We start from the raw sequence: 44,112 nt of genomic DNA on the forward strand, positions 1-44,112 counted from the left end.
GCTGCATGTAGGTGCAGCGAAGCCAACCGGAGGGCAGTGTCCCCGGATGAATACCGGAGCGAAGGAACGCCGAGCCTTAGCGAGGGGCCGGACGCTTGGGGCGAGCCTTTTTTTGCTTACTTTTTTTGGCGTTTGAAAAAAAGTGAGTCGCCGTAAGGGCGAAACCCTAAGCGGCCGTTACCGCAGCAACGGATATGTACTCAACTCAAATCAAAAATCAAAGCCGGAAATGCCCCACCATCCCCTTCAACTCAACCCCCAACTGCGCCAGCTGGTTACTGGAAACCGCATTCCCCTGCATCGCCAGCGACGACTGATCCGCACTCGCGCGGATACTCGTCACACTGCGATTGATCTCCTCAGCCACCGAACTCTGCTCCTCCGCCGCCGCCGCAATCTGCTGATTCATCTGCTGAATCAACGAAACCGCCGCCGCAATACTCCCCAGCGCACTTTCCGTCTGCAACGCATCACTGACCGCCAGCTTCACCAACTCACCACTGCTCTGAATCTGCTGCACCGAAGACTGCGCCGCCGAGCGCAAGGCACTGACCAATCGCTCGATCTCCTCGGTCGATTGCTGAGTGCGCTTGGCCAATGCCCGCACTTCATCGGCCACCACCGCAAACCCTCGGCCCTGCTCGCCCGCCCGAGCTGCTTCAATGGCCGCATTGAGCGCCAACAGATTGGTCTGCTCAGCCACACTCTTGATGACGCCCAGCACCGTACCAATGTTCTGGATTTCTGCGCTGAGGCTTTCAATGCTGGAACTGGCGGAGTTGGCCGAGTCCGCCAGCTGCTCGATCCGCGCCATGCTCTGACGCACCACCGCCTGGCCACTTTCAACCTTGCCATCCGCTGTCTGCGCCGCCTGGGCGGCTTCTTCCGCATTACGCGCAACGTCGTGCACCGTAGCGGTCATCTGATTCATCGCGGTAGCGACCTGCTCGGTTTCCTCCTTCTGGCTGCTGACCTCAAGATTGGTCTGCTCAGTCACCGCCGAGAGCGATTGTGCTGAAGTGGCCAGCTGTTCGATGCCAGCCTGCAAACCACTGACAATACTGCTCAGCCCCGCGCCCATCTGCTGCATGGCCTGCATCAACTGGCCGATTTCGTCCCGACGGGTGACCTCCACCGTCGCACTCAAATCCCCGGCGGCGATCTGTTGGGCCACACGAATCACACTGCGCAGTGGCGCCACAATCAAACGGGTAATCACCAAGGCTGCAATCAATCCGACCAGCAAGGCCAATGCCGAGGAACCGATGATCAGCAGCGAGTTCTTTTTCAGCTCTGCCTGCATTGATTGATCTTCGGCGACATAAGCCTGATCAACCCGCTCCATCACTTGAGAGGCGCGCTGATGCAATTGTTCATAAACTGTTTTTTCCTGGGCCAGCAGGCCGGTGTACTCCGTGAGTTTTTCGCTGAAACTGCCAATGTGGCCAGTCACTTCATTCAGGACCGTCTGATAGCCCTCGTCCTTGACGGTAGTTTTCAGTTGCTCCGCCTGGGCCAGTGCCTGGTCCGCCTGCTCGATCTTGCCCTGCCCTGCGCTGTCGTCGCCCTTGCGACTCTGATCCAGGCGCACACGTGCTTCGTTCATGGCTTGCAACATCAACCGCGACACCTGGCTGACCTGACTGGCTTGTTCAATGAATTGCGAACCGTCCTTGCCCTCGGATTCTTTCAAGGCATAAGCGCCGTCGTCTGCAAGACCGGCCTGCAGCACGTCGAGGTTATTGGCCACGCTGGACACCGACCAACTGGCCATTTCCAGGGCCAGGTCCTTGGCCTGACTGAGCGAGACGAATTCGTCAAAAGCCTTGCGATAGGCTCCAAGGGACTGCTCGACGTCATTCATCACCGGCACGTTGGCCGCGGACGCCTCTTTCAGCTGGTTCGCCAGGACAATCAAGGCGTCGACGCCCTGATGCAGCGCATCGGCGGTTTTCGGATTGCCGTGCAACGCGTATTCCTGTTCGAGCAGTCTCACCTTGAGCAAACCGCTGTTGAGCGACGACATTTGCTTGAGACCATCGAAGCGATGACTGATGGTTTGCAGGGACCATACGCCAATAGCGGCCACCAAGGCTGTCAGCAGCAGTACCAGCACAAACCCGACACCCATTTTTTTTGCCATACCGAGGTTGGCAAAACGTCCTTGCACGGCCGAAATCATTGCGCTTAGTCCCCTGCCATTGTGTGTTGACGCAGATTCGCAACGGGCTTGTGCCAGCACAAGTCTTTGGCGTCGGAATAATGGCAAAAAGCTACGCCAACGTCGTTTTCAGAATGCTTTAGGTCGATCCGGAGCGGTGGCCTGAAAAAACGCCCGAGCCCGTGGATCACAGGCATAGGCCACGTTGATTCGCTGCCAGTCGCTGGCTCCGCCGGCAGGACTGAAGGCTGTCGCAGGCGATAACAAGACACCAAAGCGCCGGGCCTGCAAGCGAACCTGAGCGTAGCTGCATACTCGTGATCGCGCCCAGATGAACAGGCCACCGACGGGTTTGCCAAAGACCTCCCACTCGGCATCTTCAAGCATCTGCAGCGCGGCCTCCCTGTCATTGCTCAAACGCTGGCGCTGACGCTGCACCAACTTGCGATAGGCACCGCTGGTTAACAGGCAGGCCAGCACCGATTCGCAAAACCGTGAAGCGCCCAGGCTGCTGATCATCTTGACCTCCGCGAGCCGCGAAATAACAGTGGCCTCAGCCACCACAAAGCCGACGCGCAACGAACTGCTCAGCGTTTTGGAATAGCTGCCAACGTAGATCACGCGGCCATCCAGCGCGACGAGCCGCGTGCCGGGGCCACTGTGCAAATCGGCAAAGACGTCGTCTTCGATGACCTGCACGCCATGGGTTTTTGCCAGTTGCAGGACCCGCTGCGCCACTGTTGTTGTGAGGCAGCTTCCGGTCGGGTTGTGAAAGAAGCTGTTGATGAACAATCCACGGGGCTTGTGCTTCAGCAAAAGCGCCTCGAGTACCTCGATGTCCGGCCCGCGCGGGGTCCTGGGCACCTCGATCATGATGATCCCGTGCAACCGGAGCAACTCGAACAGCAACGGATAACCGGGGTTTTCCACCACCACGCAATCCCCCGGCTTGAACAAGGCGCGCACGATCAGGTCGAGCCCTTGGCTGGCACCCGCTGTCGTCAGGACACAATTGCCCTCTACCGCGATATCCAGTCGTTGCAGGCGTTTGAGGATTTGTTGACGCAAGGCTGGCAAGCCCAGCGGCGTGCCATAGCTGAACAGTCCGGCCATGTCGGTACGGGTCACCTGACGGATCGCGTAGCTCAGGTCGTCGGTCTCACGCCAGCTTTCGGGAAGTCCGCCGCTGCCCAGGTCCAGCTTCCCCAAACAACTGCTTTGCTTGACCTCGGTTCTTTCATCCCATAGAGAACCCGGTTGATCCTGAGTAACCTGCGCCTCGCCGGCGACGATGAACCCGGCCCCCTGACGCGACGCCAGCACGCCTTGAAACACAAGACGCTCACAGGCTTCAACGACGCTGTGCTGACTGAGCAAATTGATTCGCGCGATTTGCCGTACGGACGGCAGGCGCGTTCCCGGTGGCACTTCGCTGAGATGAAGCCAGCGGGTTAACGCGTCGACGATTTGCTGCACGACCGGCACCAACGCCTGTCGATCGATTCTCAACTCCATGAGCAAGCAAACTCCTGTTCGTTTGACGGGAATCAGTTAATCACAGGAGTGCTTGCCGGGATGTGCGACAACGCCGCTAAAACCCTTGGTTCTAACCATTTGAAACACAATGCCCTCATGCTGGCGGACGCATAAAAAAACCCGCACGAGTGCGGGTTTTCGTTTACTCGATCACGCCATGTTTCAGAAGGCCGTGACACCACCGTCCACTGCCAACGAGTGCCCCGTGGTAAAGGCTGCGCCATCACTGCACAAATACAGCACCGCACTGGCAATCTCCTCGACCTTGCCAATCCGACCCACCGGATGCATGGCGTTGGCAAACTCACCTTTCTTGGGGTCTGCCTCATAGGCACGGCGGAACATGTCGGTGTCGATCACCGCCGGGCATACCGCGTTCACCCGAATTTTTTTCTTGGCGTACTCAATGGCGGCCGATTTGGTCAGGCCGATCACCGCATGTTTCGAGGCCGCGTAAATACTCATCTTCGGCGCAGCACCGAGACCGGCCACCGACGCGGTATTGACGATGGCACCGCCGCCTTGAGCCAGCAGCAGCGGTAACTGGTATTTCATGCACAGCCAGACGCCTTTGACATTGACGCCCATGATCGCGTCGAACTCATCGGCCGTGCCTTCGGCCAGCTTGCCTTTCTCGATCTCGATGCCGGCGTTGTTGAACGCATAGTCGAGCCGGCCGTAGGTATTCACCACCTCGTCCATCAGATTCTTTACATCGCTTTCAAGGGTGACGTTGCAGCGTACGAAGGTCGCTTCGCCGCCCGCTGTACGAATCAGCGCCACGGTGCCCTCGCCGCCCGCCGTGTCGAGGTCGGCGACGACCACTTTCAACCCTTCAGCGGCGAACGCCTGGGCAGTCGCACGGCCGATACCATTGGCAGCGCCGGTCACAACGGCGACTCGGCCGGAAAACGTCATGCTCATTGCTATGTCCTCGGAAAGAAGAATGCGGGGGATCGCGTGTGACCAGTCTAGTCACAGGCACCTGCACCACGGCAGCACTATCAGAAGGCCGGTTGGGCACCCATGAGTGACAGTGATGAAACCACCGGCGCGATTATCACTGCACTGGATCGATGTGCATTCGCCGCATCAGCCAAACTTGCGGCATCGATCATGAAGGTCTATCAACAAGGCTTCATTCATCTTGAGTGCCTGTCATGACTACCCAGACCAATCGCCAGTTCCTGCTCGCCAAACGTCCGGTGGGTGCGGCAACCCGCGAGACCTTTACCTATCAGGAAGTGCCAGTCGGCGAACCGGCGGCGGGTCAGATCCTGGTCAAAAATGAATACCTGTCCCTGGACCCTGCCATGCGTGGCTGGATGAACGAGGGCAAATCCTACATTCCGCCGGTCGGTATCGGCGAAGTGATGCGCGCACTGGGTGTAGGCAAAGTCGTGGCATCGAACAATCCGGGCTTTGCCGTCGGGGACTACGTCAACGGCGCCTTGGGCGTGCAGGATTATTTCCTCGGCGAGCCACGCGGTTTCTACAAGGTCGATCCGAAACTGGCGCCGCTGCCGCGCTACTTGTCCGCATTGGGCATGACCGGGATGACCGCCTACTTCGCCCTGCTCGACGTCGGCGCGCCCAAGGCCGGTGACACCGTGGTGCTGTCCGGCGCGGCCGGTGCCGTGGGCAGCATTGCCGGACAGATCGCCAAGATCAAAGGTTGCCGCGTGGTCGGCATCGCCGGTGGCGCGGACAAGTGCCAGTTCCTGATCGACGAACTGGGTTTCGATGGCGCCATCGACTACAAGAATGAAGACGTCATCGCCGGCCTCAAGCGCGAATGCCCGAAAGGCGTCGATGTGTATTTCGACAACGTCGGCGGCGATATCCTCGACGCCGTGCTGAGCCGTCTGAACATGAAGGCACGGGTGGTGATTTGCGGTGCCATCAGCCAGTACAACAACAAGGAAGCGGTCAAAGGCCCGGCCAACTACCTGGCGCTGCTGGTCAATCGCGCACGGATGGAAGGCTTTGTGGTGATGGACTATGCCGCGCAGTTCGCCGCTGCCGGACAGGAAATGGCCGGCTGGATGGCCAAGGGGCAGCTCAAGAGCAAGGAAGATATTGTCGAAGGACTGGAGACGTTCCCGGAGACGCTGATGAAGTTGTTCAGCGGGGAGAATTTCGGGAAGTTGGTGTTGAAGGTTTAACGACCCCCTGTAGGAACGAGCTTTCTCGCGATGACGGCCTGGCATTCAACATCAATGTTTGATGTTACGGCCCCATCGCGAGCAAGCTCGCTCCTACAGGTTTAGCGGTGCTTAGGCGAGTTCGGCCACTACGGCCGCCAACGCTTTCGCCGGATCCGCCGCCTGGCTGATCGGACGGCCGATCACCAGGTAATCCGAACCCGCATCCAGCGCCTGACGCGGTGTCAGAATGCGGCGCTGGTCATCCTGGGCGCTGCCCGCCGGACGAATGCCTGGGGTCACCAGTTGCAGCGACGGGTGCGCCGATTTCAAGGCCTGGGCTTCCAGCGCCGAGCACACCAAACCGTCCATCCCGGCTTTTTCCGCCAACGCGGCCAGACGCAGCACCTGCTCCTGTGGCTCGATGTCGAGGCCGATGCCTGCCAGGTCTTCGCGTTCCATGCTGGTCAGCACGGTCACGCCGATCAGCAGGGGTTTCGGGCCGGTACGCTGGTCGAGCACTTCACGGCACGCGGCCATCATGCGCAGGCCACCGGAGCAGTGCACGTTGACCATCCACACGCCCATTTCCGCTGCCGCTTTCACGGCCATGGCGGTGGTGTTCGGGATATCGTGGAACTTGAGGTCCAGGAATACTTCGAAACCCTTGTCGCGCAAGGTACCGACGATTTCCGAGGCGCAGCTGGTGAACAGTTCTTTACCGACTTTGACCCGGCACAGTTTCGGGTCCAACTGGTCGGCCAGCTTCAGTGCGGCGTCACGGGTGGGGAAATCCAGGGCGACGATGATAGGAGTCTGGCAGACGGACATGTGCGGGCTCTCAGGCAGGACGAAATCGGCGCGCATTGTAGCGGAACCAGCGCGGCTGCGGGACCCGATGATCGGTAAATCATCGAAACAACTCAGCCAAGACTAGCCCTTTCGCCCATTGTGTCGAGATCGATACACACACGACACGCCCACAACACCCTCTCCCGCTACCCTCGGCGACCGCAACACGTCCTTACAGCACTTCCCGCCTCCGGGCTGGACGCCTATGCTGAAGCCACAACCTCGCAGCCTATCTTTGTGGTTGGCAGCCTACCTGGCAGATGAACGCACGCATGCACAACACCCAAGCTACCGTTAATGACGATCAAAAAGCGCCCGGCGATGACAAACGGTGGAGCATTCGCGCCCTGATCGTCGACGATGACGTCCCGATCCGCGAACTGATGATCGACTACCTCGCCCGGTTCAACATCCATGCCAGCGGCGTCACCGATGGCGCCGCCATGCGCCTGGCGATGCAGGCGGAACATTTCGACGTGGTGGTGCTGGACCTGATGCTGCCAGGCGAAGACGGTTTATCGCTGTGCCGCTGGTTGCGCGCCGAGTCGGATATTCCGATCCTGATGCTCACTGCCCGCTGCGAACCCACCGACCGGATCATCGGCCTGGAACTGGGCGCCGACGATTACATGGCCAAGCCGTTCGAGCCGCGCGAACTGGTGGCTCGGATCCAGACCATTCTGCGTCGGGTGCGCGACGACCGTACCGAACAACGCGCCAACATCCGCTTCGACAATTGGCGCCTGAACAGCGTGTTGCGGCAGTTGATTGCCGCCGATGGCCTGGTGGTGCCGCTGTCCAACGCCGAATTCCGCTTGCTCTGGGTGTTCATCGAACGCCCGCGCCGGGTGCTCAGCCGGGAACAATTGCTGGATGCCGCCCGTGGTCGCTCGATCGAAGCCTTTGATCGCAGCATCGACCTGCTGGTCTCGCGCCTGCGCCAGAAACTGGGTGATGACCCGAAAGCCCCTCAGCTGATCAAGACCGTTCGCGGCGAGGGTTATCTGTTCGACGCGCGAGACATCGGCTGATGCGTGCGCGCTTCGATACGCTGTTCGGCCGTCTGTTTGGCGTGCTGCTGGTAGCGATTATCCTGGCGCATCTATTGGCATTTGCCTGGTTCCACCACTACGGGCCACCGCCTCCCCCGCCACCGCCCGAGTTTGCCGAAGGCTTCGACGGGAAACGCCCGCCAATGGACCCTCGTCTCGATAGTCGGCCACCGCGGCCGTGGTTCGGCGGGCCCTTGGTCCCCCTGACATTCCAGCTGGTCTCGCTGATCATTGCCGCCTGGTACGGCGCCAAACTGCTGAGCCGGCCGATCCAGCGCCTGAGTGACGCGGCCGAACGCTTGAGCGAGAACCTCGACAGCGAGCCCCTGGATGAGTCGGGCCCACGTGAGGCACGGCAAGCGGCGCACACCTTCAACAAGATGCAGCACCGTATTCGCGAGCAAGTGCAGCAACGCTCACGGATGCTTGGCGCCGTATCCCACGATCTGCGCACGCCGTTGTCACGCCTGAAACTGCGACTGGAGCAGATCGACAACGAGAAGCTTCAGGGCCAGATGCGTCAGGATCTGGATGACATGATCAGCATGCTCGACGCGACGCTGACCTACCTCCACGAACAACGCACCAGTGAAGCCCGGCAGTGGATGGACGTGCAGGCGCTGATCGAGTCACTCTGCGAAAACGCCCAGGACCAGGGCGCTGACGTCCAGGCCAACGGCCACTGCGCGCCGCTGCAAGTACAGCCGATGGCGTTGCGTTCGTGCATCAACAATTTGCTGGACAACGCCCTGCGCTATGCCGGACACGGGTTGATTACGCTTGAAGACAATCGTGAGCAACTGGTGATTCGGGTCATCGACCACGGGCCGGGGATCGCGGCGGATAAGCGTGAAGCCGTGTTTGAACCGTTCTTCCGCCTGGAAGGTTCGCGTAATCGTAATTCGGGCGGGGTCGGCCTGGGCATGACCATTGCCCGTGAAGCCGCCGAAAGGCTGGGCGGGCGATTGAGCCTGGAAGAAACGCCTGGTGGCGGGCTTACTGCAGTGATCCAGTTGCCACGATCTTGAGACGCACATAAATCACTCTGTAGGAGTGAGCCTGCTCGCGATAGCGGTGGGTCAGTCAACATTAATGGCGAATGAACGACCGCTATCGCGAACAGGCTCACTCCCACAGGGATCTGCGTCGACCAGTTGACTGTGTACCGAACGGTACAAACCTCACATACCCACGACACCTTGCCCCTTGAGGCTGCATAAGCCGGTGCACCCACCGGTTTCCCATTCCAAGGAGTGAGCCCAATGATCGGTAGCGTCAGTAACTACACGAGCTATACCAGCACCAGCAGCACCTCCACCAACAGCGCCCGCAGCCAGCAATTTCAGAAAGAGCTGCTCGCCAAGCTCGATACCAACAGCGATGGCGCGGTGGATCAGGACGAACTGAAAAGCGCCCTGTCGCAGAAATCCGACGACGGTTTGCTGGTCAGCCTGAGCAAAAATTTCGCCGATCTGGACAGTGACGACAGCGGCAGCCTGAGCAGTGAAGAGATGGCGGCGATGGCCCCTCCACCGCCTCCACCCCGAGACGAAGCACCGAACACCGAGCTCGCCGATGCGCTGATCAGCGCCCTCGACGCCGACGGTGACGGCGCCATCAGCAGCGACGAGTTGAGCAACGGTTTGACCAGCGCCGGCAGCAGTGCCGACAGTAAGGAAATCTTCTCGGCATTGGACAAGAACCAGGACGGCACCGTCAGCAAGGACGAGCTCGCCGCCAGTCTGACCCCGCCTCCACCGCCACCGCAGCAGGTGTCCAGCGACGAGCTATTCAGCCAGCTGGATGCGGACAGTGATGGCAGCGTCACGGCCACCGAATTGAGCAGCGCGTTGCAGGCCAGTGACAGCACCTCATCGACCAGCACCGACACCAGTGCCGCGCTGCTTAAAGTGCTGGACAGTGACAAGAGCGGGGGCGTCAGCAGTGACGAATTGAAAGCCGCGCTACAAGCCGGTCGCGAGAAAAGCTCCGACAGCTCGACTGATCAATCGAATGTGTCCGAAGCGCTGAACAAGATGATCGCCAACCTGAGCAAACAGTACTCGCTCGACAAGGTGGCGACCGTGGGCAAATACCTGAACGTGGCAACCTGAGTCAAAAGCTTTGTCGGATTGCCGCCCGGAACCGGCTCCGGGTGGCGATTCGACGAGGGGCATTAGATCAAGGCCGGCGATCTTCAACCCGTGCATGGCTTTTGCTCCAGTCGGTCAACAGGCTGTAAGCCACCGCCAACAATGTCGGGCCGATGAACAACCCGATAAACCCGAAGGCAATCAAGCCGCCAAACACGCCCAGCAACACGATCACCAGCGGTAAATTCCCGCCACGGCTGATCAGATACGGCTTCAGTACGTTGTCGACCCCACTGATGATGAACGTGCCCCAAATCCCGAGAAACACCGCCATCCCGTACTCACCCTTCCACGCCAGCCAGGCCGTTGCCGGAATCCACACCAACGGTGGCCCCATCGGAACCAGGCTCAGCAAAAACGTTACGATGCCAAGCACCAGCGCCCCAGGCACTCCGGCGATCAAAAAGCCGATCAATGCCAGGACCGCCTGAGCCGCCGCCGTGCCGATCACACCGTTCACCACACGTTGAACCGTGCCGGCCACCAGCTCGATGTAATATCCGGCACGTTTTCCGATCAGCCGTTCCAGCAACCCATGGACAAAGGCTGCCAACCGAGGTCCGTCGCGGTAGAAAAAGAACACAAAGACAATACTCAACGTCAGCTCGAGAATCCCGCCGCCAATCTGCGCACTGCGCGCCAGCAGCCAGTTCCCCACCTGTCCCAGGTAAGGCCTGAGCGAAACCATCATCGCCGCGCCCTGCTGATCGACACTGTTCCAGATCACCGCCAGCCGCTCACCTACCAAAGGAATGCTACCCAACCAGGCCGGCGCCACGGGTAAACCGTCGACCTGCACATCCTTGATGAAGGCCGTCGCATCGCGCACATGGTCCACCAGGTTGAACCCCAGCCACACCAGCGGCACCGCCACCAGCAACATCCAGCCAAGGGTCAGCAACGCCGCTGCCAGGGTTTCGCGTCCATTGAGCAGTCGGGTCAACAAACTCATCAGCGGCCAACTGGCAAACGCCAGCACCGCCCCCCAGAACATCGCCGACCAGAACGGCGCCATTACCCAAAAGCTCGCGCCAAACAGCACCAGGAGCAGGATCTGCACCAACAGCCGATCGTTATTGATCATCCAGGTCTCGAAAAAAGTCAGTTCGCAAAAAAGAGTAGGCGAACGCGGCGGACGCGCTCACCTGATGAAGCTTATCGCAACAATTCGATGTGCAGGCCGACACCGTCAACGCTGCCGGTTTCCATCCGTGCCGCCCGGACGCCCTGGGTGATCAATGCCTGGCGCCAGGCTTCGGCGTTCACCCCGGAAATATTCACCCGAAGGGTCGTGTCCAGGTTCAGGCCGCGTGACAGCAAGCGCAACCAGGTATCGTCCGGGGCCTCGGTCAGTTTGGGGAAATCGAGTTCGCCGGTGCTCTTGAGTTGCCGCAACAAGGTCGCCGAAGTCGGCAGCAAATCGCCCAAGGGCGCCGCGGCGTCGAACTGTTCGACATGCAGATAGGCTTTGCGATTACCGCGAGTGATGCTGTAGAGCGCCACCAGCGTGCTGTCCTGTGGCGCCGCCAGACGCAACAGCAAATAGGCCTGGTGATCGTCGGCACCGTAGAGCTTGGCGTTGCCGAACACTTCGTTGGCCCACAGGCTGCTTTCACCGCAATCGCGGGCCTGACACCAGAACAGCAACTCGGCGCCCTGCTTCTGCAAGGCTTCGCGAGCGGCAGTGAAAGCTTCGGTGGAGGAATGCTCGGGCGGTAATTCATAGGTAACCGAAGTGGTTTGCCCACGCGCGGTGACCTGGCCGTCGAAACGCAACTGACCGCTGATCTTGCGGATAGACCCCAACGGATAGATCCGCTCGAGTTCCACAGCGGGGCGATAGTCGACGATTTGCGCATCGGTCATGCGCGGCACGATCGGCAGATCCTGACTGCCGGGAACGTCGGCGGCAAACGACAAGGGACTGAAACAGCACAGCGCCAGCACACTGAATGAACGCTTGGATAGGTTCATCGGATCGGCATGGCCTGGGCGGTTTTGACGACGCGGACATCAGGGACCTTGTGGCCATTCATGGTCGCAGCGGTGTAGATATCTATCATGGTTGTCTCCCTTTTCAACCCGCCCAGCCTCGACAGTTGCCCGGCGCAAGTCAAGGAACGGCGAAGAACCGATTGAAACAGTCTGCGACAAGGTCGGCACCGGGTTCATCATTCAGGTGTAAATGATGGCCGCCAGGCAGCTGTTCTCGGCTAAAGGGTAGACGCTCCAGCAATTCGGGATGTTTGGCGAGCATGCCGTCGGCCGCCACCACCAACACCGCGGGGCAACTGACCCGCTGGGCGAAGGACATGGCCTGCTCGGTTGTAAGACGCAGCGGCGATGGCAGCGTAAGGCGGTTATCGGTGCGCCAGGTGTAACCGCCCGGTACCGGCATCAACCCACGCTGGGCCAGCAGTTCGGCGGCCTCGCGGCTGACGGCCACCAGACCTTTCATGCGCGCCTCGATGGCACGGTCCTGCGTGGGGTAGACCGGTTTGCGTTTTTCCCGCAGATCCAGCTGCGCTTGCAGGGCCATGCCCATGCGTTCGGCGGCATTTTCGCCTTTGTCTGTAGGAGGAATGATGCCGTCGATCAAGGCCAGATGGGTCACACGTTCCGGCATCGAACCAGCAATGATCAACGAAGCGATCGCGCCCATGGAATGCCCCATCAGCGCGAACTTCTTCAATCCAAGCTGTTCGGCGACTTGCAGCACATCGTGGGCGTAGTCCCACATCGCGTAACCGGCGCCAGCGGGGCGGTGCCCGGAGTGACCGTGGCCGGCCATGTCCAGGGCGATGATGCGCAAGCCTTTGAGCTTGGGTGCCAGGCGGGCGAAGCTGTTGGCGTTGTCCAGCCAGCCATGCAATGCAATCACCGGCAGGCCGTCTTCAGGGCCGAACAAGTGCGCCGCCAGTTCAATGTGCGGCAGGCTCAGGCGAACTTCTTCGACGATGTGGCTCATGCGCAATCCTGTTGGCGACGACCTTCCCAGCGGCTGAACAGATTTTTCAGGAGCGTGGCGGTGTCCTGTGGACGTTCGAGAGGAAACATGTGGCCGCCACGCATGGTCAGGGACTCACCCAGCGGCATACGTCCCACGGAGCTGGCGTGATGACGCATGACCACACGGCTCTCGTGCCCACGAACCACCGCCAGCGGCACTTTCAGCTGCTGCGTGCGACCGGGGCTGGTGTGAGGTACGCCACGGTAAATGCTGATTTCCGTGGCCGGGTCGAAGCGCAGGCGAAGCTTGTCGCCCACTTTGTGCAATCCGTGTTGCAGATAGGCGTCGAAGCATTCCGGGTCGAATGCACGGAACAGGGTTTTGCCGGAGAAATAAAGCCGGGCAGTTTCCAGATCGGCGAACTCTTCCCGACGCCCCAGCGTGCGGCCAGCCGGGGTGAGGCGGTCGATAAAACCAAAACGCTTGGCGGCACGGATGACCCATCGATCCGCGCGGGTCAGTACTGGTGAATCGAGCATCACCACACCGCGATACAGTTCGGGGCAACGCAACGCCGCATGCAGGTGCAGCACGCCACCAAAGGAGTGCCCTACCCCCCACACCGGTTCCGGTTGCTGCCTCAGGTGATGAATCAACTCATCCACCAGATTGTGCCAGTTGTCATCCGCCGGAAAACGCGGGTCATGGGCATGCTGTTCCAGATGCGTCACCTGATACTCGGGCGCCAGCGCCGCGAACAACTTGCCGTACGTCCCCGAAGGAAATCCATTGGCGTGGGCGAAAAATATCTGTTGCGACATACCGGCAAATCCATGAGCGAGAACAGGCGTTGATTGTCCGCAAGACGACGTCCAGCAGCAATGACCGTAACTGACAGGAATGATGACAGTCCGGCCACGTCTATGAACCACGTTATGCCGGACTGAATGTGACTGGGCCCGCTTCGCAGCCCAGCGGGAGCAAGCTCCCTCGCCACAATGGAAGCATATGCCGTCAACGGGCGGGCGGGTTGTCCCCCAACGGCACGATGGCCATGGTCAATCGCGACACACAACTGGCCTTGCCCTCGTCGCTGGTCAGGCGGATATCCCAGACATGCGTGGTGCGACCAATATGAATCGCCTTGGCCACTGCCGTTACCCGCCCGCTGCGCAAACCGCGCAAGTGGTTGGCGTTGATCTCCAGACCGACGCAGTAGAATTTGCTGGTGTCGATGCACAGGTAACTGGCCATCGAGCCGAGGGATTCGGCCAACACCACCGAGGCGCCGCCGTGCAGCAAGCCATAGGGCTGGTGAGTGCGGTGGTCAATGACCATGCTCGCAGTCAGGGACTCTTCGTCGAAGGATTCGAAGCGGATATCCAGTAACTCACCGATGGTGTTTTTCTGGATCGCGTTCAACTGTTCGAGATTGGGAGTGGTGCGCCACAGACTCATTACCGATCTTCCTTTGTGGTTTTTGTTCGTGACTCAATCCTGCCACAGCACCGCCTCGCTGCGCTCGCTCCATTCTTCGAACCGGCCACCGTAAGCCGCTTCGATCATGTTGCGCTTGATCTTCAAGGTGGGCGTCAAAAAGCCGTTTTCCACGGCCCAACTGTCCTTGACGACAACGAGTCGACGCAGGCGCTCATGTTTGTCGAGGGCGCCGTTGACCTCTTCCAGCAACTTCTCCAGGCTCGAATGCAGGCCGGCCCGCGCCGTTCCGCCCGCGTCTTGCTGCCCGACCGCCGAGAGCACGCACAGGCCCAGCGGTGCGCTCAAGCCATCGCCGACCACGCAAACCTGCTCGATCCGAGAATGCACCGCCAAACGGTTTTCGATCGGTGCCGGGGCGACATATTTGCCTTTGCTGGTCTTGAAGATTTCCTTCAGCCGCCCGGTCAGGCGCAGGTTGCCTTCGGCGTCTTCCTCGCCTTTGTCGCCCGTGTGCAGAAAGCCGTCTGCGGTGATGGTCTCGGCGGTTTTTTCAGGTTCCTTGAAGTACCCGAGCATGGTCGCGCCGCTACGCACCATGACCTCGCCGGTCTCGGCGATCCGCACCTCCACTTCCGGACAAGGCTTGCCGATCCAGCCGGGTTTGTTCTGGCCCGGCAGGCAGATGTGGGAATAACCGCAGCTTTCGGTCATGCCGTAGACCTCCAGCACATCCAGCCCCAGCTTGCGGTACCAGAGCAACAAGGTCTGCGGCACTGGCGCCGCGCCGGACAATGCTATGCGCAAGGCATCGAGCCCGAGCCCGGCAAGGACTTTATGCCCGACCCGCTTGCCGATGATGGGCAGGCCCAGCAGGAAATCCAGGCGCTTTGCCGGGATCTTGCTGTAGACGCCCATCTGGAACTTGGTCCAGATCCGCGGAACGCCGAACATCGCGGTGGGCCGCGCACGCTGCAAGTCGGTGAGAAAGGTGTCGAGGCTCTCGGCAAAAAAGACAGTTTGCCCGGTATAAATTGATGCCAGTTCGACAAACATCCGCTCCGCAACATGGCACAGCGGCAAGTAGGACAGCAGCCGGTCCGCCTCGTTGAGGCCAAACAGCTGCGTGCCACGGGTCGTGGCAAACCCCAGCGTGCCAAAGCTGTGCATCACGCCCTTGGGCATGCCGGTGGTGCCGGAGGTATAAATGATGGTTGCCAACTGATCCGCAACAGGTTTTGGATCGTCCTGGATCGGCGAACTGCGTTGCAAGTCGGCCCAGCTGAAACTGAAAGCGCCGGGCGGATGCAACGGCAGGCTGATGGTCGGCAGATCCGGGCTGACACCACGGGACATGGCGGGCCAGTCGTCCAGTTTGCCGATGAACGCCAGCACCGCTTCGGAGTGTTCGAGCACTTGAGCCACGGACTCGGCCGTCAGGTTCGGGTACAGCGGAACGGAAACGTGCCCGGCCATCCAGATCGCCAGGTCGGCGATGATCCAGTGGGCGCAGTTTTTCGAGATCAGGGCGATGTGGCTGCCTTGGGGCAATTCACGCGCTCGCAGCCAATGCGCGGCGCAGCGGGCCTGATGACCGACGTCTTCCCAGGTCAGGGTCTCGACCTGTCCTCCACCCATGGGCTGGACCAGAAAGCGCTGGCGGGGATGGCGGGCTTCACGCTCGTAAAAGACGTCCAGCGGCAAACGAAAAGCAGCAGACATACGACTCGCTCCTGTTTTTATTGGTCTGGGGCAAGCGTAGTCAACCAAGCAATTGCTTGGTTGACTATTTCATTACAAAAAATCAGGACAGGCCGTGTGGGAGCCAAAGCAAGCAACCGAAGCCATTTACGGGTGTTTGATGCCCTTGAGCTTCATCCCGCCAGCCAGCGGCAGATCGCCCTCCAGCTCCGCGAGGCCGGCAGTCCCGACCTTTTCCGGGTCTTGCACGTGGCCGTGCTGCAAGTAGCCCAGCAGATTGCCCACCAGCGGGTTGTGGCTGACCAGCAATGCGCGATCCACGGAGACCAGTTGCTCTGACACCACTTGCGGGCTGTAGTCAGGCTTCAACCATTCGACAGTGCGAATGTCCGGCTGAAACCCCAAGGCTTCCCGCACCAGTTGCGCGGTCTGTTGCGCTCGCAGATAAGGGCTGGCGTAGATCGCAGTGATTGGCTCGCCCATCAGATGAGCCGCACTGCGCAGCACTTCTTCACAACCGGTCGGGGTCAAGGCCCGCTCGGAGTCGGTACGCGAGCCGTACGGCTCGGCTTCACCATGACGCAATACCCAGAGTTTCATAGCTTGGGTTCCTCATCTCGAACCGGATGCGGAGCTGGCGCCACGACGTGCGGCGCTTCACCTTCCGGCGTACGCGGCGTCGGCCAATCGGCGAACGGCCAGGGTTTCTGGTCGCTGTGGAACGTGCCGAACCGACCGATCTGCGCCAGGAACTGGCTCAGGCTGTCGCCGAAGTTCATCAGGCTGGCGCTCGGGGCGCCATAAATCAAACGATAGACCAGCTGGACCAGGACCACGGCGCCCAGGATGAATTGCGCCACCTGCCAGACCACCAGGAAGACGATCATCCACAGCACGCGCAGCAGGATGGATTCGTAGCTGGCTTCCACTTTAGGGTCGTTCATGTCTCACTCCTGCTCCCTTCGGGATGCGTGCTCAGTTGAAACCGCTGGTTGAAATAAAGTCGACGTCGGTTTTGGGTTCACCGCGCATCAATAGTCCGATTACCTGCTCCAGCGTGCGCCCTTCGAACAGGATCGCGTGCAGACCGGCGACCAGTGGCATGTACACCCCGACCTCCTGGGCCTTGGCCTTCAGGACCTTGAGGGTGTTCACGCCTTCGGCAACTTCGCCCAGGCGCGTCACCGCATCTTCCAAGCTCAACCCCTGGCCGAGGGCGAACCCGACCTGGTAGTTACGGCTTTTTGGCGACGAGCAGGTCACGATCAAATCCCCCACGCCCGCCAGGCCAAGGAACGTCATCGGGTTGGCGCCCTGATTGACCGCGAAGCGGGTCATTTCAGCCAGTGCCCGGGTGATCAGCATGCTCTTGGTGTTTTCACCCATGCCCAGCGCAACCGCCATGCCGGCGATGATCGCGTAGACATTTTTCAGCGCCCCGCCCAACTCCACGCCGAAGCGGTCGGCGCTGGCGTACACCCGAAAGGTGCGGCCGTGCAACGCTTCCTGGACCCGTTGGCAAAGCTCTTCGTCCTCGCTGGCGACTACCGTGGCGGTCAGCGCATGTTCGGCGATTTCACGGGCCAGGTTGGGTCCGGACAACACGCCGATACGCGCTTGCGGGGCGATTTCTTCGAGAATCTCGCTCATCAGCTTGAACGTATGGGCTTCAATGCCCTTGGTCAGGCTCACCAGCAACTTGCCGCTCAAACGGTCGGCATGCGGGACCAGCACTGCGCGCAACGCGCTCGACGGCAGCGCGACGAAACACAGGTCACAGGCATCAAGCGTCGCTTGCAGGTCCGTGACAGGCTCTACGGCAGGCAGAATCTTGATGCCTTTGAGGTAGCGCGGGTTCTCGCGATTGACCCGAATGGACTCGGCCTGTTCGGGATCACGCATCCATTGCCGGACCTGATGCCCGTTCTCGGCCAGAAGATTTGCCACGGCGGTACCAAAACTTCCGCCTCCCAGGACCGCAATTGGGCGCTGTTCAGTCATATGCAATCCGTTAATCCATACCAGTGGCGATGTCGGCATTATACGGAGCGCCCCAGTGGCGGCCAGCCCCCGCATCAATTACCGACACTTGTAGAAAGAAGACCAGCAAAGCCGAGGAAAATGCCGGCATCGTGACTGGAAAAGTCGACCGGCTCGGTTAACATGCGCGCCAGGTAATCGCTATCAAGGCTGTGTCGTGTCTTTTGGCTCACTTCCACCCCGCTCGCCGCAGGTAATGGCGCTGGTTTCCAGCTCGCCGTTGCCCGATGACGCCTTTTTCGTAGGGTTGAGGTTCTAGATGCGCAACAGGTCATGCAAGACGCCGACCGTTGGCCGCCTGCTGGCCATGGTGTGCCTGCTGTTTGCAGGTTTGCTGGGCAGTCTGCCGACCAACGCCGCAGACATCCTGCTGATCGGCGCCGAGGACGGTCCCGGCATGCAACCGTTCGCCAAGGCCTTGAGCGAGTTGCGCCCGTCCGACACGGTGCGCTTCCAGTCACTGGCCAGCTTGCCGACACCGGACAAATTGCCGAACGGCATCCGCTTGATACTGCTCGACCTGCCGAGCCTCGACTGGCGCCTGCAAACCGATCAGGGTCCGCCGACGCTGGTGCTGCGCATCACTCGCCTGCAAGCGCGACAACGCCTCGGCACTGCCCTGCCCCCACATCTCAGCCTGCTCTGGAGCGATCCGCCGCTGGACCGGCAACTGCGCCTGACAAGGCTGCTCCTGCCCCAGGCCCGACGGGTCGGCGTGCTTTACGACAGCCACAGCGAATTCTTTCTGAAAGAATTGCGGCAGGCCGCCGTGCCTCTCGGCCTGGAAGTCGTCGCCGAACGCTGGGACAACACCCATGACAGCAGGCCGTTGCAGGACGTGCTGAAAAACAGTGATGTCTTGCTAGGCCTGGACGACCCAGACCTGTACAACCCGAAAACCGCAAAGAACCTGCTGCTCAGCAGCTACTCGCGGCAGCTCGCGCTGATCGGTCCCAACGCCGGGTTCGTCAAGGCGGGCAGCCTGGCCAGTACCTACAGCGATCAGAGCAATTGGCTGGCGATTCTCGACGAACTGCTCGACCGGCCGCCCAGCACCTGGCCGCGCACCCACTATCCGCAACGCTTCAAAGTCTTGAGCAACGCGCAGGTCGCTCGTTCATTAGGTATAGAACAGATGAATGAAACGTCTGTCGCCAAGCAACTGGCCGAAGGAGAACGCCGCCCATGACTTTCCGTCGCCGCTGGGACATCAGCACGCGCACTCAGATCATCAGTCTTGGCCCGGCCCTGTTGTTGACGTTGCTGCTGATCAGCTTCTTTACCTTCGTGCGGATTCAGGACCTGCGCCAGGAGCTCAACCACACCGGCCAACTAATCGCCAACCAACTGGCGCCGGCCACCGAGTACGGGGTGATCTCGGGCAACAATGAGGTGCTCGACAGTTTACTCAAGGCCACTCTGGCCACGCCCAACGTGCGTTTTCTGGAAGTGCAGGACAACGCCAACCGGATTCTGGTGTACGTCGAGCATCCGTCGGAAACCCACAACCGTTCGCAACAGGTCGAAGTGTTCCAGGCCCCGGTGCGGTTGCAACGGATCCAGTTGCACAATGATTTTTTCCAGAACAGCAAAGCCACCAATAATGCGCCCGCCGAGGACTACCTGGGACGGGTGATCGTCGGCCTGTCCAACGACGCGTTCAATCAGCGCCAGCAGGAAATCCTGCTCAAGGCCGGGATCCTCGCGCTGTTCGCCCTGCTGTTTACCTTTCTCGTGGCCCGGCGCCTGGCCGGCAGCCTGTCGCAACCGATTCGTGACATTGGCAACGCGGTGAAAGCGATTCAGGACGGCGACTACAAAACTCCGTTGCCCATCGTCGACGACACTGAACTGGGCGCACTGTCGCAGCACATCAACAACCTTGCCCACGGCCTTGAGCAGGCCAGTCGCGAACAGCATCAGGCGATGGCGCAGTTGATCCAGACCCGCGAGGAGGCGGAAAAGGCCAACAACGCCAAGTCCGATTTCCTCGCGATGATGAGCCATGAACTGCGCACGCCGATGAATGGCGTACTGGGCATGCTGCAACTGCTGGAAACCACCGACATGACCGAGGAGCAAATCGAATACGCGGCGCTGGCCTCGGAGTCCACGGAACACCTGCTCAAAGTCATCAACGACATTCTCGACTTCTCGCGCATCGAGCGTTCGGAGCTGGAGCTTGAGCACATCCCGTTCAACCTCGCGGACCTGATCGGCAGTTGCGCCCAGTCGTTCCAGCACAGTGCGGTACAACGCGGGCTCGACTTGCAACTGCGCCTCCCTGAAGACATGCGTGCGTTGCAGGTGCAGGGCGACCCGACGCGGATCCGGCAAATCCTGGTGAACCTGGTGGGCAACGCGTTGAAATTCACCGAAAAGGGTCTCGTCAGCATCGAACCGCAGTGGCAATCGCTGGATCACGAACTGCTGTGGTTCACCTGCACCGTGCGCGACAGCGGGATTGGCATTCCGGCCGAGAGCCTGGAACAGATGTTCAACGCGTTCCAGCAGGCCGACAGTTCTATTTCCAGACGTTACGGCGGTACCGGCCTGGGGCTGCCGATTGCCCGTACGCTGGCGGAACGAATGGGTGGGACCTTGCGCGCCCAGAGCGAAGAGGGTCACGGCTCGGTGTTCACCCTGGAAATCCCGTTGGCGCTCTATAAACAGACGCTGCCGGTGCGAGTGCCGCGCACGCCGACCGGCAACGGCGATGGTGAAGGGCGCAATGTGCTGCTGGTCGAAGACAACCCGGTCAATCAAACGGTGATCGAGGCAATGTTGCGCAGCCTGGGCTTTACTGTCAGCGTCGCCACCGATGGCGCGCAAGCGGTGCGCAGCGCCGAGAGCCTGATTTTCGAAGCGATCCTGATGGACTGCCGACTGCCGATTATCGACGGCTATGAGGCGACGAGACAGATTCGCCAACTGCCCGGCTGTGCCGACCTGCCGATCATCGCCCTGACCGCCAACGCCTTGCAGGGCGACCGCGAAGCCTGTCTGTCCGCGGGAATGAACGATTACCTGGCCAAGCCCTTCAAACGGACTGATCTGCAGCAAATTCTGCAGCGCTGGGTGCAGTAGTACAGGCCTTTCGACCATCTGCGACTGGCGTGAAAGGCGAAAGTGCGGCAGTCTTAGGCACCCGAACAGGCCCAAAAAGGGGCTTGAATAATAATTTCAGTGCACAAGTGTACATTCATGTCCTTGGTGCTGTGACTTTCACCACAACGCAATAGTCTATGAGTAGGCTGCTGACTCGAGGCATGAACGCTTCGATCGGTCGGGAAGATTTGCCCCACCTGCCGCATGGGATTATTGAGGAGCTCGCATGACCAAACAAAACGCCTTTACCCGGGAAGACCTGCTGCGCTGCAGTCGCGGTGAGCTGTTCGGCCCAGGTAACGCGCAACTGCCCGCCCCGAACATGCTGATGGTGGATCGCATCACCCTTATCAGCGAAGGCGGTGGCAAGTACGGCAAAGGTGAATTGGTCGCCGAACTGGATATCACTCCGGACCTGTGGTTCTTCGCCTGCCACTTCGAAGGTGATCCGGTGATGCCGGGCTGCCTGGGCCTCGACGCCATGTGGCAACTGGTCGGCTTCTTCCTGGGCTGGCAAGGCCTGCCGGGCCGCGGCCGTGCGCTGGGTTCGGGCGAAGTGAAGTTCTTTGGTCAGGTCCTGCCGACCGCCAAAAAAGTTACGTATAACATTCAGATCAAGCGCGTGCTGAAGGGCAAGCTGAACCTGGCCATCGCCGATGGTTCGGTCAGTGTCGACGGCCGCGAGATCTACACCGCCGAAGGCCTCCGGGTCGGCGTTTTCACCTCCACTGACAACTTCTAAGGGTTATCCGCATGCGCCGCGTCGTTATCACTGGTCTGGGCATCGTTTCGTGCCTGGGCAATGACAAAGAGACCGTCTCCGCTAACCTGCGTGCAAGCCGCCCTGGCATCCGGTTCAACCCGGAATATGCCGAAATGGGTCTGCGTAGCCAGGTTTCCGGCTCCATTGACCTTCCCCTCGAAGAGCTGATCGATCGCAAGATCTATCGCTTCGTCGGCCACGCGGCGGCTTACGCCTACCTGGCCATGAAAGACGCCATCACTGACTCCGGTCTGACCGATGAGCAAGTCTCCAACCCGCGTACCGGCCTGATCGCCGGTTCCGGTGGTGCTTCCACGCTGAACCAGATGGAAGCGCTGGACATCCTGCGCGAGAAAGGCGTGAAGCGCGTTGGCCCGTACCGCGTGACGCGGACCATGAGCAGCACCGTTTCCGCTTGCCTGGCCACCCCGTTCAAGATCAAGGGTCTGAACTACTCCATCGCTTCTGCCTGCGCCACCAGTGCTCACTGCATCGGTACCGCCATGGAACAGATCCAGATGGGCAAGCAGGACATCGTGTTCGCCGGCGGCGGTGAAGAAGAGCATTGGAGCCAGTCGTTCCTGTTCGACGCCATGGGCGCACTGTCCAGCCAGTACAACGAAACCCCGGAAAAAGCTTCCCGTGCCTACGACGCCAAGCGTGACGGTTTCGTCATCGCCGGCGGTGGCGGCATGGTCGTGGTCGAAGAGCTGGAACACGCTCTGGCTCGCGGCGCGAAGATCTACGCGGAAATCGTTGGCTACGGCGCGACCTCCGACGGCTACGACATGGTTGCCCCGAGCGGCGAAGGCGCCATCCGCTGCATGCAGATGGCCATGTCCACCGTTGACACTCCGATTGACTACCTGAACACCCACGGCACTTCGACTCCGGTCGGCGACGTCGCGGAAATGAAAGGTGTGCGTGAAGTGTTCGGCGACAAGGCTCCGGCCATCAGCTCCACCAAGAGCCTGTCGGGTCACTCCCTGGGCGCCGCCGGCGTTCACGAAGCGATCTACTGCATGCTGATGATGGAAGGCAACTTCATGGCGGGCTCTGCCAACATCGACGAACTGGACCCGGAAGTGGCTGACATGCCGATCCTGACCAAGACCCGTGAAGATGTCGCCTTTAACACCGTGATGAGCAACAGCTTCGGTTTCGGTGGCACCAACGCCACGCTGGTACTGAAGCGCTGGCAGGGTAAGTAATACCCCGCCGCTCTGCTGCACACAAAAACGCCCCGACTGGTTCGGGGCGTTTTTTTATGCTTGGAGAAAACTCTGCCTCTGTAGCAGCTGGCGCAGCCTGCGTTCGGCGACGAAGTCGTCGTGAATTCGGTGTATGCGGTGTATGCGGTGTGCCTGACTCACCGAGGTCGCTGATTTTACGACGACTTCGTCGCCGAACGCAGGCCGCGCCAGCTGCTACAAGGTTGTGTGCAGTCCACCCTATTTTGCCGTCGTAAACATGAAGCTTTTGTCATGAAAACCAGCAGCCTGCGACCGAATGTCGCGTGCTTGGCGGGCTGCAGAACTGTTGCAAAATTCGCAATTGATCATTGCAAAATCCAGCCGTTTACTTAGCAAGCTAACAAAACATATAACAGAGGCCTGCACATGCCTTGCTGCAGATATCAAAGAGATTGGAGCTAGCAGATGACTGTAAAAGTAACTGAACGCGACGATTCGCATAAATCCCATGAAGGCGTAGCCGCCGGTATCCGGATGTGGGATGTCCATCAACAAGACATGTTGGTGGGGATTTTTCATTCCGAGACCGACGCCCACAGCTACAAGGCCGAACTGGAACAGCTTGAGCAGCAGAAAGAACTGCGCACCGCTTAAGTAATTGTAGGAGCGAGCTTGCTCGCGATGGACTCAAAAACGCCGCGTTTAGCCAGCAAACACGCATAATCGTTAACGACCATCGCGAGCAAGCTCGCTCCTACATAAAATCACACATTGCGTTGAAGGCTTACCACATCAGATCGTCAGGGATCTGATAGGCCGCGTACGGATCGTCCTCGGCAGCCGCTTCTTCAGTCTGCACGTTCAGCTGCACGATACGCTGTGGATCGCGCTCCTGGATCTTCAGGGCCGCTTCACGGGGGATTACCTCGTAGCCGCCGGCATGGTGCACGATGGCCAGCGAACCGTTGCTGAGCTTGTTGCGCATCAGCGTGTTGACGGAGAGGCGCTTGACCTTCTTGTCGTCGACAAAGTTGTAGTAGTCCTCGGTCGTCAGCTTCGGCAGGCGCGAGACTTCGATCAACTGCTTGATCTGCGCGGCGCGAGCCTTGGCCTCAGCCTTCTCTTGCTGCAGACGGTTCAGTTCCTGGTCACGCTTAACCTTCTCGGCCAATGCTTCCTGCGCCAGGCGCTGCTGGGTGTCGTCCTGTTCGATCTGGCCTTTATGGACCAGACGCTGCTGCTTCTGCTTCTCTTTGCCGACCTGTTTGGCCTGCTTTTGGTTGACCAGCCCTGCTTTGAGCAACTGGTCGCGAAGGGAAATGCTCATGGTGCTTATTTCTCACTTAGGCCACTGCTCAACCGCAGCTGGGCAAATTCTTTTCCTGACGTTTGGCTTCGCCCCACAAGGCGTCCAACTCTTCGAGGGTGCAATCTTCCATGGGACGGTGGGTGTCGCGCAATGCCTGTTCGATAAAACGGAAGCGTCTTTCGAACTTGCTGTTGGCGCCACGCAGTGCGGTTTCCGGATCGACCTTGAGATGGCGCGCCAGATTGACCACGGAAAACAGCAGGTCCCCGACTTCATCGGCAATCGCTGCCGAGTCGTTATCGGCCATGGCTTCGAGCACTTCATCTAGCTCTTCACGGACCTTGTCCAGCACCGGCAAGGCGTCCGGCCAGTCGAAACCGACCTGCCCTGCCCGCTTCTGCAATTTGGCTGAACGGGATAGCGCCGGCAACGCGGCAGGCACGTCATCGAGCAGCGACAACTGCTCGGGCGCGGATGACTTCTCGGCGCGCTCCTCAGCCTTGATTTCTTCCCATCGCTGCTTGACTTGCTCTTCACTCAGGCGCGGGACATCCAGCGGCGCGTACAGATCGCCGGTGGGGAACACGTGAGGATGACGGCGAATCAGCTTGCGGGTAATGCTGTCGATGACGCCTGCGAATTCGAAGCGCCCTTCTTCCCGGGCCAGTTGGCTGTAATAAACCACCTGGAACAACAAATCGCCCAACTCACCCTGCAAATGATCGAAGTCACCGCGCTCGATGGCGTCGGCCACTTCGTAGGCTTCTTCGAGGGTGTGCGGGACGATGGTGGCGTAGGTTTGCTTGATGTCCCACGGGCAACCGAACTGCGGGTCGCGCAGACGGCTCATCAGGTGCAATAAGTCTTCAAGGCTGTACATTATTTATGTCTCACCACAAAACCTGTGGGAGCTGGCCTGCCAGCGATGGCATCACTTCGACTCTACTGAAAGATCGAGGTGCCTGCATCGCCGGCAGGCCAGCTCCCACATGGGGCAACATCAAGGCGTACGGTTACGGCGGGTTTCGATGATGTTCGGCAGCTGAGAAATCCGGCCCAACAGCCGCCCCAATGCATCCAGTCCCGGGATCTCGATGGTCAGGGACATCAACGCGGTGTTGTCCTCTTTGTTCGAGCGGGTGTTGACCGCCAGCACGTTGATCCGCTCATTGAGCAGCACTTGCGACACGTCACGCAGCAAACCGGAACGGTCGTAGGCACGGATGATGATGTCCACCGGATAGGTAAGCACCGGCACCGGGCCCCAGCTGACCTGGATAATCCGCTCCGGCTCGCGCCCGCCCAGTTGCAGCACCGAGGCGCAGTCCTGACGGTGAATGCTGACGCCACGACCCTGGGTGATATAGCCGACGATCGCATCCCCCGGCAACGGCTGACAGCAGCCCGCCATCTGGGTCATCAGGTTGCCGACGCCCTGGATCTGAATGTCGCCACGCTTGCCCGGCTTGTAACCGGTGGCCTTGCGCGGGATCAGCTCCAGCTGCTCGCTGCCGCGTTCCGGCTCGACCAGTTGTTGCGCCAGGTTGACCAGTTGCGCCAAGCGCAAATCGCCGGCACCGAGTGCGGCGAACATGTCCTCGGCGGTTTTCATGTTGGCCTTTTCGGCCAGCTTGTCGAAATCCACCGCTGGCAGGCCGAGACGGGTGAGTTCGCGCTCGATCAGGGTTTTACCGGCCGCGACGTTCTGATCACGCGCCTGTAGTTTGAACCAGTGAACGATCTTCGCCCGGGCTCGCGACGTGGTGACGTAACCCAGGTTGGAGTTCAGCCAGTCGCGGCTCGGCGTGCCGTGCTTGCTGGTGATGATCTCGACTTGCTCGCCGGTTTGCAGGCTGTAGTTGAGCGGCACAATGCGCCCGTTGATCTTGGCGCCACGGCAGTTGTGACCGATTTCGGTGTGCACGCGGTACGCGAAATCCAGCGGCGTCGCGCCTTTGGGCAAGTCGATGGCGTGACCGTCCGGGGTAAAGATATAGACCCGGTCCGGTTCGATATCGACCCGCAGCTGTTCCGCGAGGCCGCCAATGTCGCCCAACTCTTCATGCCACTCGAGCACCTGACGCAGCCAGGAGATTTTCTCTTCGTAGTGATTGGAGCCGGATTTGACGTCGGTGCCCTTGTAGCGCCAGTGCGCGCAAACGCCCAGCTCGGCCTCTTCGTGCATGGCGTGCGTGCGGATCTGCACTTCCAGCACCTTGCCCTCAGGCCCGATCACCGCCGTGTGCAACGAGCGATAGCCGTTCTCTTTCGGGTTGGCGATGTAGTCGTCGAATTCTTTCGGGATGTGTCGCCACAAGGTGTGGACGATGCCGAGCGCGGTGTAGCAATCGCGCATTTCCGGCACCAGCACGCGAACGGCGCGCACGTCGTAGATCTGGCTGAACTCCAGACCCTTGCGCTGCATTTTGCGCCAGATTGAATAGATGTGTTTGGCCCGGCCGCTGATGTCGGCATCGACGCCGGTGGCCTGCAATTCGTTTTTCAGCTGGCTCATCACATCGGCGATGAAGCGCTCGCGATCCAGACGCCGCTCGTGGAGCAGCTTGGCGATCTGTTTGTACTGATCGGGCTCGAGGTAACGGAAGGACAGGTCCTCCAGTTCCCATTTGATATGACCGATACCGAGACGGTGAGCGAGCGGCGCGTAGATGTCGAAGACTTCCCGGGCGACGCGGTTGCGTTTCTCGTCGTCGGCGGTTTTCACCGCACGGATCGCGCAGGTGCGCTCGGCCAGTTTGATCAGCGCGACGCGCACGTCATCGACCATGGCCACGAGCATCTTGCGCAGGTTTTCGACCTGGCCCTGAGTGCCCATCACCATGGATTTGCGCGGGCTCAGACTGTCGCTGATGGCCGCCATGCGCTGCACGCCGTCGATGAGTTTGGCCACCACCGGGCCGAAACGCTGGCTGACCGCCGGCAGAAGGATCTGGCCTTCGCGCACGCCTCGGTAAAGGATCGCGGCGACCAACGAATCCTGGTCCAGCTTGAGGTCGGCGAGAATCTCGGCGATCTCAAGGCCAGTGCGGAAACTCGAAGTCCCTTCGGACCACAGGTTTTTCGCCGCATTGGCTTGTTGTTCAGCGGTGCGCGCGAACTCGCACGCGTCCTTCAAGGCTTCGCGATCCAGTGCCAGATCGACAGTGACCGCGTGATCGAGCCAAGCCTCGAGATTGATACTGCCGTCGGTGTTGATCGGCTGGTGTGCTCTCACCTGTACCATCTTGCTTACCTTCCCTACGACGCAGATTCAATGCGTCAAAATCGCTGACCTTCGTTGCCCGTGAGCCCACGCTGGGCTGGTGCGCGGCTGCACGGGCGGGCCAGTCGGACCAGACGAGCCTTCCTAGCTCGCTTCAAATAACGCCATGGCTTCGACATGCGCCGTCTGAGGAAACATATCGAGAATCCCGGCACGTTTTAACCGGTAGCCCTGCTTGATCAATTCCACCGTGTCGCGCGCCAGCGTTGCAGGGTTGCACGACACATACACCAACCGTTTGGCGCCCAGGGACGCCAGCTTGCGCACGGCCTCGAAAGCGCCGTCGCGCGGTGGATCCAAGAGTACCGCAGAAAAGCCTTCGCGGGCCCATTCGGCATCGGTCAAAGGCTGGGATAAATCGGCCTGAAAAAACCGTGCGTTATGCAGATTGTTCGCCGCTGCATTCGCCGCCGCCCGTTCGACCATGGCTTGAACACCTTCCACCGCCACCACTTCGCGAACAGTCTTGGCCAGCGGCAAAGCGAAGTTGCCCAACCCACAGAATAGATCGAGAACGCGCTCATCGGCTTGCGGTTTCAGCCATTCCAGCGCCTGGGCAACCATCGCCTCGTTGACCCCGGCGTTGACCTGGATGAAATCTCCCGGCCGGTACGCCAGGTCCAGATCCCACCGTTCAAGACGATAACCCAGCGACTGATCGACCTCGACCGGTTGTGGCTCGCCTTCACCGTGCAGCCACAACTGGGCTTCATGGAAGGCGCAAAACTCCTTGAGAATCGTCAGGTCGGCGTCGGACAACGGCGCCATGTGCCGCAGCAATACGGCCAGCGACGAGCCGCTGAACAATTCCACATGCCCCAGCGCTTGAGGTTTGCTCAAACGACGGAGCATTTCCGGCAAACGGGTCATGATCGGTTGCAACGGCTGTACCAACACCGGGCATTCGTTGATTGCAACGATGTCCTGACTGCCTGCCGCGCGGAAACCGACCTCGAGTTTTTTCGCCTTCATGTCCCAACGCACCGCGATACGGGCGCGACGGCGGTAAGCGAATTCCGGACCGCTCAGCGGCGCTGCCCACTCTTGGGGTTCGACACCGGCGACCTTCGACAGTTGCTCGGCGAGCATGCGCTGTTTCAGTGCGAGTTGTTCGCTGTGCGGCAGGTGCTGCACGCTGCAACCGCCACAACGACCGGCATGCGGGCACGGTGCCGGGCGGCGCAGTTCGCTGGCCTTGAAGACTCGCTCGGTGCGCGCCTCAACCACTTTGCCGTGGGCGCCCAACACCCGCGCTTCGACTTCTTCACCGGCCAATGCGCCGATGACGAACCAGGTGCGGCCTTCGAAAAACGCGATACCGCGACCGTCGTTGGCCAGGCGCTCTATGTTCAAGCGCTGCTTTTTGCCGGTCGGAATTTGCGGGGCCTTGCTGCCGCCCGTGGGCTGGAAGCGCAGGCCTCTTTCGTGCTTGGCCATCAGTTGGGCGCGTCGAAAATGCCGGTCGACAAGTAACGGTCGCCACGGTCGCAAATGATCGCGACGATCACCGCGTTTTCAACTTCCCGGGATAACCGCAGCATGGCTGCCACGGCGCCGCCCGAGGACACGCCGCAGAAGATGCCTTCTTCGCGCGCAAGGCGACGGGTCACGTCCTCGGCTTCGCTTTGCGCCATGTCGACGATCCGGTCCACGCGATCGGCCTGATAAATTTTCGGCAGGTATTCCTGCGGCCAGCGACGGATGCCCGGAATGGCCGAGCCTTCCATGGGTTGCAGGCCGATGATCTGGACGTTGTCGCTCTGCTCTTTCAAGTAGCGCGAGACGCCCATGATGGTCCCGGTGGTGCCCATCGAACTGACGAAATGGGTAATGGTGCCTTGGGTCTGGCGCCAGATTTCCGGGCCGGTGGTGGTGTAGTGCGCTTCAGGGTTATCGCCATTGGCGAACTGATCCAGCACCTTGCCACGGCCTTCGGCTTCCATCCGCTGCGCGAGGTCGCGGGCGCCTTCCATGCCCTCTTCCTGGGTCACCAGAATGAGCTCGGCGCCATAGGCCGTCATCGCGGCTTTGCGCTCGGCGCTGGAGTTGTCCGGCATGATCAGGATCATCTTGTAACCCTTGATCGCGGCGGCCATGGCCAGGGCGATCCCGGTGTTACCCGAGGTTGCCTCGATCAGCGTATCGCCAGCGTGGATCTGCCCGCGCAACTCGGCACGGGTAATCATCGACAGCGCCGGACGGTCCTTGACCGAACCCGCCGGGTTATTCCCTTCGAGCTTGAGCAAAAGGGTGTTGCTGGTGGCGCCGGGCAGGCGCTGCAAACGAACCAGCGGAGTGTTGCCGACGCAATCGGCGATGGTTGGGTACTGCAAGGTCATGGCGTATTCGCAATCCAGACTGCGGGGGCGCCTATCATACCGGCAAACCGATCCAGGCCATATCACGCAAAGTGTGGTGCTTATGGCTTATGGGAATAAGGGTGGGTGCGCGAGCGTCTGACTGAATGTACCGGCCCTTCTGTAGGAGCGAGGGATTTCGGATTGGGGAACACATATACGCCATGGGCGATCCGCGGAAATTTCTCGCGAGTCGTGGCGACAGGCATGAACTGGTGAGTAGCGGGTTCTGTGGATAGTCTTTTGTGATGCGCTCAGCGTTCAACGAGGGGGACGCCCTGTCATTAAAATCAGCAAACTACTTTTGACGAGCACACACATGAAGACGTTTTTTGCGCTTTCTTTAACAAGCTTGATTCTTGCAACAGGCGAGGCTTCTGCGGCATGTACGAATATTACTAATACCTACAGCGGAACGGTGCCCGCTAACTCTTACGTGATTGCACAGGGGCCCTTCACCGTTACCGGTGCAAATGGATGTCGGCAGGCCAATATCTCTTCAACTATTGCGCCTATAGGCGCCGGCGCTCCACCGAAATTGTTTATTGACAGACTGACAGGCTCCGCCTGGACTGAAGTCTCCGGCGGCACGGGGAGAACCGCCTCTGCACTTGGACAACTGGGCACTTACCGAGTCCGCCACGTGAATAACCTCAACGTATCCAGACAATATTCTGGCACTACCCGTTACGGTAAATAAGGAATAAATTTTCCGGAGCCTGACAAGTTACATTCGGGCTCCGTCGGCTCATGCTTGAATGCTGACGGAAAGGTCATTCCGGGATGAGTGGGAGAAATAGGAAAGCGCATTGATGGCCTGATTGGCACGTACCAGTGCCTTGGTAACGCCCATGAACGATTCTTGGTACCCATAGATAGGCCATGTGCGCGCGTAGGCTTTATTATCATCCAGCATCTGATTGAACATGGCGATAGCATTATACTTGACGTCTTTTTCAGTCTGGTGGCCATATTTATCTGTCGTCATGTTTCCTGAGATAAACATACAGGCCACATGATCGTCTATCAGATTCAACTCACCGAGCTTCGATCCAATCTGCGCAAGTTCATTGGTACTTATCGATGTAAAATCGCACCCCCTGATCAAATCTTTCAATTCAGCAATTGAAGACTTGCCCCCCAAGCTCAACACATCCGCAGCCACCTGAGCGTTGGTTATCGTAAAAGCGTTTTTTGTCTCTCGAGGGTTTTTAATGAAATAGGCATCAGCCTGCATTGATAAAGGCGGCGTTCTTATCGTGATTTTCATTGACGACACTCCTTGGGTTATGACCACAAGTTGAATATCGACTACCACAGTAACGCCTTGAGGGCTTGCTGTTAAATTCAGAAACTTCCTACTTCAAAATCTATTATCTCGTAGGACACATCCGATGAAGATGTACGAATGCACTAACACTCTGCTTATTTCAACACACTAAACAGGCGATTGATCAGCCACCAAACGCATGTTCAGCCGCAGACCTTGCCCGGCGTTCTCCGCACTCAAACTGCCGCCCTGCCGGCGCACGGCATTCCTAGCAATACTCAACCCCAACCCAAACCCGCCATCCCCCGGACGTGAACCGTCGAGACGGGTGAACGGCAGGAAGATCCGTTCCAGATCCGCTTCAGCCACCCCGCCCCCCTGATCCTCCAACCACAGATGCCAGTAGTCGCCCTCACGCCTTCCACCAAGGTGCACGACGCCGCCCTTGGGTGAATGCCGAATCGCATTGCGCAGGATGTTTTCCAGGGCCTGAGCCAGGGTGTTGAGGTGGCCGCGTACCCAGCAGGACGAATCCACCGAGCACTGCAATTGCCCTTCCGGCCAGCAGCTTTCATAACAGGCGTTTTCAGTGAGCATTTCCCACAACGCCTGGACCTGGATCGCTTCATCGGGCAACGGGGTGCGTTCGGTGTCGAGCCAGGCCAGTTGCAGCGTGTCTTCCACCAGCCGTTGCATGCCATCGACTTCGCGACCAATGCGCTCGCGCAATTGTTCCAGGCCTTGTTCGCTTTCACTGGCGACCCGCAGGCGACTCAGTGGCGTGCGCAATTCGTGGGAGAGATCGCGCAACAATTGCTGTTGCAGGGCCACGGTGCTTTGCAAACGTTCGGCCATGTGATCGAACGCCCGGCCCAGTTCGCCCAATTCATCGGAGCGCTTAGTGGTGCTGCTCGACATCCGCACATTCAATTGATCGGCGCGCCAGGCGTTGGCCTGCTCTCGCAAGGTGTTGAGCGGGATCACCAGCAAACGATAGAGGCCGACGCACAGCAGCAAGGTAAACAATCCCGGAATCACCCCGTTGGTGATCACGCGCCAGAACACCCGATAGTGCCCGGGCACAAAACGTTTCGGCAGTTCGATCACCAGGGCGCCAGCAGAAGGGTTCTGGGGAAACGGCACGCGCATCCATGGCAGGCCTTTCTTGTGGATGGGCCAATCCAGGCCGCGCAGAAAAGTCAGGTGCTCGATTTCCTTTTCCGTCAGCGGCTGGCTGCTCAAGGATTGCAGGTCACCGCCAATGACGCCGACCCAACCCTTCTCGCGATGCTGCATGCTCTGCAACCAGTTATCGACGCCCTCACGCTGTCCCTGCCGCCATGCCTGGTCGGCCTCGGCGGCATAGCGCGTCAGGGTGCCGCGAGCCTCATCGGACAGGAACTGGTTGCGCTCCTCCATGTAGCGGCCCCAGGACCAGCTCAACCAGATCATCAGCAAACAGAACGCCACCAGTAAACAGGCAAGCTTCCAGAACAACGAGTGTCGGCCCGGCAGGTCAGACCATTTCATCGGCAGCACTCAGCACATAACCCTTGCCCCACACCGTGCGCACTTCCCGCTCGATGTAGCCGACGGCCTTGAGTTTGCGGCGAATCTGGCTGATGTGCATGTCCAGGCTGCGGTCATGGGCCGCGTAACCCCGTTGCAACACGTGCTGATAAAGGAAAGCTTTGCTCAGCACTTCGTCGCTATTACGGTTCAGCGTTTCCAGCAAGCGGTATTCGCTGCGGGTCAGGCCGGCGGCCTGCTCGCCATAAAACACGTCGCAGAGTTCATCATCAAACCGCAGGCTGTCCGCTGAAGGCTCGATCAACGTCGGCGCTGGCCGGCGATCAAGCGCCACCCGGCGCAGGATCGCTTCGATGCGCACCCGCAGCTCGACCATGCTGAAGGGCTTGGGCAAATAGTCATCGGCGCCCAGTCGAAAGCCACTGATGCGGTCCGCCTCGGCGCCCAGGGCCGACATCAAGACCACCGGCGTGGTGTGGCTCTGGCGCAACTGCGTCAGGACATTCAAGCCGTTCAGCCCCGGCAGCAGGATATCCATCAGCACCACGTCGAAGGCTTGCTCACGGGCGATGTCCAGCCCTTCCTTGCCGTTCTGGCACCAGGTCACCTGGAAGCCGCAACGCCCCAGATGCTCATGGACGTAAGCCCCCAGCACGAGGTCGTCTTCGATGGAAAGAATCCGGGGATGATGTCCAACAGAGATGGGAGTCATGACTATCTGCAAATAATTCTCAGTTGTTGATTATTCAAGATTGCATCGCCAGGGGCAACCCAAGGTTGCCCCGCAGCGTAAAAGCGCTGAGCTGGACGCCGAGTGACGACATCAACTTTACGAAGAATGCCCGCAAGCAAATCGCTACACTGCCTTTGCGAGGCGTACCGGACGTACGTGCAGGTCATTAATAGCTGGATGCAGGAGAGAGGCGTGCTCAAGAAACTGGGAATTAAAGGCCGCGTGCTGTTGCTGACCCTGTTGCCAACCACCTTGATGGCGTTGGTGCTGGGCGGCTATTTCACCTGGATGCAGCAATCGGACCTGCAATCCCAACTCATGCAGCGCGGTGAAATGATCGCCGAGCAACTGGCACCGTTGGTGGCCCCGGCCATGGGTCACAAGGACAATGAACTGCTGGAGCGCATTGCCACCCAGTCGCTGGAACAACCGGACGTTCGCGCCGTGTCGTTCCTCGCTCCCGACCGCACGCTGCTGGCCCACGCCGGCCCGACCATGCTCAACCAGGCGCCGGTCGGCAACAGCGCGCAGATGTTGCGCCGCAGCGGCAATGACGCCACCCGCTACCTGCTGCCGGTGTTCGGCAAACACCGCAACCTGGCCGGCGAGTTGATACCGGATGAAGCCGAGCGCCTGCTGGGCTGGGTCGAGCTTGAACTGTCCCACAACGGCATGCTGCTGCGCGGTTACCGCAGCCTGTTCGCCAGCCTGTTGCTGATCGGCGCCGGCCTTGGCGGCGCGGCATTGCTGGCGTTGCGCATGGGCCGCACCATCAATCGGCCGCTGAGCCAGATCAAGCAAGCGGTGGCGCAACTCAAGGACGGCCACCTCGAAACCCGGCTGCCGCCCCTTGGCAGCCAAGAGCTGGATGAACTGGCGTCCGGTATCAACCGCATGGCCGGCACCCTGCAAAACGCCCAGGAAGAATTGCAACACAGTGTTGATCAGGCCACGGAAGACGTGCGCCAGAACCTGGAAACCATCGAAATCCAGAACATCGAACTGGACCTCGCTCGTAAGGAAGCGCTGGAAGCAAGCCGGATCAAGTCCGAGTTCCTGGCCAACATGAGCCATGAAATCCGCACCCCGCTCAACGGCATTCTCGGCTTTACCCACCTGCTGCAAAAAAGCGAGCTGACCCCGCGCCAGCTCGACTACCTGGGCACTATCGAAAAATCCGCCGACAGCCTGCTCGGCATCATCAACGAGATTCTCGATTTCTCGAAAATCGAGGCCGGCAAACTGGTACTCGACCATATTCCGTTCAACCTGCGCGACCTGCTCCAGGACACGCTGACCATTCTGGCCCCCGCTGCGCACGCCAAACAGCTGGAACTGGTGAGCCTGGTTTACCGCGACACGCCGCTGTCGCTGGTGGGCGATCCGCTGCGGCTCAAGCAGATCCTCACCAACCTGGTGAGCAACGCCATCAAGTTCACCCGTGAAGGCACCATCGTCGCCCGGGCCATGCTTGAAGAAGAACATGAAGACAGCGTGCAACTGCGCATCAGCATCCAGGACACCGGCATCGGCCTGTCGAGCCAGGATGTGCGTGCGCTGTTCCAGGCGTTCAGCCAAGCCGACAATTCACTGTCCCGACAACCCGGCGGCACCGGTCTGGGACTGGTGATTTCCAAGCGCCTGATCGAACAGATGGGCGGCGAGATCGGCGTGGACAGCACGCCAGGGGAAGGCTCGGAATTCTGGATCAGCCTCAGCCTGCCCAAGACTCGCGACGATGCCGAAGACCTGCCCGGTCCGCCGCTACTCGGGCGCCGGGTGGCCGTCATGGAAAACCATGAGCTGGCGCGTCAGGCATTGCAGCATCAACTGGAAGACTGTGGCCTCGAGGTGACGCCGTTCAAGACCCTGGAAAGCCTGGCCAATGGCGTGACCGGAGCGCATCAGACCGACCAGGCGATTGACCTGGCGGTGCTGGGAATCACCAGCAACGACATGCCGCCGGAGCGCCTCAACCAGCACATCTGGGACCTCGAACACCTGGGCTGCAAAGTGCTGGTACTGTGCCCGACCACCGAGCAGACGATGTTTCATCTTTCGGTGCCCAACCCCCACAGCCAACTCCAGGCCAAACCGGCCTGCACCCGCAAGCTGCGACGGGCCTTGTCCGATCTGGTCAACCCGCGCCAGCAACGCAGCGACCCGGCCGAACCCGTGTCGAGCCGCGCGCCGAAAGTCCTGTGCGTCGACGACAACCCGGCCAACCTGTTGCTGGTGCAAACCCTCCTTGAAGACATGGGCGCCAAGGTGCTCGCAGTGGAAAGCGGTTATGCCGCGGTCAAAGCGGTGCAGAACGAAACCTTCGACCTGGTGCTGATGGACGTGCAAATGCCCGGCATGGACGGGCGCCAGAGCACCGAAGCGATCCGCCAGTGGGAAAGCGAGCGCCATTGCACACCGCTGCCGATCGTCGCCCTGACCGCCCACGCCATGGCCAACGAAAAACGCGCGCTCTTGCAGAGCGGCATGGACGACTACCTGACCAAGCCGATCAGCGAACGGCAACTGGCGCAGGTGGTGCTGAAGTGGAGCGGCCTTGCGCTGCGCAATCAGGGGCCGGAACGAGCCGGCGACAGCCACATCGGCGCGGCGCAGTTGCAGGTACTCGATCACGAAGAAGGTTTGCGCCTGGCCGCCGGCAAAGCCGATCTGGCGGCGGACATGCTGGCCATGTTGCTCGCCTCGCTGGAAGCCGACCGCGAAGCCATCCGCTTTGCCCGCGATACCGACGATCACAACGCGCTGATCGAGCGCGTCCATCGGCTGCACGGCGCAACCCGCTATTGTGGCGTGCCGCAATTGCGCGCCGCCTGCCAGCGCAGTGAAACCTTGCTCAAGCAACAGGACCCGCGGGCCTACAGCGCACTTGAAGAGCTTGACCGGGCGATCAACCGACTGGCGGCCCAGGCCCGTATCAATGCTTGATTCAGCGCAATGGTGCTGATCGGCTGGAGCGTTATGTTCGAGATTTCCAGGAGGACACCATGCGCACGATTCTTTTCAGCAGCCAGACCTACGACCGCGACAGTTTTCTGGGCGCCGACTTGCCCACCGGCATCGAACTGCACTTTCAACCGGCGCGACTGAGCCTCGATACGGTGGCGCTGGCGGAGCATCACGACGTGGTGTGCCCGTTCATCAATGATGACCTCAGCGCGCCCGTGCTTGAACGCCTGGCCGCTGGCGGAACGCGGCTGATCGCCCTGCGCTCGGCCGGTTACAACCACGTCGACCTGGCGGCGGCGAAACGCCTGGGGCTGGAGGTTGTGCGCGTTCCGGCCTATTCGCCGCACGCCGTGGCCGAACATGCGGTGGCGCTGATCCTGTCGCTCAACCGCCGCCTGCATCGTGCCTACAACCGCACCCGCGAAGGCGACTTCAGCCTCCACGGGCTGACCGGTTTCGACCTGGTGGGCAAAACCGTGGGCGTGGTCGGTACCGGGCAGATCGGTGCGACCTTCGCCAAAATCATGAACGGCTTCGGCTGCCAGTTGCTGGCCTACGACCCTTTCCCCAATCCGCTAGTCGAGGCCCTCGGCGCCCGTTACCTGGACCTGCCCGAGCTATTGGCCGAATCGCACATCATCAGCCTGCACTGTCCACTGAATGAGCAAAGCAAGCATTTGATCAACCGCGAATCGCTGGCGCACATGCAGCCCGGCGCGATGTTGATCAACACCGGACGCGGCGGCCTCGTGGACACACCCGCGCTGATCGACGCACTAAAGGATGGGCAACTGGGTTATCTGGGGCTGGATGTGTATGAAGAGGAAGCACAGCTGTTCTTCGAAGACCGCTCAGACCTGCCGCTGCAGGACGATGTGCTGGCGCGCCTGCTGACCTTCCCGAATGTGATCGTCACGGCGCATCAGGCGTTCCTGACCCGGGAAGCACTGGGTGCCATTGCCTCGACCACCCTGCAGAACATCGCGGCCTGGGCGGCGGGCACCCCGCAGAATCGTGTGAAGGACAACTGAACCAGATCGAAGGTCATCGGCCTGCGCCATCCTGCCTTGATGTCCGTGCTAGCATGCCGCGCATATTTGGAGGACCCATGGTCGAACACGATTTCCGCTATAACCTGATGAACCCGCAACACACCCTCACGGAATGCCGCGCCCTGGTGCCGGGGCGTTATCAAGTCACCGGCAACGGTGGCTCGATTCGCAACAACGACGTGCTGGTCGTGACCCTCAAAGGCAGCAAGGACTTGTCCATGCGCCTGACCGTTGAAACGGTTCGCCACTTGATCAACCCGCCCGGCCAATGGGTAGCGGTAGCCAGTGGTCCGGTGTTCGGCGAATTGGCGATCCACACCTGGAAAGTCAATTGCGACAGCTGCGCCAAAGAGCTGAGCTTTGAGTTTGCGGTTGACGCAAAACTGGGCAACAAGGCCGAAAAGCCTGCCGCCACTGCGCGGATCGCCGAGTTGGGCTGGACCACCGTCGGCGAAAAGCACCTGTGCCCGAAATGCCAGGAGCCCGCGTGATGAAACGCCTCGCTCTGACCGCATGGGTCGGCGCCAGCCTGCTGGGCTGCGCCGCCGAGCCGGTGCAATTGCAACAAAACCGCAGCTACATTCTTGAGTGGATCGGCGAACGTCCGTTGATGGACTACAGCCACCTGACCATCACCCTGGGTGAAGACGGCCGGGCTTACGGTAATGGCGGCTGCAACCATTGGTTCGCGCCGTACACGCTGGAAGGCGACAAGCTGAGCTTCGGCAAAGTCGGCAGCACCCGCAAACTGTGCGCACCAGCGCTCATGGAACAGGAAAAGCGTTTCCTCCAGGCCCTGGAAAACGTGCAGCGCTGGGACGTTTCGCCGATCGACCAGATGCGCTTCTGGCCGGCGGAAGGCAAGCCGCTGCGCTGGTGGCTTGAAGAGGGTTGATAACCCTCAACTGAATAATTGTGGCGAGGGAGCTTGCTCCCGCTGGGCTGCGAAGCAGCCCTGAACCCAAACACCGCGCTCTGTCAGGCACTCCGCATTTTACGATTGCTGTGCAATCGAGCGGGAGCGAGCTCCCTCGCCACAGGTGCAAGCGCCAGTTAACGCGAAGTCAATTCTTCGCCTGCAACGCTTCAAGCTTCGCCATCACCCCCGCCGCTGTCTGCTCGCCCATCAACTGTTCCCGCACCTTGCCTTTGTTATCGATGATGTACGTCACCGGCAACGCCTCACTGCGGGGCAAGTCGAAAAGCTCCGCCGGGTCCGACGCCAGTACCGTGAACTGGATGCCCAGTTTTTCGCTGGCGCTTTTCAGCTCTTCGCCCTGCACATTGTCGAAGTTGACCCCGAACACACCGATCTTTTTGGCCTTGAGCTGATCGGCCAGCGCGTTCAACTGCGGGATTTCGGTCCGGCAGGGCCCGCACCATTCGGCCCAGTAATTGAGCACCAGCCATTGCTTGTCCAGACGGTCGGCGGCGACTTTGTGGCCGTTCTGGTCGATGCCATAGTCATTGCCGCAGCCCCCCAGCATCAACGTGCCGATGATCGCCAATGCCGCTGCCAGTCGTCTTCCCATGTCGTAATCCCTGTGAAAAATTGAATGCGCCTGCGACCCATCGCCTCCCAAGGTTCTGGATTGCGCGCTGCACAGTTAGAATAGCCGTCACCTTACGCAAGATGCGACCCGCACATGACCGATCTGACGCTTTATCACAACCCGCGCTGCTCGAAATCCCGCGGTGCGCTCGAACTGCTCGAAGCCCGTGGCCTGACCCCGACGGTGGTCCGTTATCTGGAGACCCCACTCGACGCAGCGCAGATCCAGAGCCTGCTGGGCAAACTGGGCGTCAGTGCCCGCGAACTGCTGCGCACCGGCGAAGAGGACTATAAGACCCTCAACCTGGCGGACAGCAGCCTGAGCGAGGCGCAATTGATCGCCGCCATCGCCGCACACCCCAAACTCATGGAGCGACCGATACTCGAAGTCGGCGACAAAGCCGTCATCGGCCGTCCGCCGGAGAACATCCTGGAGTTGCTGCCGTGAGTGCACCGTACATTCTGGTTTTGTATTACAGCCGCAGCGGCTCGACCAACGAAATGGCCCGGCAGATTGCCCGGGGTGTCGAGCAGTCCGGAATGGAAGCGCGCCTGCGCACGGTGCCGGCGATTTCCACCGAGTGCGAAGCCGTGTCGCCGGATATCCCGGACGACGGCGCGCTGTACGCCAGCCTCGATGACTTGAAGAACTGCGCGGGCCTGGCCCTTGGCAGCCCGACGCGCTTCGGCAACATGGCGGCGCCCCTCAAGTATTTTCTCGATGGCACCAGCAACCTGTGGCTGACCGGCGCCCTCGTCGGCAAACCGGCCGGAGTGTTCACGTCCACCGCCAGCCTGCACGGCGGCCAGGAAACCACCCTGTTGTCGATGATGTTGCCGCTGCTGCACCACGGCATGCTGATCACCGGCCTGCCCTATAGCGAATCAGCATTGCTGGAAACCCGTGGCGGCGGCACGCCCTATGGCGCCAGCCATCACGCCGGCGCCGATGGCAAAAGCGGCCTGAACGAGCATGAAGTGGCCCTGTGCCGAGCCTTGGGCCTGCGCCTGGCGAAAACCGCGCAAAAGCTGGGGAACTGACGTGGCCAAAAAGCCGAAGATTCTGCCCTCCATCGAATGGCTCGAACCGCGAGTCCGGGCGATGCGCGCCATCAGCCTGCTGTGTTTTCTCGGGCTGGTGGGATTGCTCTGCGTCTACTACCTGGTGGTCGCCGACCTGCACGGTGCGCGGCCGTGGGTGATTCTGCTGATCGAACTGGTGCCATTGCTGTTGCTGGCGCCGGGCATGATTGTCGGCAGCGCGCGCGGGCATTCGTGGATGTGCTTTGTGGTGAACCTGTACTTCATCAAAGGCGCACTGGCGGCGTATGACCCGAACCGGCAGCTGTTTGGTTTGCTGGAGATGGGCGCGAGCCTGGCGGTGTTCTGCTCGGCGCTGTTGTACGTGCGGTGGCGGTTTCAGTTGAATCGCAAGTTGGCTGGCGAGGGCGAGATTTCCGTCGCCTGATCTGACGCCATCGCGAGCAGGCTCGCTCCTACAGGGGATTTATGATCGACACAAATCCAAGGTGGGAGCCAGCCTGCTGGCGAAAGTGACAACCCGGTCTCAATGATTGACGGTGTAAGCCAGCATCATCGAAATCTGGCTCATCGGTCGCCCGCCGCTCTCTTCATGCCACTGGTTGAACACGCCCTGCACCGTGGCCAGATCCCGCAGGCTGGTCGGCACCTTGTCGACAATCTTCTGTGCATTCAACGCCGCCACCACGTCATAACTCGGCACAAACGTGTCCTTGCCGACCATCCGCAAGAAGCGCGGCGCCGACAACCCGCCCAGTTGATGGCCGCGTTTTTTCAGGAATGTCCACAGGCCAACGATATCGGTCACCGGCCAGTCGGCGAGCAACTCACCAAAGCTGCCCTTCTCATGCGCCACATCCAGCACGAACTGCGCATTGCGCGGCACGCTCTTGAGCTTGCCCAGGTGGCGGATAATTCGCGCGTCCTGCATCAGGCGCTCCAGGTGTTCGGCGCTCATCAGCACGACTTTTTCCGGGTCGAACTTGAAGAACACTTCTTCGAACGCCGGCCATTTCGCGTCCACCAGGCTGTGCTTGAGCCCGGCGCGAAACACGCGCAACGCCATGGTCGAGAGGTAGCGATCATCACTGATCTTGCGCAATTGCGCCGGGGTCTTGGGAACGGGCAGATGGGCTTCCAGTTCAGCTGCTGAACCGAAGCGGTTCAGGCAGTATTCGTGCAGCCACTTGTAATCGCGCATGCCCTTTCCTGATGAGTAAGTAAGTTGACCCATGTGGGACCCAGCCTGCTGGCGATGGCGGCGGATCAGTCGACAATCAGGTGTCTGACCCACCGCTATCGCCAGCAGGCTGGCTCCCACAGTGATTGGGTTTAGAGGTTTACGACATTGACGAAGCGCGACGCCGCGCTTTCATCGATTTTCAAACTGGTGAAGTCGAACAGGTTACGGTCCGCCAGCTGCGACGGAATCACGTTCTGCAGGCTGCGGAAAATGCTCTCGGTACGGCCCGGGGTCTTGCGCTCCCACTCCTGCAGCATGTCCTTGACCACCTGGCGTTGCAGGTTTTCCTGGGAGCCACACAGGTTGCACGGGATGATGGGGAATTGCTTAAGGTCCGAGTACGCCTGAATGTCTTTCTCATTGCAGTAGGCCAGCGGACGGATCACTACGTTGCGGCCGTCGTCGGCGCGAAGCTTGGGCGGCATGGCTTTGAGCGAGCCGTTGAAGAACATGTTGAGGAAGAACGTTTCGACGATGTCGTCGCGGTGATGACCGAGGGCCATTTTGGTCGCGCCGATTTCATCGGCAAAGGTATAGAGCGTGCCGCGACGCAGGCGCGAACACAGCGAGCAGGTGGTCTTGCCTTCCGGGATCAACTCCTTGACCACCGAGTACGTGTCTTTCTCGACAATGTGGTATTCGACGCCCAACGCTTTCAGATAGGCCGGCAGCACGTCTTCGGGGAAGCCCGGCTGTTTCTGGTCCATGTTCACGGCCACGATCTCGAATTTGATCGGCGCGACCTTCTGCAAGTGCATCAGCACGTCGAGCATGGTGTAGCTGTCCTTGCCGCCGGACAGGCAGACCATGACCTTGTCGCCGTCTTCAATCATGTTGAAATCGGCAACAGCCTCGCCGGCCTGGCGGCGAAGGCGCTTTTGCAGTTTGTTCTGGTTGACCGTAAGAGTGCCCATGACGCGAATCCGTGAGGTGTGACGAAAGGCCGGCATTTTACGCAAAAACCCGCCGCCGGCGAAGGGGGCGAGCAAACCCTGTGGCGAGGGAGCTTGCTCCCGCTGGGTCGCGAAGCGGCCCCAAAACCATCGAACTCGCTGTATCAGGCACAAAGCGTCAGTCGTTTTAACGACTGCTGCGCAGCCGAGCGGGAGCAAGCTCCCTCGCCACAGAGGATTGAGCAAGTTCCAGCGGCGATTAACAGGGCCTTTTACAGCGCAATTTGCTCTAAGCCTCTATTAGAAGTCCTTTCTATACTGCGACTAAGGTCACCGACATAACCAGACCTGTTACTTACTTGGCCACTTTGGCCCGTAAGCGCTCCACTGGGGGGCGACGGTAAAAACAAGAGGAGTGAATGGCATGATCCATCACGTAGTGGGGCTCTTCACCCACCCGGACCAGGAATGGAAAGAAATTCGTGGCGATCAGGAGGAAAGTATCAGCCACATGTACCTGACGCACACGTTGATTCTGGCGGCGATCCCCGCCATCTCGGCGTTTATCGGTACCACGCAGGTCGGCTGGGTGATTGGCAGCCGGGCACCGGTGATGTTGACGCAGGAAAGCGCGCTATGGATGACGATCATGTCGTACGTGGCGATGCTGGGCGGTGTTGCGGTCATGGGCGCGTTCATCCACTGGATGGCTCGCACCTATGACGCGAACCCGAGCCTGGCACGGTGCGTAGCGTTTGCAACCTATACCGCGACCCCGCTGTTCGTCGGCGGCCTTGCGGCGCTGTATCCACACATGTGGCTTGGGATGATCGTCGGGACGGCGGCCATCTGCTACACGGTTTACCTGCTGTATGTGGGGCTACCCACTTTCATGAACATTCCATCTGACGAGGGATTCCTGTTTTCCAGTTCGGTACTCGCCGTCGGCCTGGTGGTGCTGGTTGCCATCATGGCGTTCACGGTGATTGTCTGGGGACTCGGCGTGGGGCCGGTCTATACGAATTAGAAATACGTACACCCAAAAAAGCAGATCTGCCAACACAGGGCCGCCGCAAGGCGGCCTTTTAATTCTTCAGCCTTTAGAGCAGCAGCGACCATTCGGCGCCTGAGCGATTCGCAAGGCCCCAGGGTTGCGGCATACTCGACGTCTCTGGAGATCCATCAAGCATGCCCGAGCAACTCAATACCCGCGTCGAAGACTGTTACCAATTAGCCGAATCCTTTTTCAAACGAACTTTCAAACGCCCCGTGGTGAGCCTCAAGCTGCGCGGCCAGAAAGCCGGTGTCGCGCATTTGCACGAAAACCTGCTGCGCTTCAATCCGCAGCTGTATCGGGAAAACACCGAAGACTTCCTCAAGCAGACCGTGGCCCATGAGGTCGCGCATCTTATTGCTCATCAGCTGTTCGGCGACCGTATCCAGCCCCATGGCGAAGAATGGCAACTGATCATGCGCGGTGTGTATGAACTGCCGCCCAATCGTTGCCATACCTACGACGTCAAACGCCGCAGCGTGACGCGCTATATCTACAAATGCCCGTGCGTCGACAGCGATTTCCCGTTCTCGGCCCAACGTCATGGTCTGGTGCGGCAGGGGCGGCGGTATTTGTGCAGGCGGTGTCGCAGCACGTTGGTGTTTAGTGGGGAGATGCGGGTCGAGTAGCCCGCATTTGTGTTGCCTGGGCTGGCCCCATCGTCGGAACGCCGCCCGGAGCCGGCTCGCTCCCACATTGGATATATGTCATGCCGAAAGTCCCCTGTGGGAGCGAGCC

General features: G+C 60.1%; 44 protein-coding genes and 1 pseudogene. 20 read left to right on the top strand and 25 right to left on the bottom strand.

Annotation, left to right across the window (positions count from 1 at the left end; translation table 11 throughout):
• Window positions 1-217 precede the first annotated feature (217 nt).
• The 4 genes and pseudogenes from EJA72_RS29660 to EJA72_RS10400 form a co-directional block, all read right to left on the bottom strand.
• Window positions 218-1,099, bottom strand: a complete 882-nt coding sequence (locus EJA72_RS29660) for a methyl-accepting chemotaxis protein (RefSeq protein WP_372240696.1) — start codon at window positions 1,097-1,099, stop codon at window positions 218-220.
• Window positions 1,079-2,182, bottom strand: a pseudogene (locus EJA72_RS29665) (HAMP domain-containing protein); the annotation flags it as partial. The gene EJA72_RS29660 and the pseudogene EJA72_RS29665, both read right to left, overlap by 21 nt.
• A 108-nt stretch (window positions 2,183-2,290) precedes the next feature.
• Window positions 2,291-3,676, bottom strand: coding sequence for a PLP-dependent aminotransferase family protein (locus tag EJA72_RS10395; protein WP_157711378.1), 1,386 nt, complete (start codon window positions 3,674-3,676; stop codon window positions 2,291-2,293).
• Window positions 3,677-3,859: 183 nt separating this feature from the next.
• Complete coding sequence (locus tag EJA72_RS10400) at window positions 3,860-4,621, bottom strand: SDR family oxidoreductase (RefSeq protein WP_157711379.1); 762 nt, start codon at window positions 4,619-4,621, stop codon at window positions 3,860-3,862.
• A gap of 102 nt (window positions 4,622-4,723) precedes the next feature.
• Between EJA72_RS10400 and EJA72_RS10405 the strand changes: the two genes are divergently transcribed.
• Both EJA72_RS10405 and EJA72_RS10410 read left to right on the top strand, forming a co-directional pair.
• Window positions 4,724-4,861: a hypothetical protein gene (locus tag EJA72_RS10405; protein WP_157711380.1), complete on the top strand. Its 138-nt coding sequence runs from the start codon at window positions 4,724-4,726 to the stop codon at window positions 4,859-4,861.
• Window positions 4,858-5,862, top strand: a complete 1,005-nt coding sequence (locus tag EJA72_RS10410; protein ID WP_157711381.1) for an NADP-dependent oxidoreductase — start codon at window positions 4,858-4,860, stop codon at window positions 5,860-5,862. The genes EJA72_RS10405 and EJA72_RS10410 overlap by 4 nt, the downstream gene beginning before the upstream one ends.
• A gap of 111 nt (window positions 5,863-5,973) precedes the next feature.
• Here the strand turns inward: EJA72_RS10410 and pyrF are convergent, their stop codons facing one another.
• Window positions 5,974-6,672 carry an orotidine-5'-phosphate decarboxylase gene (gene pyrF / locus EJA72_RS10415; protein ID WP_027924005.1) on the bottom strand — a complete coding sequence of 233 codons (699 nt, stop codon included), beginning with the start codon at window positions 6,670-6,672 and terminating at the stop codon, window positions 5,974-5,976.
• A 293-nt stretch (window positions 6,673-6,965) separates the two neighbouring features.
• On the opposite strand from pyrF, the gene EJA72_RS10420 reads away from it, so the two are divergent.
• The 3 genes from EJA72_RS10420 to xopAW all read left to right on the top strand — a co-directional run bounded on the left by EJA72_RS10420 (window position 6,966) and on the right by xopAW (window position 9,859).
• Complete coding sequence (locus EJA72_RS10420) at window positions 6,966-7,724, top strand: response regulator (RefSeq protein WP_157711382.1); 759 nt, start codon at window positions 6,966-6,968, stop codon at window positions 7,722-7,724.
• Window positions 7,724-8,773 (top strand): HAMP domain-containing sensor histidine kinase, encoded by a 1,050-nt coding sequence (locus tag EJA72_RS10425; protein ID WP_157711383.1) that lies wholly within the window; start codon window positions 7,724-7,726, stop codon window positions 8,771-8,773. The genes EJA72_RS10420 and EJA72_RS10425 overlap by 1 nt, the downstream gene beginning before the upstream one ends.
• Window positions 8,774-9,007: 234 nt before the next feature.
• Window positions 9,008-9,859 (top strand): XopAW family type III secretion system calcium-binding effector, encoded by an 852-nt coding sequence (gene xopAW, locus EJA72_RS10430; protein ID WP_157711384.1) that lies wholly within the window; start codon window positions 9,008-9,010, stop codon window positions 9,857-9,859.
• A gap of 67 nt (window positions 9,860-9,926) precedes the next feature.
• Here xopAW and EJA72_RS10435 read toward each other — a convergent pair whose 3' ends face one another.
• From EJA72_RS10435 to EJA72_RS10475, 9 genes are all read right to left on the bottom strand, one after another.
• On the bottom strand, window positions 9,927-10,982 hold the full coding sequence (locus tag EJA72_RS10435) for an AI-2E family transporter (RefSeq protein WP_157711385.1): 1,056 nt from the start codon (window positions 10,980-10,982) through the stop codon (window positions 9,927-9,929).
• 71 nt (window positions 10,983-11,053) lie between these two features.
• Window positions 11,054-11,872, bottom strand: a complete 819-nt coding sequence (locus EJA72_RS10440) for a DUF4892 domain-containing protein (RefSeq protein ID WP_157711386.1) — start codon at window positions 11,870-11,872, stop codon at window positions 11,054-11,056.
• Window positions 11,873-12,011: 139 nt separating this feature from the next.
• Entirely contained in the window at window positions 12,012-12,866 is an 855-nt protein-coding gene (locus tag EJA72_RS10445) for an alpha/beta hydrolase (protein WP_157711387.1), read from the bottom strand.
• The gene (locus EJA72_RS10450) at window positions 12,863-13,669 is read right to left on the bottom strand and encodes an alpha/beta fold hydrolase (protein WP_157711388.1); all 807 of its coding nucleotides are present in this window, start codon (window positions 13,667-13,669) and stop codon (window positions 12,863-12,865) included. The genes EJA72_RS10445 and EJA72_RS10450 overlap by 4 nt, the downstream gene beginning before the upstream one ends.
• A 193-nt stretch (window positions 13,670-13,862) precedes the next feature.
• On the bottom strand, window positions 13,863-14,306 hold the full coding sequence (locus EJA72_RS10455; protein WP_157711389.1) for a hotdog fold thioesterase: 444 nt from the start codon (window positions 14,304-14,306) through the stop codon (window positions 13,863-13,865).
• 33 nt (window positions 14,307-14,339) lie between these two features.
• Window positions 14,340-16,007, bottom strand: coding sequence for an AMP-binding protein (locus tag EJA72_RS10460; RefSeq protein ID WP_157711390.1), 1,668 nt, complete (start codon window positions 16,005-16,007; stop codon window positions 14,340-14,342).
• A 126-nt stretch (window positions 16,008-16,133) separates the two neighbouring features.
• Window positions 16,134-16,586, bottom strand: a complete 453-nt coding sequence (gene sixA, locus EJA72_RS10465; RefSeq protein ID WP_157711391.1) for a phosphohistidine phosphatase SixA — start codon at window positions 16,584-16,586, stop codon at window positions 16,134-16,136.
• The gene (locus EJA72_RS10470; RefSeq protein ID WP_157711392.1) at window positions 16,583-16,930 is read right to left on the bottom strand and encodes a DUF4389 domain-containing protein; all 348 of its coding nucleotides are present in this window, start codon (window positions 16,928-16,930) and stop codon (window positions 16,583-16,585) included. Before EJA72_RS10470 ends, sixA begins: the two co-directional genes overlap by 4 nt.
• A gap of 31 nt (window positions 16,931-16,961) precedes the next feature.
• Complete coding sequence (locus EJA72_RS10475) at window positions 16,962-17,987, bottom strand: NAD(P)H-dependent glycerol-3-phosphate dehydrogenase (protein ID WP_157711393.1); 1,026 nt, start codon at window positions 17,985-17,987, stop codon at window positions 16,962-16,964.
• Window positions 17,988-18,285: 298 nt separating this feature from the next.
• On the opposite strand from EJA72_RS10475, the gene EJA72_RS10480 reads away from it, so the two are divergent.
• The 5 genes from EJA72_RS10480 (at window position 18,286) to EJA72_RS10500 (ending at window position 23,744) form a co-directional block, all read left to right on the top strand.
• Window positions 18,286-19,215: an ABC transporter substrate-binding protein gene (locus EJA72_RS10480; RefSeq protein WP_157711394.1), complete on the top strand. Its 930-nt coding sequence runs from the start codon at window positions 18,286-18,288 to the stop codon at window positions 19,213-19,215.
• Entirely contained in the window at window positions 19,212-21,113 is a 1,902-nt protein-coding gene (locus EJA72_RS10485) for an ATP-binding protein (RefSeq protein ID WP_157711395.1), read from the top strand. Before EJA72_RS10480 ends, EJA72_RS10485 begins: the two co-directional genes overlap by 4 nt.
• Before the next feature lie 247 nt (window positions 21,114-21,360).
• Window positions 21,361-21,876 (top strand): 3-hydroxyacyl-[acyl-carrier-protein] dehydratase FabA, encoded by a 516-nt coding sequence (fabA, locus tag EJA72_RS10490; RefSeq protein WP_157711396.1) that lies wholly within the window; start codon window positions 21,361-21,363, stop codon window positions 21,874-21,876.
• A gap of 11 nt (window positions 21,877-21,887) precedes the next feature.
• Window positions 21,888-23,108, top strand: coding sequence for a beta-ketoacyl-ACP synthase I (gene fabB, locus EJA72_RS10495; protein ID WP_157711397.1), 1,221 nt, complete (start codon window positions 21,888-21,890; stop codon window positions 23,106-23,108).
• A 447-nt stretch (window positions 23,109-23,555) separates the two neighbouring features.
• A complete protein-coding gene (locus EJA72_RS10500) occupies window positions 23,556-23,744 on the top strand; it encodes a hypothetical protein (protein ID WP_157711398.1) in 189 nt (62 codons plus the stop codon).
• A 130-nt stretch (window positions 23,745-23,874) separates the two neighbouring features.
• On the opposite strand, the gene EJA72_RS10505 is transcribed toward EJA72_RS10500, so the two are convergent.
• The 5 genes from EJA72_RS10505 to cysM form a co-directional block, all read right to left on the bottom strand.
• Complete coding sequence (locus tag EJA72_RS10505) at window positions 23,875-24,417, bottom strand: DUF2058 domain-containing protein (protein ID WP_157711399.1); 543 nt, start codon at window positions 24,415-24,417, stop codon at window positions 23,875-23,877.
• Between the two features lie 28 nt (window positions 24,418-24,445).
• Window positions 24,446-25,279, bottom strand: a complete 834-nt coding sequence (mazG, locus tag EJA72_RS10510; RefSeq protein ID WP_157711400.1) for a nucleoside triphosphate pyrophosphohydrolase — start codon at window positions 25,277-25,279, stop codon at window positions 24,446-24,448.
• Window positions 25,280-25,399: 120 nt separating this feature from the next.
• Window positions 25,400-27,643 carry a GTP diphosphokinase gene (relA, locus tag EJA72_RS10515; RefSeq protein ID WP_157711401.1) on the bottom strand — a complete coding sequence of 748 codons (2,244 nt, stop codon included), beginning with the start codon at window positions 27,641-27,643 and terminating at the stop codon, window positions 25,400-25,402.
• A 123-nt stretch (window positions 27,644-27,766) separates the two neighbouring features.
• Window positions 27,767-29,119 (bottom strand): 23S rRNA (uracil(1939)-C(5))-methyltransferase RlmD, encoded by a 1,353-nt coding sequence (gene rlmD / locus EJA72_RS10520; RefSeq protein WP_157711402.1) that lies wholly within the window; start codon window positions 29,117-29,119, stop codon window positions 27,767-27,769.
• The gene (gene cysM, locus EJA72_RS10525; protein ID WP_157711403.1) at window positions 29,119-30,021 is read right to left on the bottom strand and encodes a cysteine synthase CysM; all 903 of its coding nucleotides are present in this window, start codon (window positions 30,019-30,021) and stop codon (window positions 29,119-29,121) included. The genes rlmD and cysM overlap by 1 nt, the downstream gene beginning before the upstream one ends.
• A gap of 337 nt (window positions 30,022-30,358) precedes the next feature.
• On the opposite strand from cysM, the gene EJA72_RS10530 reads away from it, so the two are divergent.
• Complete coding sequence (locus EJA72_RS10530; protein ID WP_157711404.1) at window positions 30,359-30,739, top strand: hypothetical protein; 381 nt, start codon at window positions 30,359-30,361, stop codon at window positions 30,737-30,739.
• A gap of 48 nt (window positions 30,740-30,787) precedes the next feature.
• Here the strand turns inward: EJA72_RS10530 and EJA72_RS10535 are convergent, their stop codons facing one another.
• From EJA72_RS10535 to EJA72_RS10545, 3 genes are all read right to left on the bottom strand, one after another.
• Window positions 30,788-31,309, bottom strand: coding sequence for a hypothetical protein (locus tag EJA72_RS10535; protein ID WP_157711405.1), 522 nt, complete (start codon window positions 31,307-31,309; stop codon window positions 30,788-30,790).
• A gap of 168 nt (window positions 31,310-31,477) precedes the next feature.
• Window positions 31,478-32,839 carry a sensor histidine kinase gene (locus EJA72_RS10540; protein ID WP_157711406.1) on the bottom strand — a complete coding sequence of 454 codons (1,362 nt, stop codon included), beginning with the start codon at window positions 32,837-32,839 and terminating at the stop codon, window positions 31,478-31,480.
• Window positions 32,826-33,551, bottom strand: a complete 726-nt coding sequence (locus EJA72_RS10545; protein WP_157711407.1) for a response regulator transcription factor — start codon at window positions 33,549-33,551, stop codon at window positions 32,826-32,828. Before EJA72_RS10545 ends, EJA72_RS10540 begins: the two co-directional genes overlap by 14 nt.
• Window positions 33,552-33,764: 213 nt before the next feature.
• Here EJA72_RS10545 and EJA72_RS10550 point away from each other — a divergent pair, with 213 nt between their 5' ends.
• The 4 genes from EJA72_RS10550 to EJA72_RS10565 all read left to right on the top strand — a co-directional run bounded on the left by EJA72_RS10550 (window position 33,765) and on the right by EJA72_RS10565 (window position 38,486).
• Window positions 33,765-36,518 carry a response regulator gene (locus EJA72_RS10550; protein ID WP_178129243.1) on the top strand — a complete coding sequence of 918 codons (2,754 nt, stop codon included), beginning with the start codon at window positions 33,765-33,767 and terminating at the stop codon, window positions 36,516-36,518.
• A 59-nt stretch (window positions 36,519-36,577) separates the two neighbouring features.
• Complete coding sequence (locus tag EJA72_RS10555; RefSeq protein ID WP_157711408.1) at window positions 36,578-37,570, top strand: 2-hydroxyacid dehydrogenase; 993 nt, start codon at window positions 36,578-36,580, stop codon at window positions 37,568-37,570.
• Window positions 37,571-37,647: 77 nt separating this feature from the next.
• Window positions 37,648-38,082: a hypothetical protein gene (locus tag EJA72_RS10560; protein WP_157711409.1), complete on the top strand. Its 435-nt coding sequence runs from the start codon at window positions 37,648-37,650 to the stop codon at window positions 38,080-38,082.
• Window positions 38,082-38,486, top strand: coding sequence for an META domain-containing protein (locus EJA72_RS10565; protein WP_157711410.1), 405 nt, complete (start codon window positions 38,082-38,084; stop codon window positions 38,484-38,486). The genes EJA72_RS10560 and EJA72_RS10565 overlap by 1 nt, the downstream gene beginning before the upstream one ends.
• 169 nt (window positions 38,487-38,655) lie before the next feature.
• Here the strand turns inward: EJA72_RS10565 and EJA72_RS10570 are convergent, their stop codons facing one another.
• On the bottom strand, window positions 38,656-39,123 hold the full coding sequence (locus EJA72_RS10570) for a TlpA disulfide reductase family protein (protein WP_157711411.1): 468 nt from the start codon (window positions 39,121-39,123) through the stop codon (window positions 38,656-38,658).
• 114 nt (window positions 39,124-39,237) lie between these two features.
• Between EJA72_RS10570 and arsC the strand changes: the two genes are divergently transcribed.
• Genes arsC through EJA72_RS10585 form a run of 3 tightly spaced genes read left to right on the top strand, consistent with a single transcriptional unit; the run spans window position 39,238 to window position 40,611 of the window.
• Window positions 39,238-39,591 (top strand): arsenate reductase (glutaredoxin), encoded by a 354-nt coding sequence (arsC, locus tag EJA72_RS10575; RefSeq protein WP_157711412.1) that lies wholly within the window; start codon window positions 39,238-39,240, stop codon window positions 39,589-39,591.
• Complete coding sequence (wrbA, locus tag EJA72_RS10580; RefSeq protein ID WP_178129245.1) at window positions 39,588-40,184, top strand: NAD(P)H:quinone oxidoreductase; 597 nt, start codon at window positions 39,588-39,590, stop codon at window positions 40,182-40,184. Before arsC ends, wrbA begins: the two co-directional genes overlap by 4 nt.
• 1 nt (window position 40,185) lies before the next feature.
• Complete coding sequence (locus EJA72_RS10585) at window positions 40,186-40,611, top strand: DUF2069 domain-containing protein (RefSeq protein ID WP_178129247.1); 426 nt, start codon at window positions 40,186-40,188, stop codon at window positions 40,609-40,611.
• 99 nt (window positions 40,612-40,710) lie between these two features.
• Here EJA72_RS10585 and EJA72_RS10590 read toward each other — a convergent pair whose 3' ends face one another.
• A complete protein-coding gene (locus EJA72_RS10590) occupies window positions 40,711-41,385 on the bottom strand; it encodes a DNA-3-methyladenine glycosylase I (protein WP_157711413.1) in 675 nt (224 codons plus the stop codon).
• Window positions 41,386-41,516: 131 nt separating this feature from the next.
• Window positions 41,517-42,341: a tRNA 2-thiocytidine(32) synthetase TtcA gene (gene ttcA, locus EJA72_RS10595; protein ID WP_157711414.1), complete on the bottom strand. Its 825-nt coding sequence runs from the start codon at window positions 42,339-42,341 to the stop codon at window positions 41,517-41,519.
• A 403-nt stretch (window positions 42,342-42,744) separates the two neighbouring features.
• Between ttcA and EJA72_RS10600 the strand changes: the two genes are divergently transcribed.
• Window positions 42,745-43,347, top strand: a complete 603-nt coding sequence (locus EJA72_RS10600) for a Yip1 family protein (protein WP_157711415.1) — start codon at window positions 42,745-42,747, stop codon at window positions 43,345-43,347.
• Window positions 43,348-43,508: 161 nt separating this feature from the next.
• Entirely contained in the window at window positions 43,509-44,003 is a 495-nt protein-coding gene (locus EJA72_RS10605; protein ID WP_010457127.1) for a SprT family zinc-dependent metalloprotease, read from the top strand.
• Window positions 44,004-44,112: the final 109 nt, after the last annotated feature.

Source organism: Pseudomonas sp. PB120 (assembly GCF_009761815.1).
In the GTDB taxonomy this organism is placed as follows: Bacteria; Pseudomonadota; Gammaproteobacteria; order Pseudomonadales; family Pseudomonadaceae; genus Aquipseudomonas.

Coding starts and splice junctions, on each gene's coding strand:
- EJA72_RS29660 (WP_372240696.1), bottom strand. CDS start 1,099: ATGCAGGCCATGCAGCAGATGGGCGCGGGGCTGAGCAGTATTGTCAGT.
- EJA72_RS10395 (WP_157711378.1), bottom strand. CDS start 3,676: ATGGAGTTGAGAATCGATCGACAGGCGTTGGTGCCGGTCGTGCAGCAA.
- EJA72_RS10400 (WP_157711379.1), bottom strand. CDS start 4,621: ATGAGCATGACGTTTTCCGGCCGAGTCGCCGTTGTGACCGGCGCTGCC.
- EJA72_RS10405 (WP_157711380.1), top strand. CDS start 4,724: ATGAGTGACAGTGATGAAACCACCGGCGCGATTATCACTGCACTGGAT.
- EJA72_RS10410 (WP_157711381.1), top strand. CDS start 4,858: ATGACTACCCAGACCAATCGCCAGTTCCTGCTCGCCAAACGTCCGGTG.
- pyrF (WP_027924005.1), bottom strand. CDS start 6,672: ATGTCCGTCTGCCAGACTCCTATCATCGTCGCCCTGGATTTCCCCACC.
- EJA72_RS10420 (WP_157711382.1), top strand. CDS start 6,966: ATGCACAACACCCAAGCTACCGTTAATGACGATCAAAAAGCGCCCGGC.
- EJA72_RS10425 (WP_157711383.1), top strand. CDS start 7,724: ATGCGTGCGCGCTTCGATACGCTGTTCGGCCGTCTGTTTGGCGTGCTG.
- xopAW (WP_157711384.1), top strand. CDS start 9,008: ATGATCGGTAGCGTCAGTAACTACACGAGCTATACCAGCACCAGCAGC.
- EJA72_RS10435 (WP_157711385.1), bottom strand. CDS start 10,982: ATGATCAATAACGATCGGCTGTTGGTGCAGATCCTGCTCCTGGTGCTG.
- EJA72_RS10440 (WP_157711386.1), bottom strand. CDS start 11,872: ATGAACCTATCCAAGCGTTCATTCAGTGTGCTGGCGCTGTGCTGTTTC.
- EJA72_RS10445 (WP_157711387.1), bottom strand. CDS start 12,866: ATGAGCCACATCGTCGAAGAAGTTCGCCTGAGCCTGCCGCACATTGAA.
- EJA72_RS10450 (WP_157711388.1), bottom strand. CDS start 13,669: ATGTCGCAACAGATATTTTTCGCCCACGCCAATGGATTTCCTTCGGGG.
- EJA72_RS10455 (WP_157711389.1), bottom strand. CDS start 14,306: ATGAGTCTGTGGCGCACCACTCCCAATCTCGAACAGTTGAACGCGATC.
- EJA72_RS10460 (WP_157711390.1), bottom strand. CDS start 16,007: ATGTCTGCTGCTTTTCGTTTGCCGCTGGACGTCTTTTACGAGCGTGAA.
- sixA (WP_157711391.1), bottom strand. CDS start 16,586: ATGAAACTCTGGGTATTGCGTCATGGTGAAGCCGAGCCGTACGGCTCG.
- EJA72_RS10470 (WP_157711392.1), bottom strand. CDS start 16,930: ATGAACGACCCTAAAGTGGAAGCCAGCTACGAATCCATCCTGCTGCGC.
- EJA72_RS10475 (WP_157711393.1), bottom strand. CDS start 17,987: ATGACTGAACAGCGCCCAATTGCGGTCCTGGGAGGCGGAAGTTTTGGT.
- EJA72_RS10480 (WP_157711394.1), top strand. CDS start 18,286: ATGCGCAACAGGTCATGCAAGACGCCGACCGTTGGCCGCCTGCTGGCC.
- EJA72_RS10485 (WP_157711395.1), top strand. CDS start 19,212: ATGACTTTCCGTCGCCGCTGGGACATCAGCACGCGCACTCAGATCATC.
- fabA (WP_157711396.1), top strand. CDS start 21,361: ATGACCAAACAAAACGCCTTTACCCGGGAAGACCTGCTGCGCTGCAGT.
- fabB (WP_157711397.1), top strand. CDS start 21,888: ATGCGCCGCGTCGTTATCACTGGTCTGGGCATCGTTTCGTGCCTGGGC.
- EJA72_RS10500 (WP_157711398.1), top strand. CDS start 23,556: ATGACTGTAAAAGTAACTGAACGCGACGATTCGCATAAATCCCATGAA.
- EJA72_RS10505 (WP_157711399.1), bottom strand. CDS start 24,417: ATGAGCATTTCCCTTCGCGACCAGTTGCTCAAAGCAGGGCTGGTCAAC.
- mazG (WP_157711400.1), bottom strand. CDS start 25,279: ATGTACAGCCTTGAAGACTTATTGCACCTGATGAGCCGTCTGCGCGAC.
- relA (WP_157711401.1), bottom strand. CDS start 27,643: ATGGTACAGGTGAGAGCACACCAGCCGATCAACACCGACGGCAGTATC.
- rlmD (WP_157711402.1), bottom strand. CDS start 29,119: ATGGCCAAGCACGAAAGAGGCCTGCGCTTCCAGCCCACGGGCGGCAGC.
- cysM (WP_157711403.1), bottom strand. CDS start 30,021: ATGACCTTGCAGTACCCAACCATCGCCGATTGCGTCGGCAACACTCCG.
- EJA72_RS10530 (WP_157711404.1), top strand. CDS start 30,359: ATGAAGACGTTTTTTGCGCTTTCTTTAACAAGCTTGATTCTTGCAACA.
- EJA72_RS10535 (WP_157711405.1), bottom strand. CDS start 31,309: ATGAAAATCACGATAAGAACGCCGCCTTTATCAATGCAGGCTGATGCC.
- EJA72_RS10540 (WP_157711406.1), bottom strand. CDS start 32,839: ATGAAATGGTCTGACCTGCCGGGCCGACACTCGTTGTTCTGGAAGCTT.
- EJA72_RS10545 (WP_157711407.1), bottom strand. CDS start 33,551: ATGACTCCCATCTCTGTTGGACATCATCCCCGGATTCTTTCCATCGAA.
- EJA72_RS10555 (WP_157711408.1), top strand. CDS start 36,578: ATGCGCACGATTCTTTTCAGCAGCCAGACCTACGACCGCGACAGTTTT.
- EJA72_RS10560 (WP_157711409.1), top strand. CDS start 37,648: ATGGTCGAACACGATTTCCGCTATAACCTGATGAACCCGCAACACACC.
- EJA72_RS10565 (WP_157711410.1), top strand. CDS start 38,082: ATGAAACGCCTCGCTCTGACCGCATGGGTCGGCGCCAGCCTGCTGGGC.
- EJA72_RS10570 (WP_157711411.1), bottom strand. CDS start 39,123: ATGGGAAGACGACTGGCAGCGGCATTGGCGATCATCGGCACGTTGATG.
- arsC (WP_157711412.1), top strand. CDS start 39,238: ATGACCGATCTGACGCTTTATCACAACCCGCGCTGCTCGAAATCCCGC.
- EJA72_RS10590 (WP_157711413.1), bottom strand. CDS start 41,385: ATGCGCGATTACAAGTGGCTGCACGAATACTGCCTGAACCGCTTCGGT.
- ttcA (WP_157711414.1), bottom strand. CDS start 42,341: ATGGGCACTCTTACGGTCAACCAGAACAAACTGCAAAAGCGCCTTCGC.
- EJA72_RS10600 (WP_157711415.1), top strand. CDS start 42,745: ATGATCCATCACGTAGTGGGGCTCTTCACCCACCCGGACCAGGAATGG.
- EJA72_RS10605 (WP_010457127.1), top strand. CDS start 43,509: ATGCCCGAGCAACTCAATACCCGCGTCGAAGACTGTTACCAATTAGCC.